The sequence below is a fragment of the uncultured Helicobacter sp. genome (assembly GCF_949282165.1).
Taxonomy (GTDB): domain Bacteria; phylum Campylobacterota; class Campylobacteria; order Campylobacterales; family Helicobacteraceae; genus Helicobacter_F.
Genome location: NZ_CASDOV010000001.1, coordinates 169,626 through 225,228 on the forward strand (window position 1 = coordinate 169,626; position 55,603 = coordinate 225,228).

Consider the following 55,603-nt stretch of genomic DNA (forward strand, 5'->3'; position numbering starts at 1 on the left):
GGGAAAATAAGAAAAAAGTCGCGCACAATATCAGCAATACCCATATCGACACAATCTACGACATAGCTCTACAAAATGGCGCATATAGCGGCAAGGTAAGCGGTGCGGGCGGCGGGGGATTTATGTTTTTTATGGTAGAGCCCCAATACAAAAAATCTCTCACTAACGCGCTTAATGCGCTTAGCGGGCATTGCGTGCCTTTTAGCTTTGTCAAAGAGGGCGCGCTGGGGTGGAAACTCTATGAATAGCGAAGTGATAATCCTCGCTGGAGGGCTGGGCACGAGGCTAAGAAGCCATATCGGCGAAGCGATCCCAAAGCCTATGGCGCCCATAGGCGATATTCCATTTTTGCAGATACTCCTTAGCAAATGCGCGCGCGAGGGATTTTCACGCGTGATTTTGTCCGTGGGGTATAGGCAAGAGGTGATTATGCGATATTTTGGGGAGCGGTTTTTGGGGCTTAGGATTTGCTATGCTAGGGAGAAAAGCCCGCTAGGCACGGGTGGCGCGCTACTCCAAGCCCTAAAGTTTGCCCAAAGCCCCTATGTGCTGCTGCTCAATGGCGATACATTTTTTGAGATAGATTTTAGGGATTTTTTGGCACGCCACCGCGCGCCCTCGCGACTGAGACTCGCCCTAACCTTGATGCAAAACACGCGCTATGGGAGCATAGAGCTAGATTCAGAGGGCTTTATCACGCGCTTTAGCACAGATTCTAGCGCCGCCTTTAGCCCAGATTCTACCTCCGCACACTCCCTCATCAATGCGGGAGTGTATAGCCTATCGCGGGATATTTTTGAGGGCTTTTGCTTGCCAAAAATCTTTAGCTTTGAGGATTTTATCGCGCAGCATTACGGGGAGATACTCGCGAGCGGGGAGGTGTATGAGGCGAGGTTTATCGACATTGGTATCCCGCAGGACTACCTGAGGGCGCAGAGCTATCTTAGTGGGCTAGGTTTGTAGAATCTAGTTTGGTTTATAGTCTGCGCCAACTAGCGGCGTTATAGAATCTAAACCAACCCAAGCACTAGATTCTGTAATTGCCTTGGAATCTATGCAATTAGATTCCAAATCTTTGGAGTAGATTCTGTAAATGTATGCGCGCCATTGTGGGGATTGGGATATTTCTTTTGAAAGATTTTACTATAAATGTTTGCATCAAAATTCTTTCTTTTATTCCCTTCCAAACTCCCCTCACAAAAAATAATCTTTTAGCGATAACTATTTTCCATAATACTATAATATTTTTGTTTATGCCAAATATTGCAAGCCTCCAACAACGATGATTTTCCACTTCCATTTACTCCAACCAAGATGACCAAGCTTAGCATTTTCCGTTCCCCTAACAATTAAGTCATCAAATCTCTTAAAATTTTTGACTCGTATCTCTTTAATTTTCATTTTCTGCTCCCCCTTATAAATCCACACCCTCCCATATTGCTTCGGAGGTAAGATTGATTTGAGATTACTAAATAAATCTTAATTATTTTCCATTTGTCCATGAATATAAAGATGGATTTTTAAATCTTTAATCAAGTTTTGCATTTTTAAAACAAATATCTCTTGGTAAATCATTTACAATGCTCCAAATAAAATCAAGATATATGTTATACTTACATAATACAAAATTTTATTTTAGGAATGCATTGGTGCTTAAAAAGGTAAATTTATTAAATATTGCTAATATTATTAACTTAGAGCTTGTAAATGATAATCCCGAAGTAAAAAAATACACAGGACTTGAAGGAACAAAAGACAACGAACAGAAGGATTTGTGTTTGCTGTATGATATGATTTTGTCTTTAGAAAAAGATTATCATTGTGTTGAAAATTTTTATCTAAATTATAAAATACCACAAATCAATAAAGAATTTGACCTACTTAGGATAGGCAAAACAAGTATTGTAAATATAGAATTAAAGTCTAAAAACATTGATGAAGAAAGAATTTTAAAGCAACTACAAAGAAATTATTACTATCTGTCTTTTTTGGATAGAAAAATCTATTGTTTTACATTTATAGCGGAAGATAAAAGTGTATATCAATATGACAATAATGAATTGCTTAAAGTCGATATTGCAGAAATAGTCAAGGCGCTTAAGGAAGTGCAAGATGACATTGCCTATCCAAATGATTTATTTGTGCCATCAAATTACCTTATATCGCCACTTAATAACACTAAGTCTTTTCTTGAAAATAAATATTTTTTAACAAGTCATCAAGAAAAAATAGAAAAGGAAATCTTAAAGCAACTAGAGTGTAATCCTTATAGCATATGTTCTATTGCCGGTTCAGCTGGAACTGGTAAGACTTTGCTAATTTATCATTTGGCTAAAACTTTAAAAGAAAAAGGAGTTATGATTGTTCATTGTGCTTCTAGCAATGGTGGTATAGAAACACTCAAAGAAAATGGCTGGAAAATATCTACAATTAAGGATTTTAATTATGATATAAAGCCCGAAATAGATATTATTATTTTTGATGAGGTACATAGGGTGAGGTTGAGTGAATTAAAAGAATTTGTAGAAAAAGCTAAAAATCAAAAATGCATCATTTTTTCTCACGATGTAAAGCAAAAACTAAATCCTCATAATAAAGCAGAAGAAGTTGTTGAGTATGTTGAAAGTATTGCAGATTATAAGACGAAGCTAGGTAAGAAAATTAGATATAATCAGGAAATCGTTTCTTTTATTACTAAATTGTTTAATTTACAAAAAATCAAAACAGATAATTCTTATCAAGGAGATTATCACAATATATCATTACGCTATATGGCGGATACAAATCAAGCAAAAGAGTATATTAAACATTTAGTTGAAAAGAAAGGTTATGAACATATATATCTTACAACAAGTATGTATTATAAGGAAAAGTTAGATGATGTGCGTTTTGATTCTAACATAAGCTCTCATAAATCAATCGGACAAGAATTTGATAAAGTGCTAGTAACAATAACAGAGGATTTTTATCATACAGAAGATGGGCGATTGGGTTATAGGAGTCGCTCTTACTACTCAGCAACACAAACACTTTTTCAGGCTATTACAAGAACTAGAAAAGAACTTATGGTAGTCATTATTAACAATCCGGAAGTTTATAAAAATTGTGTGCAGATTCTGTATGAAAACTAAGACGATGGCTTCATTTTAAAATACATATATTATCCTATTTGAATTGCAGCATGTTATGTTCTTGAATTATCCTTTAGCTCTTGTGCAATATCTTTAGAGCTAAAAGAGAAATGGGTAAAATATTGACAAACAATATCCTTACAAAAAACTTCAAGAACATCATTTTGTGTTTTATTTTGCTTTCTTAAGCTTCTCCAAGTTGCTAGAGAACATATTAATTGTGTAGTTTTATTATCCATTTCTCACTCCCACTCAATGGTTCCGGGTGGTTTGCTAGTGATGTCATAGACTACTCTATTTATACCCGCAACCTCGTTTATTATACGGTTGCTTACAGATTCTAAAAACTCGTGGGGCAGGTGTGAAAAAGTAGCCGTCATTCCGTCTAAGGCTTCCACTGCCCTTACGCACACGGTATTATCATAAGTGCGGTTATCGCCCATTACGCCAACGCTTCGCACATTTAAAAGCACACAAAAGGCTTGCCAAACCTTATCGTATAAATTCCACTTATGCAGCTCCTCGATAAAGATAGAATCGGCTTCTCGCAGTAAGTCTAAGTCCTGCTTCGTAACCTCGCCCATTATGCGTATGGCAAGGCCGGGTCCGGGAAAAGGGTGGCGCATTAGCATAGATTCAGGCATACCAAGCTCTCGCCCTAAAGCCCTCACCTCGTCCTTAAAAAGCTCACGCAGCGGCTCGATAAGCTCAAATTTCATCCATTCAGGCAGCCCGCCGACATTGTGATGAGACTTTATCGTCTTGCTAGGTCCCTTCACACTTACCGATTCTATCACATCGGGATAAAGTGTGCCTTGTGCTAGGAATTTTATCTCGCCCTTAGCATTATGCTTTTTTGCCTCTCTTTCAAAGACTTTGATGAAAGTTTCACCGATGATTTTACGCTTAAGCTCTGGCTCTCTTACGCCCTTTAAAAGCCCTAAAAACTCCTCACTCGCATCGACTGTTATCAAAGGCACTTTTAAATTCTCTTTAAACATCTTTTCAACCGCTTCTCTCTCGCCTTTTCGTAATAGCCCGGTATCCACAAAGATAGGGATTACATTCTCGCCAATGGCTCTGTATAAAAGCGTGGCTACAACGCTAGAATCCACACCTCCACTTACAGCACACAATACTTTAGAGGGCGTTGGCTTTTTTTGTGGCGTTGTCTCTTGGGCTAAAATCGGCGATTGTTCGCCCCCAGCTTCGGTCATTACCGTTTGAGGTAACTTCCTCGCCTCACTTTGCTTCTGCTTGCAGTGATGTGTAGCGGAGCGAAACGAAAAAGCCCCGATTTTATCTCCAAGATACTGCCGCTTATAAGTTGTCTGTGCATTTATTTTTTCTCTCTTTACATTACTGCCAAATTCTGCTTTTGTTTTAATACCCTCAATCTTTTGTCTTTGAGAATTCTCTCTTTCTACAACGCTTTTCTTTTTAAAATTTGTATTTTTAAAATCTTTTTTATTCATTTCTTTACATCCTTTCTAAATTTTTTATTTTTCAGTTTTAAGGTTTAAATTATAAAAAATTAAGCCTTAAAATGCTAATTTGTGTTTTCTATGCAATATCAAACCTTTAATTTCAATATTCTGATAACACTTTTAAAATTGTATCTTATCTTCACAACGGATCTCTTTAAAATATTCTTTAAGATAATCTCTTGCTGCTGTGAAGTCAAATTTTCTAAATTCTTTATTATTTTTTTGTAAATCATCAACAATATTTTGTATAGTATTTTTATATTTTATAAGTATTGTATTGAGTTTTTTAAAATTTATTGGTGGAGGATCTTTGAGTGGATTTTCATAAAGCTCTTTTTCGATATTATATATAATATCTGTATTTTTTAGCTTTAATCCTACACATATCAGATTTGCCAACTCAAAAAGCTCAATACCTAAAGCTGTAAAATGCATATGATTATCATTTGCGTCAGAATGATTTGATGGTTTTGCACTGCTGCATTCTTGTCTAAAAGGATTAAAAAGTTTTATGGAATTGATTGGAATATGTAACATTTGCATTAATTGATGAGCACAATCATATCCAAGAAAAAAATATTCTGTTTTTAGTGTTTTTTTACAAGTAGCACTGAAATGGTAATATTTATCTGTTAATTTACCACCACATTGATTCTTTCTTGTATCACCATTTAGTAATACGCGGTAAGCTAACACTTTAATATTTTCATAATTTTGTACAAATGTTGTTTTTGCTTTTTTTCCTCTTAAATTTTGCATTTTTGCTCCTTTATGTAAATTTAAATTTTTCACACACTACGATATATTCATAACTCATCGTATCAGACAAGATTCCAGCTCTATTTGTTGGAGAATTTTTAAGTGGCATTGATTTATTGGATATTTTTCGCTTAATAGTCTCTAAATGTCTAAAGCTATTTTGACAAAAGACTTCCGCAATAAAAGCATCAGTAGGCAATTCAATGCCCTTTACCTTGCGATTACCTACGATAAAAAACACCTTGCCCTGTGTATTTATAGAATCTATTAAACCTTCAACACTCTTTTGCAAGTCAAAATAAAAGCTAGAAGCCTCCAATGCCCTTTTAGAATCTTTTTTATTAATCTCTGTGATATACTCACGCATTACACCCTTTTGATAGAGATTCTTTGCCTTTTTTCCTCCCATAAGTTTAGAATCTAGCCTTCTAGCTTCCCTAAAGCCTAGCCATTCATTGATAAAGGTGCTAAACTGTCCATAAGCCACTGTGGTTTTAGAATCTCCATATGGTGGGCTTGTGAGAATGCTGTCAAATTTTTGTTTTGTCGCTTTAAAGTTTGAGTTGATAAGCAAGGACTTTATCTCTCGTAACTTTGGCTGATAAAAATCTAGATAATTTTTAATAAGAGATTCTAAGTTTTTACTAAAAACTTCGTACACATCGGGCTTATAGCTTTCATAATCTTTCATTCTAAAAAGTTTAAATTCATTATTCCTTGTGTAGCTTACCTCTCGTAGTGTCTCACTAAAAGCAAGGATAAAGAGATTTTGCAAAGCCTCATTTTTGCACTGCATAATGCAAAAAAAAATATAAACTAAATCTTTTTGAGATTCTTTGCTTATCCAAAAATCACAATTTGTAATATTTGCTAGAGGATTAGAATTTAAGGATATTTGCGTTTGTGCGTGGATTTGTCGCAAAAGTTTTTGTTTTTCTTGCAAAAGATAGTTAGATTCTATAAAGGTAATCTTTGCCTTTGAAATGCGTATTGCTAAAGGATTTAAATCAAAGCCCACAAAGTCTTTGATACCATACTCTAGCCCACTCACAAAGCTAGAGCCACTGCCACAATAGGGGTCAAGTAAATTTGTCTTTTTTACCTTAAAATCTTTAAGGAGTTCTAGCCCGATTTGAGGTAGCATTGTAGCGGGGTATTTATGTAAATTTGGATAGAGTGTAGAATAAGATTGCCCTAAAAAGTCGTATTTAGAATTATCAACGCCAGAATCTTGTGTAAAAAGCGTAATAGAATCTTGATTATAATCCTTATGCGGAGTATTTTGTAAAAGTGTCATAAATTCTCGTTTATATAGTCAATAAGATAGCTTAAAGGCTTGATAAAATTTTGAGCTTGTATATTCTTGCCGATAAAAGCACAATCAAAAAACTTAAACATTCCTCTATGTTGAGGATTGTTAATCTCATTATAAAAATTCACAGTCGCAAAGCATACCAAAGGTGTGATAGGCGGATTATAAGCGATATTATATTTTTCTTTAATGCTAGATTCTGTATTGGCTATTTCCATTAAAAGCTTCCATTTGTAAGTTTGTCCAGCCCTTTCACGCAATGAGGTTTTAAGGGATAAAATAAGACATTTTTGTAAATCATTAGTAGAATCTAGGCTATATATGACTAAATCCACATCAGGTTTTTGCGTCTCTTCGCCTACTTGTATCAAAAAAAGCTCTTGCCATTTTGGAAGTTGTGAGATTTTAGAAGTGATATAAATACTTTGCTTGATATGTCCTCGCTCTTTATTTTTTAAAAAAGTCCAAACTATTAGATTGCTAAAGGCTTGTCCTGCTATACTTTTTCTAGCTTGGGAAGCATTATGTATCGCGCCTTTCTGCACTCTTGTTTGGATAAGGCTTTCTACCTCATCTTTTGAAGTAACAAGATAAAAATACAGATTATCAAAAACTTTGTGCCATTGTATTTTCTTATTTGCAATATCTTGAGATATAGAATCTAGCATTGGTTTCATATAATATTTAGATTCTATGTCTTGTAAAGTCTTTAACTCTACTCTATTTAATATTTTATTTTTCATCTTTTATTCCCTAAACATTTTTATCCACTCTTTCGCACTCAAACACAATCTCGGCATTTTTGCATTCAAAGACATAGTGTGGCAACTCCCTGTCTTGATAGATTTTGATATGCTCGCCCAAAAGCTCCCCTTTAAGCTTTTTAGCGACTTTTATAGAGGCTACATTATCCGTTTTTACTAGGCAATACACCTTGCTTAAGCCTAAATTTGTAAAGGCATAGTCCCTTACTGCAAGGGCTATCTCTGTGCCTAGTCCTTTCCCCCAATGCTCCTTTTTCAAAAGGTAAGCAAATTCTGTGATTTTTCCTTGTATTTTAAGCTCCTTTGTGAGTTCCAATTCTCTTTTTAACCCTGCATCGCCGATAATCTCTCCGCTTGTTTTATCCACCACCGCCCAGCGTCCAAAGCCCTGTGTTTGGTAGCTTGCAAGTTGCCTCTCTAGCCACTCTCTACTTTCATCGATGCTAAAGCCGTGCCCCCAAGCATACATCGTCTCTTCATCGCTTAAAATTCTATGCAAAGCCTCCAAGTCCTCATCTCTATAGCGTCGCAAATACACTCGCTCTGTTTCTAAGATATAGGGTTTGCAACCCTCTTTTTTACCCGCATTCTCGGGGTGAAACGCACAACTCACCAAATGATCACACACCATCCCCACAGACTGCATAAACGCATAAATCCCCACGCTGCCTACAAAGCTAAAGCCACGCCTTTTTAAATCCCTAGTGATTGTATCAGAAAGCGGCGTGCGGGTGGGGATCTCCGCTAGATTCTCAAAATGATTGGTAATGGGCTTCCCACCCACATAGCCCCAGATAAAGCTCGCAAAGCTCCCAAACTCAGCTTGCACTTCCAAAAACCGCTTGGCGTTGTTGATGGCCGATCCTATCTTAGCGCGATTGCGGATAATCGCAGTATTTGCCATAAGGGATTGTATTTTTGCCTCATCATACCCCGCCACGATAGCAGGCTCAAAGCCCCCAAAAGCCGCCCGCAAAGCCTCACGATTTTTTAAAATCGTAATCCACGATAGCCCCGCTTGCATACCCTCTAGCACGAGCTGCTCAAAGAGCCGCTTATCCTCATACTGCGGCACTCCCCACTCAAAGTCGTGGTAGTTTTGGTAGAGTTTTTGCGTGGCGTAGTCTTTAGTGTTATAACCCTGATAAATCCAGCCACACCTTTGTAAAGGCGTTGGCTTTTCGGTGCTTTTGGCGGATTTCTGCGTTCGTGTTTGGTCACTACCGTTTAGGTAGCTCCCTGCACACTCACTTGAAAAACCACCAAAATCCCTCGAAAATCCTTCCGCCTGCAAATCGCCTGTTGGCTGCGTGTTTTTAGAATCCAAAACATTGTGCCCTTGAAAATCTCTCCTTTTAGAATCTACCAATCCCCTGTCGTTTGGCTTCGTAGATTCTATAATGTCAGAATCTGTAATGCTTCGCCCTTGATTGCTTTTAGATTCTATAACCTTAGAATCTTCCCAATCCACTTTGTCAGCTTCCAAACACAACGCCACCATATCTTTAGAATCTAATGTATCCTTGCTAACTGCACTCTGTATAAAGCCCAGCTTGCTAAAGGCTTGCAAGCCCTTTGTGTCGTGTGTATCCCACTGCGTTAAGAATCTCCGCACCTTGCTATGCGTGGCTTTGATACTTGCACAGAATGCCTGTATCGCCTTAGTTTGCGATACATTCCTATCGATGAGGTAGCACTCAAAATGGCAGCTATCCCCACACAGAGTGTAGATTCCAAAGGCTGTGAGAGAATCCTTGCTGCCTTTAGAATCTGTGCTATCCCTTTGCGTAAGGATTTGCGCCAAAAAACACTCCGCCTTTTGCACGCGTTGCCACAAATCCCTAGCGATACGCTCTAGCAAAGCCTCCCCCATAAAGCTATGAGCCTTTATAAAGCTCTCCTGCCACAAGGCAAAAATCCGCTTCTTTTCTTTTATATCTTTGATTTTATGAAAGAGGCTTGGGGAGTTTTGCATATCTATTCCTGCTAGTCCTGTGGATTAGATTCTAGCCCCGTGATTTTGCGGATTTTTGCTATCTCATAAGCGATGAAATTTTTCATATTCCAATCTGTGTTTGCCCCACAAATGCCCACTGCAAAGTTTTTTAGAATCTGTGCGCCGCACTCGCTATGCACGACTTCGGGGTGAAACTGCAAGGCATAAATTTGACGATTAAAATCCGCTATGACGCAGTAATGCGTGTTGCCGCTTTTTGCTAACTCCACAAAGCCTTGCGGGATTTTTTCCACCTTGTCAGCGTGGGACATCCATACAATAGAATCATTTTTTACACCATTAAAGAGTGGCGTTGTTTCTTGTGTATTTTTAGATTCTGTATTGTTATTAGAAATTCTAGTATCTTGCGTAAGATTTTCCTGCAATATGCCATTTTTTTGGCATTCTAAGATTTTAGATGAGAAATCGTTGCTATCAAGCGAGGATTGAGGGAGCTTACTAGACGTAAGTGACCGAAAATCCGAGTGCAGATTCAACGATTTATCGCTAAAAGCTGAATGCCCCTCCAATGAGCCATTTCCTATAAGCTCTAGCTTTGCCTTGCCAAATTCTTGTTCCTTTGCCCTCACCACTTCCCCGCCAAAATGATAAGCAATATACTGCATACCATAGCAGATTCCAAGCACAGGAATTCCTAACTCAAACACCTTAGAATCCGGCTTGTAAGCGTCCTTTTCATACACGCTTGCCGGTCCTCCGCTTAGAATTATACCCTTAGGATTTTTGGCTCTTATAGATTCTATCTTTTCAAAGTAGGGCACGATTTCCGTATAAACGCCAAATTCTCTAAGCCGCCTAGCAATTAACTGCGTGTATTGACTCCCAAAGTCTAGGACTAACATTTGCACTTGGTTCATAGATTCTCACTTTTGTATAATCTTGACATTAAGAGCGCAATTATAATCCAACTTTGCTTAAAGCTTAAAGCCACCTTGCTGGGTAATTTCTCAATGCAGGCAAAAACAATCCCCACACCACAAATCCTAATTGGGACTATTTAAAAAACTATTTATACACATCGCCTCTAGAATCCGCTTTATAGGCATAAATGAGGATAATCTCATCGATAATCTCATACAAGCGGTATTTGTGGCTCTCGCCTTTGAGTTTGCTTATGTCTAGATTGTTTTGGTAGGGATTTTGTGCGATGGTTTCAAAGGATTGTAAGACTTTGTTTCGTATATCGCTATGTTTGGCTAAGAATTTATCAAAACTCTTGCTTGTTTTGACTTTATATGCCATAGCCATACTTTCTTTTTAGCTCTTCAAAGTCTATCACATCGCCCCTAGCCAAATCCTCCCTAGCCTTTAACCACGCTTTGTAATCCGCCTTTGTCTCCACCACTTCTGTAAATTCCCGCGGCTTTGTCGCTTTTGTGTTTTGATTTTCCTGCACCGCCTTGACGCCGCGCAGTAGCCTAATGGCACTGATGATTTGCTCTTTATTTTTCTCTTGTATCTCCACTTGCAGGGTCATTTTCGCTCCTTTAATGATTTGCTTTAAGTATAACAAAAACGCGCGGCGTATCAAAACGCTACCACGACTACTTCCCTAAGCAAAAACTCCCAAACATCGCATCAAGCATTTGTGTGTATTCATAGGGCTTGCTGATCGCGCTAATAGCAGCAATCGCCTCATTAATATGATAAGAAAAGAGCTCTAGCTCGCCGCTTTGGAGCTTTGTGGCTGCTTGGAGGAGCGCATCGAGCGTGGAGTTAATCTGCGCGAGCTGATAGCCTGAGCTAAGCAAAAGCGCATCGCCTTGTTGCGTGCCCTCTAGGACTTTGGCGATTGCATCAAGCACCTTATGTGGGCTTAGGTGGGCAAACGCCTCGTCTTTGCCGCATTTGCTTGAGATTTCTAAAAGGCTAGGGCTTGCCTGATGGGGCAAGGCGTGGAGCGTGCGCATAAGCAGTGCGCGCGATTGTGAATCTAGCGCGCTTGGCATATCACTTTTATTTAGCACGATGAGCGTGTGGGCTCCTTGGGCTTTGAGCCTATCTAATATGGCATAATCCTCTGAATCTAGCGCGCGCGAGCTATCAAAAAGCGCGATGATGATATTGCTACTCTCCATAGCCGCGATGGATCGCTCTATGCCCCTTTGCTCGATACTATCCTCGCTGTGGCGGATTCCAGCTGTATCGATGAGGCGCACAAGCGTGCCGTGTATGTAGAGGCTCTCCTCTATCGTGTCGCGCGTTGTCCCCGCTAGCGGCGAGATAATCGCCCTATCAAACGCCACAAGCGCATTGAGTAGGGAGCTTTTGCCCACATTTGGCTTGCCCACAATACAGAGCCTAAAGCCCTCGATAGCCCCCGCCCTGTGTGTAGAATCCCTCTGCACCACCTGCAGTGTGTGGCGCAGGGATTCTAGCTTTGTGCTCATCGCTAGTGTCGTGTCCTCATCCAAATCCTCGCTATAGTCGATATTTGCCTCGCTATAGGCAAGCAGCTCGATAAGCCGCTCCCGCACTTGCTCCACAAACGCACTCACTTCGCCTTGTAATTGACGCACCAAAATCTGTGCGCTAGAGGCACTCTGTGCGTTGATAAGCCCGGCAATCGCTTGGGCTTGGGCGAGATCGATGCGTCCATTTAAAAACGCGCGTTTGGTAAATTCCCCACTGCGCGCACACACCGCGCCAAGCTCTAGCGCGCGCTCCACCACAAGCCTCGCACACACCGCGCCGCCGTGGCAGTGAATCTCGCAAATATCCTCGCCGCTATAACTCCGCGGGGCTTTGAAATACAATAAGATAGCTTGATCTATGGGTTTAGCAGAGCCATCATACACATAGCTAAGTGTGGCGTGGCGTGGCGCAAGAGCGGTGCGATGAGAGAGCGTGAGGGCGATCTCTAACGCGCGCGCACCACTTAGGCGCACGATAGCAATCGCCCCTAGCCCAGAAGCCGTGGAAATGCCCACGATTGTAGAATCTAGCTGCATCACACGGGTTTAAAGTCTTCTATCACGATGTAGCGTTGCCCCTCGTCGTTGTTGCGGAATGAGATGTATTTTTGCGGGAAAATCACGCGCAGTTTGCCAAGCGCGATGTAGGCGAGCACGCCATCAAGGACTTTGGTTTGTGCCGCGCCCTTGGTGCGCACGATTTTGATAATCCCATCGAGATAGGCATCTATCATCTGTTCTTGATTGCGCAAAAACTCCGCGATCTCTAGGCGCACGCCATAGCCGTATTTAGGATTTATCCAATTAAAAAGTAGATAAGAAATCGCCTTGTAGCGATAGCCCTTCTCGCCGATGAGTAGCGCGCAGTCAGGTCCATTGAGCGTAACGGCTACGACATTTTCTTTATACAATTCCACTTTTATAGAATCTATCTCAAAAGGCAGGTAGCTAAAGAGCTCCACAATCTCGCGCTCGATCTCATCAAAGGCTTGTTTGGAGTAGGGCTGCTTGGTGCGCGCCCTTTTGGGCGGTAGTTCGCTATGTGATAGAGAATCTAGCGCACTTGGCGTCGCTTCACGCAAAGCGTGTGTGGCTTGTGGATTTTGTGAATCTCTTACCTCTTTTGAATCCGCCTCTTCTTGCAAATTTGTAGCTTCTTGTGAATCCCTTGAGCTAGCATGCTTGTGAGGCTTTGTATCTTGTGCTTTTGTTTCTCCCCAAATCGCTTCATCAAAGCTTTTCTCCTGCACCTCGTGCAGGCTAGATACTACTTGTGTGGGAATCTCTGCGGCTTTGGGATTTTTATCATTTGTATCATCGTGTTGGGTGGCTTGGGTGGTTTGCGCGTGTGGGGGCTTGCTCGCTTTGTCATCGACGATGATGATAGCCTCCTTGCGCCCTATGCCCAAAATCCCATTGCTAGGGTTTTGCACGATCTCATATTCCAAATCCACCACCGAGCAGCGCAGCTCCTCGGAGGCTTTTAGGAGCGCGTCTTGGAGCGTCTTAGCCACGATTTTTTTCATACTTGCCTCCTTTGTGCTACTTTTTGTGCTCTTTGAAGTGGTTTTGTGCGTGGTGCTGGGCGATCTCTGCTTGTTTTTTGCGCTCTAGCATAGCGTTGATAGAGATTTGCTGGATAATAGAAAAGATATTATTTACCGTCCAATAGAGCACAAGCCCCGCTGGAAATGGGAAAATGATAAAAAAGATCATAAAAAACCACGGCAGCATTTTAAAAATTTTCTCTTGCATCGGATCAGTGAAGTTTGAGGGCGTGAGGCGTTGGGAGACATACATACTCACCCCCATTAGCACCGGCAGCACGAAGTAGGGATCGATTGCTGAGAGATCGTTAATCCACAAAATCCACTCGGAATTTTTGAGCTCGATGGCATTATAGAGCACGCGATAAATCGCAAAAAACACCGGAATCTGCAAAAGCAGCGGCAAACACCCGCCCAGCGGATTTGCCCCGTGCTTTTTATACAGCTCCATCATATGCATTTGGAGCTTTTGTGGATCGCCCTTGTAGCGTTCTTGGATCTCTTTCATCTTGGGTGCTAAATCTTTTAGCTTTTGCATAGACACCATACCCTTGTAGCTTAGCGGATAGAGCACGATGCGCACGATGATGGTCAAAAGCACGATCGCCCAGCCCCAATTCCCGCACACATCATACAGCCACGCTAGCAGCCAAAACACCCAGCGTGCAAAAAATGTGATGATCCCATATTCCACGACATCGCTAAGGCTTGGGTTGATAGATTCTAAAATCTTAAAATCCTTAGGACCGATATAGCCCTGCAGCACGCTCTCTCCATTGGCACGCACATAGGGCATAGGGTTTTTGCTCCTATCAGAATCTAAGCTCACATACAGCCCCTTTGCCACATCGGGCGTGAAAAATAAGCTCGTGTAGTAGCGATCCACGCTCGCGACAAAGCTCGCCTTGGGGAAGTCCCTGCGCTCGCCATCGCCATCCTCGAGCTTTTGGATTGAGCCATCTTCTTTTTTGAGTAGCACGCCTCTAAAGGCGTAAGTATCCTTATCGCCCATAGGACGCATACCATTGCTGATAAAATACTCGATATTTGGATTGCTCACCTCTATGCGCACATCATAGGCTAGATTGCGATAAAAAGTCAAAGTCTTGCTAATGCGCACCTCGCCTAGATTCTGTGTGAGCATGATAGTTTGGGACTCGCCGCTAAAGTCTATGCGCGGGCTTTGGGAGTTTTGGAGCACATAGGGGGTGTTGTAGGCTTTTTGATTGATCACACCATCGCTAAAGCGCATCTCAAGGGGCTTTAGCTCCAAATCCCCAAAAAGTGGTAGCTTCTCGATATGCTCCTTTTTGCTGCTGCCAAATCCTAGCAGGGATCCGATGATGCTAAAGAGGCTCTCTTGCTCATCGTGTGTGAATTTTTTGTCCTTCAGCGAGACTTGGCGGATACGCCCTAGCGCGTCGATCTCTATCTCAAAATCTTGGGATTGGATAATGGCGATAAGTGAATCTTTAAGCGCGAGATCGTGCGTGCGGGCTTCTTGTGCCTTAGTGTCCTCAAGGCTATCGAGGCTATTTGGCGCGGGTGTGCCTTGAGCGGGTGCTTTGGCATTCTCTAGATTCTGAGTGGTTTGTGTCTGTGTGGGTTTGGGCGGCTGCTTGGGTGGGAAAAGAACCATATAGATACCAAAAAACGCGATACTAAGTGCCACCACGAGGATAATACGCCCTAGCGGCGTGTTGTCGTTGTTATGCTGGTTTGGATTGGGGTAGTGCATCATTAACCTTTAAAAAGACTTAATTATAACAAATAGATTGTGTATTTGTTTTGGGTATGCAATTGTAGCCAAAAACATAGGATTTTTATAGGGTATGAGCCAATATTTGATACGCTTTTGTAAAAACGCTCGCGAATCCCCTCTAAGCGTCAGATTAAGGCGCATTTTGGGGTAGTCTATCCCGCCGGGGTGCAGAGGATTACACGAGAGGATGCGCGCACAGGATTTGCTAAAAGCCACAAGCGGCTTATCAAAGTCAAAGAGCCACAGCGCGTAATGCGAGCAACTCGGATAGAATCTACACTGCCTCCCCAAAAATACCGAGAGGCTTTTTTGGTAGATTCTAATCCCTAGGCGCAGTAGCGATGAGAGCCATCTACGCACTATTTGCTCGCTTTTGGTGCTTTTTTTGGGTGTATTTGAGGGCTTTGTGGCACATCGCTGCAAACTCCCCATAGCAAAGTTCTGCAATCTGAATCTTTGGCACAAACACTACGCACAGCCCCCTAAAGCTCTCATCTTGGCACAGCGCGCGCATTCTGCGCTTGTAGAGATTGCGCTTAGGCGCGCAGCCTATCTTGCGTGATACGCTTAGTCCCAAATACACATCAGCCTTGCGCGCTCGTATGCCTTGGTAGATTCTAAACATCTTGGGGGGAATTATGTGGGTTGGGGATTTTAGAGAGAGGATATAGAGGCTAAAGTATGGGGTGTCAAAGCGAGAGCCATTCCTAAAGACGCAGTCAAACTCGCGCTTATTCTTTAGGGAATCTACCTTCAACGCCCCCATACACGCACTTATACGCTAAGTCGCTTTCTGCCCTTAGCGCGTCTTGCGTTAATGACTCGACGCCCGTTTTTGGTTTTCATTCTCGCGCGAAAGCCGTGTGTGCGCTTGCGCGGGGTATTGTGTGGTTGGTAAGTCCTTTTCATCATCATTCCTTTGTGCTAACTTAAAAACTCGCAATTCTTCCACAATAATGCTTAAAAAAAAGTTATTTTGCCCCAAACTCCTTGCTCAAATCCACGATGGCTTGGAGATTTTTATCCGCCTTTGTGATCACGCGAAACTCCACGCGCCGCGATTTGCTCTCATCTTCTAGCGGTTTAGCAAAGCTCAGTCCATTGGCGCGCAGCACCTCAATGAGCCAATTTTTTTGTGAATCTATAGCCTTTTGGTTAAAGCAATATTTAAGCACCTCAAACGCCCTAGCCTGCGAGAGCTCTGCATTCCCCAGATAGCGACTCTCCAAAGTGCTCGCACTCTGCCAACTGCTTGAGGTGTGCCCCTCGATGCGTATCTCCTCGATATTTGCCTTGTATTTGGGGAGTGAGAGTATGCGCACATAGCGCGGGAAAAAATCATCCAAAATATCCTTAAACCTCTGCTTGACATACCTATCGCCGGTATCAAAGAGCACTTCAGGTTCTCTAAATCGTATCGTATTGTCCATATCTATCTGCGCGTCCCAGCGCGCTAAATCCTTGGCAAACTCCTTTTGCAAATCCACATACAACTCGGCTTGGAGGTTGGAGTAATGCTGAGCGATAGAGCGCATTTTTTCATTGATCTCACTTAGGATTTTGTTTTGTTTGCTTAGCTCCTCTTGGTTTTTGTGTGAGAGCAGCATAAAAGAGATCATAATGAGCAAAAAAATCATCATAATCCCTGCCATCATATCAGAGATACTAATCCAATGATTGTGCGAGGATTTTTTGTCCATATTTATCGCCTTGTGCCCATAATGTCTTTGATACGCTCCAAAAACCACTCATAATTTTGCCAAAAGCTATCCACGCTCGCACTCATCGCCTTATCGAGATCGCGCAGTGAATCCCGCATATCGTGCGAGAGCGCGGCATTATCCTGCAGGGCTTGGCGCATATGTTGTCCGAGAGCTTCATACAGATGGCTTATCTGCGCGGCGTTGTGCTCTATGCCGCCTTGGGTTTGGCGCATAGATTCTAAAACCTGCCTTTGAAACTCCCCAAACTCCGCAATCATCTGCGCGCTAGATTCTCTAGGCAGACGCAGAGATTCTTTGCTGAGTTTTTGGAGCACCTTGAGGTATTCTAGGGCTAGGGATTTGATGTGCTTACTTGTGTGCTGGTGCTGCTCTTGGAGGTTTGCGCTCAGGCTTTTGCTTAGCTCGAGGCTTTGAGTCTTAGCCTCTAAAATGCCTTGCGTGAGTGAATCTATACTCGTGCGATAGGTTTGCAAATCCTTGCTAAGTGCGCTATCTAGGGCTTTTTGGTGCTTTTGCTGCAGGGCTAAGAGCTGCGTGGAAAAAAGCTCTAGGATTTTTTGGTGCTGTGAGATGATCGTATCTTTTAGCTGCGCAAAGCCCTCAAGGCTCTGTGTGTGGAGCGCGTGGCTCTCTCTTTGAAGGCTTTCAATCTGTGCGAAAAGCGAATCTAAACTCCCCTTTGCCTGCTCCCCAAAGTCCCTAGCAAGCGAGGCTGTATGCTGCATAAGCTCTCTAAAGCTGCCTTGGAGTGCTTGTAGTGAATCTTTTAGCAGAGATTCCACGCTCTGTGTGCTGTGGGCTAGCATATCTTTGCTAAAAGATTTGAGATTTGAGAGGCTCTCATCGCCTAGCTGTGCGAGAGATTCTCTATGAGTGTGCAGGGTGGTGGCAAGCAGGCTTGTGTGTGAATCCACGCTCTGCCTAAGCTCTGTTGCGCTCTCTTGGAGGTGGTTTTGCAGGCTTTGACTAAGGGATTTGCTGTAGGCTTCTATGCCTTCTATCAGCGTGTGAATCTCTGCCTTAGCCGTCTCGCTGCCCTCTTTGGCGCGCGCGAAAAACACTTGGAGATTTTCAAGGCATTGCTGTGAATCTGGCTGCAGACTAGCAATGGCTGCGAGGTTAGATTCTAGCTGTTGGTTGGTGGATTGGCAGGATTGCAAAAGGCGTAGGTTGTTTGTATAAAACTCCTGTGCCTTGGCGTTTTGCTCGGCTATGTTATGCAGGCTTTTGGCACTATGGGTGAGGGCGTCTTGGGCGTGCTGGAGCGTTTGTTGGGTGCTTTTTAGCAATGCCTTGCTCTCTTGCACAAAGCCCTTATACTCCTCCTGCCACTGCAGGAGCCTCACTACCGCGCTATTTAGCTCCTTAAAATTCTCGCCAAACTGATTTTGCAAGTTGGCATTAAAATCCTTTATCACAGATTCTAAGGCTGCAATAAGCTCTTGGGACGCGCCTTTGGCGAGCTGTGAGACGGCTTGCTCTAGGGTGTGGTTGATGAGGGAAAATTGGGCTTGGACAAAGGTATTGTTGCGCTCATAGAGGCTGTGGAGCTCGCTTGCGGTGGGCAGAGATTCTAAGCGTGTGTGAATGCGTGGCAGCGCGCCTAAATGCGCTAGGTGCTGGGCTTGAGCGGCGAGGTATTCTAGGTTGCTCTCTTCATCGCTTTTTATGGGCGCGCGCTTTTGGATGATTGAGAGCAAAATCGCTAGCCCCATACCCAAAATCGATGTGTAAAAGGCTGTTTTTAGCCCATCAAGCAGCAGGGGCACGGAGCTCTCCAAATGCGCGGTGTCAAACTCCAAAAGCCCCACAAAAATCCCCACAAAAGTCCCTAGCACTCCCGTGCTCATAATGATGGACTTAAAATCCTTGTGAATCCCGCGCGCATAGCTTTTGTAGTCCCATATGAAGAGTCCAATCATAAAGAGTGTGAAGAGGATATTTATGCCAAAAATTGTCATTATTTTGTCCTTGTAATTTGATGTTATTTAACGCAATACAGAATCTAGATTCTAAGGAAACATAGAATCCAAAATAGATTCAGAATCTAGCCTCTTAGACTCACATTCTCACGAATATTCCCTAGATTCACAAAGCCTCTTGTTTGCGCAAAAAGAAAAGGGGTTTATCCCCTCCCCGCTCCCCTTAGCCCCGAAAAGAATAAAGCGCCGCTGTTTTTGCTGCGCTTTGCTTGCAACCCGTTGGGTCTTTTCGGCAATCAAGGGGAGAGCCTCGCTGCTTCCTTGTCTAGTTAAAAATGCTAAAAATGCACTACTGCATTTTCTTAACGCATTTTTAACACCACGACAAGGGCGAGAGGCGGTATGCACTTGCGTGCTACACATTTTATTGGGGCAAAGCCTTGATGAGATTACTAGCAAATTCAGAATCTAAGGCTATTTTAGAATCTTAGTCAAAATTCTAGGATTGTGCGTAAGATTTAAATGTTGTGCAAGGCGAGGCGAAAGGAGCTACCTTAAGCGGTAGTGACTAAGCCGAGCCGCCGCACTCATTTAAAGATTGCGTGCAAGCCGAATTTTAGAATCTCACTCACTCGGAGTAAGCTTATGCGTAATCACATACACATTCTCAAACCCCAGCACCTGCAAAAGCGTGCTTAGCTCCAAAAAATGCTCCAGTCCGCTCTCCCTATCGCCCTTGATGATGATTTGGGTTTGCTTAGGCGTGCGCTCTAGCCACGCCCTTAGCTCGTGAGAATCTAGCCTTTTGTTTTGCACAAAATACTGCCCTTGCTTATCGATGACTATCATCTCTTCCCTAGATTCTGTGTGCGCGCTAGATTCTGCGCCCTGCTCAAGCCTAGGGATCTCCACCTCGATCCTGCTTTGCTGCACGAAGCTCGCACTTGTGAGCACGATGACAAGCAGCACGAGCATAATGTCAATAAAGGGAATGAGGTTTAGCGAATCGATTTTTTTCATACCACCTCCTGCTAGATGTCGTAGTTGCCCCTAGGGTGCATTGTGGGATTGTGCGCGATATCCCATTGCGTGAGGATCACCTCGGCTTTGCGGAGCAAAAAGTTGTAACACACGATTGATGGTATCGCGACAAATAGCCCCGCTGCCGTGGCTTTGAGCGCGAGCGAGAGCCCCGACATAATCGCGTGCGTATCCACAAGCGAGCTATTCCCGATCTCCACAAAGGTTACCATAATCCCAAACACCGTCCCCAAAAGCCCGATGTATGGCGCGTTTGAGCCAATCGTAGCGATGAGTGTGAGGCGTTTGTGCAGCGCGAGCTCTAGTACCCGCTTATCCCCAAACTCACCCACATTGATATTCCTAAAAAACAAATACCGCTCTATCGCCACGCCAAGAGCGATGATACTCAAAAGCAGCAAAACCCCCAACACGCCATAATCCACCACTGCCTGCATTACAATCCTTTCAACACATTTTTCATACTACTTTGCGCCTCTTTTTTGAGCTCCTTTTGCTTGAGCGATTCTCGCTTGTCGTAGAGCTTTTTGCCGCGCACGAGGGCGATTTCAAGTTTGATGATGTTTTTGTGATTAAAGTATATCCTAAGGGGCACGATGGCTAAGCCCTGTGTGGTGAGCTTGCCAAACCATTTATCAATCTGTCGCCTATGGAGCAGGAGCTTGCGCACGCGCCTCTCATCGGGGCGAAAATGCGCGTTTGTGTGGGAGAGCGCGCTAAAATGTGCGTTAAACAAAAACGCCTCGCCTTTGATGAGGCGCACAAAGCTATCTTTGAGATTAACTCTCATTGCCCTCGCTGCCTTGACTTCACTGCCCAAAAGCACAATCCCCGCTTCCAAACTCTCCAAAATCTCATAATCAAAATACGCCTTTTTGTGCTTGTTGATAAGCTTGTAAGCACCGCTATCTTGCCTCTGCACACTTTGCCTTTTGTGAAAATTCCGCGGCGATTGTATCCAAAATTTGCCTTTTTTAAAATATCGCCGCGCGCGCTTTAAGCGTTTTACAAAAAAAAAAAAAATAGAATTGTGTTCCCGACAAATCCATTTTAAGGAAGATTATGACTGCATTTATCAAGCAAATTTATCGCAAAGCCCTGCCGCTGCATTGGCGACAATCCATCTCGGAATATCGCCACAGAGATAGACTAGAGCACGAGCGGTGGTGCAGAGAAAATCTCCCAAATGTGCTTAGCCGCTACGCTGCGCTCACCACCCCCACGCACGACAGAGAGAGTGCTAAGAAGCTGCTCAAGGACAATCTACGCGTCATCGAGCTAGAAATCTCGGCGTTTTGCAACCGCACCTGTTGGTTTTGCCCAAACTCCCTCATCGATAGGAAGCAAAAAATCGAGCTCCCAGAATCTGTGTTTTTGCGCTGTATCGACAATCTCGCCGAGATAGAATACGAGGGCGTGCTAAATTTTCATAGGTTTAATGAGACGCTAGCTGATAAGGAGCTCATCCTAAAGCGTCTAAGACAGGCTAGAAGCAAGCTGCCTAAGGCAAAGCTAGGGATATTTAGCAATGGCGACTACCTCACGCGCGAGTATCTCGATGAGCTAAGGGAGGCGGGTATGAGCTATATGCTAATGAGCTATTATCTCAAAAAAAACGAGAGCTTTGATAAGGCTAGGGTACTAAAACCCGCAATGCAAAAAATGGCTGATAAGCTGGGGCTAGAGTATGAAGTGAGTATTGATACGCCAAAAGAGTATGGTATCACTTTCAAATATCCGGGCGTGGAGTATCTGCTCTATCGTTGTTGGAATCCAGAGATAAGCGGGATCGATCGCGGTGGCGTGATAGATAGCATTAGCAAGCGCGAGAGCAAAGTGCGCGATTATGGCTGCCACTTCCCGCTACGAAGTATTTATGTGGATTATAATTGCCTCGCGATGCCTTGCTGCCACCTGCGTAGCGATGTGGAGGCGCACAAGGACTTCATTATGGGCGATATGCGCGAGATGGATTTATTTACGCTCTTTAGCTCGCCCAAATACATTGCTATGCGCCAGAGCCTCACGCCCCACACGCCAAAATGCGGACCTTGCGCGACTTGCACCGCTGATACGAGCGCGATGAGCTTGGATTTGCTTAGCACGGAGTGTGGATTGTAGCGTGTTAGATTCTGTGTTGTGGGCATTTGGCTTTTGACGCATAGAGATGACTCTTTTTTCTTACCCTGCGCTTAAGTTGGCCAAAGTGGGTAGCCATTGCACAGATTTGACGGGCTTGGAGCAGCCACTACTCCAAAGCATTCAAAACTCACCCCAAAAAATCCAACTAAGATTCAAAAGAAACAAAGCTTAGAATCTAAGGTGTTTATGAAATCTAGTCTCATAAAAATCTAGGGAGAACATAGAATCTAGTTTTATTTTTTAGATTCAAATTCAGAATCTAAAAGATTGAAACTAGATTCTAATCCTACGATAGATTCTATATTTTTTAGATTCTGTGCTTGGCTTGCCCTCTTAGCTCCGGTGTGGATTCTGTAAGATTCTTATCACTCATAACAAAACGAAGTTTCTTTAGAAAACGAAGTTTTTAGATTCTAAATCCATCAATGTTTTTGAATCTATGAGGACAAATTTTAAAATTCTGAATCTAGATTCTAAAAAGAGGTAATGTATGCTCGCGCAGGTGGAGCGAGTGGAGATTTACTTCCCCGCAAGCAATAGCAAGTCTGCCCTAGCAAACTTGCATGAAATAATAGGGATAGACTCCCTATCCCACGCGCATAGAATCTAGCTTGCCCTTTGCCTTTAGCTCCTCATAATACACGCTATGGAGCATTGAGAGCTCTTCCTCGCCCATACGCCCATTGATGATAGCCTCCATCGCGCCTTCGATAGCAAAGGCAGCCATATAAATATGCGTGATGAGTAGGGCTATGACGCCAAAGCCTAGGACATTATGCACGATAGCCACGAGGCGCAGGGTGTTGATATCGGTGCATTGGAAAAACATCAGCGCGCCGGTAAATGCCATCACGCCGCCGCCAAGGGTCGCGAGCCAAAACCACATCTTTTGCCCAGCATTGAATTTGTGCGCGGGGATAATGCGATTTTGCTTATCAAGGTAGCCGCCCATTATCATAAACCACTTGATATCATAGCTGCGTGGCAAGCAGTCCTTAACCCACATCAAAAACATCAAAAACCCAAACACCACAAACACAATCGTGCTAAGCCCGTGCAAATCCCGCGCAAACCTAATGAGCGCACCGCCGCCGAGCTTGTCGCCAAAAATCATCATAAGCCCCGTGATACAAATGAGCACAAAGGGCAGGGCAGCAAACCAATGCACGATGATATTGTATTTGCTAAAGACTTGCAGCTTGTTGTGGTGGTTGTATTTGCGCGCACCGATAATTTTGTAATGCCCAAAAAACGCCAATGGCACAAACAACAGCACACATAAGAAAATAATGGCAAAGTATTTTTCTTGCAGCATCGTAAAAAGCTCGCCCAAGCCACTCCAGCCGCGAATCCCCCCGATGGGCTCTCCCATAGTGAGGGGCTCGATACTGCCGCCCTTGCCCTCTATGACGCTTCCCTCTATCACGCCCGCACTCTGTGTGCCAAGCCCCCAATTCTTGATAGCCTCAATCTGTGGCGTGCCATAGATATGTTTGTTATAAGACATATCCACCTCGCCCTTTTGCTCCATATCGTAGCTATCATTTGGGGCAGCGAGGAGTGCTCCACAGCCTAGGGCTAAGACAAACCCTAATCGTAGTATTGCTTTCATCGCGCCTCCTTATGAGTCGCCATAGGCTTTTTTCCAAGTATAGGGGATCTTTGGTGCGCCCTCGCCTTTGTGTAGTGTCCTCTCCCTGATGATGGCACTCACATCATCGCTGCCACCAGCAAGCAATGCCTTCGTCGAGCACATCGCCGCGCACGCAGGCACTTTGCCTTCAGCAATTCTGTTTTGTCCATAGAGCTTCATCTCCTCTTCACTATGTGTTTCCTCGGGACCGCCAGCGCAAAATGTGCATTTATCCATCGAGCCTCTTGAACCAAACACATCGGATTTGGGGAATTGCGGCGCGCCAAATGGGCAGGCATAGAGGCAGTATCCACAGCCTATGCAGGTTTTTTTGTCGTGTAGCACGATCCCATCAGCACGGATATAAAAGCAATCCACGGGGCAGACTTTCGCGCAAGGTGCGTCAGCGCAATGCATACAGGCGATAGAGATGGATTTTTCCGCGCCTTCTATGCCTTCATTGAGCGTGACCACTCTGCGGCGATTGATCCCCACGGGGAGATGATGAGCCTCTTTGCACGCTACATCACACCCGTGGCAGTCGATACATCTGCTATCGTCGCAATAAAACTTCACACGCGCGTGCCCTGCGTCATTCAAGCCGACACTTAGTATATTTTCGCTCATACGCTCCCCCTTATGCTTTTTCTATGCGGCAAAGCCCGCATTTTGTCTCGGGACAAGCCGAGTTGTAGTCAAACCCATAGCTTGAAATCATATTGGCAGATTCACCGATAGCATAGGGTTGCGTGCCCTCTGGGTATTTGTGTAGGAGGTTTTTGCCCTGATCCATACCCGAGAAGTTTTGCGGCAGCCAAATGCTATTGTAATCCACGCGATAAGATAGCTTAGCTTTCACTAAGATTCGCGTATCCATCGTGCCATAGATCCACACCATATCGCCATCTTTGATATCCATCTCAAGGGCTTTATCAGGGTGGATCTCTACAAACATCTCGCTTTGGACTTCTGCGAGGTATTTAGCACTTCTAGTCTCCGCGCCCGTCCCCATATGCGCCACAAGTCGCCCGCTAAGCATATTAATGGGGAATTCCTTAACCCAATCGCGCTCTTTTTGGCGCGTGCGGTATTTGATATTTGCCCTAAAGAGATTCTGTTTATCGGGGAAACTTGGGTATTTATCCACCAAATCCCCGCGCACAGAATGCAGCGGCTCTCTGTGCAATGGAATCTGATCGTACCAATTCCACACTTTTGCGCGTGCCTTACCATTGCCATAGGGGCAGAGTCCCGCTTCTAGAGCCTTTTCGACAAGGATATTATTGCCTATACCAAGGGCAAAGGTGCTGCCCGCTACCGCTTCCTTCTCCGTGTCTGTGAGCTTGATACCTAGAGATTCTGCGTTTTCTGCACTCACAGGCGCGTGCCCTGCGATTTTAGAATCTGGCAGGCTATGGGGCGAGAGCATACTCACGCCATCGGGCGAGGTTACGCCCCAATTTACCCTAAAGCCCATACCGCCGCGCATAACAGGAATGCTATCGTTATACATTACCGGAGTTCCGGGGTGCTTATCACTCCAGCAGGGCCAAGGCAATCCATAATACTCGCCCTTAAATGGTCCCTTGCCCTCAAGCGTCACCTTATCAAACATATGCCAATTTTCTTGGTGTGCTTTGAGGCGTTTAGGACTCATACCTTGTAAGCCTATGCTGCGGATACTTTGCGTAAGCTCGGTATTAGCATCATCAGGCCAGATAAACTCATCGCGCCCTTCTTTTTTGGCGATAGCATAGAGGCTACGTTGGAACTCCTCCAAAAAGCCCATTCGCTTGGCAAAGTCAAACAAAATATCTTGATCTTCGCGGCATTCATAGAGTGGCTCCATTACCTTGCTGCGCCATTGATAGCTGCGATTTGTCGCTGCCACCGTGCCCGCTGTCTCCATTTGTGAAGCTGCAGGGAGGACATAGAGATTGTCCTTGCGATCGCTATAAATCGCCAAATCATTGACATAAGGATCGATAAACACCACCAAATCTAGCATATCCATCGCCTTGCGCTGCAAATCAAGCAAGGAAACGGTAGTCATACCAGAGCCGATGACTACGAGTGCTCGCAGCTTTGTGCCGCCGTTGTTTGCGGCGTTTTCCTCATCAAGCACGCCAAATTTCCAAGTAGAATGCGCAAAGCCCGTCGCGCCCATCATCTCTTTATTTTTAAAGCGCGAGAGCATCCAGTCGTATTCCACACCCCAATGCTTACAAAAATGCCGCCAAGCAGGCTCGCCCAAGCCATAATATCCGGGCAGAGAATCTGCGAGGTTATTCATATCCGAGGCACCCTGCACATTATCGTGCCCCCTAAGGATATTCACGCCGCCACCATTTTTGCCAATATTGCCCAAAAACATTTGCAATATGGGCACGATTCGCGTGTTGGAAGTCCCGACTGTGTGCTGGGTAAGCCCTTGATTCCATATCGCAGTGGCGGGTTTGGCAGCTGCCATCTCCTCGGCAATGCGTCGGATTGTATCAGCAGGGATACCCGTTACATCGCTCGCTTCTTCGGGCGTGAATTTTTTTGCCTCTTTCATCACTTCCTCATAGCCATACACGCGATCTTTGAGGAATTGCTCATCATAGAGCTTTTTCTCGATGATATGGTGCAACATACCATAGATAAAGGCTATATCCGTCCCGCTGCGGATTCTGAGGTATTCATCAGATTTTGCCGCAGTTTTGCTAAAGTGCGGATCGACTACTACGATTTTAGCCCCTCGCTCCTTGGCGCGCAGGATATGCACCATCGATACGGGGTGATTTACCGCAGGATTTGCCCCGATGATGAGGATAAACTTTGAAAACATCATATCGCCTAAGTGATTTGTCATCCCGCCATATCCAAATGTATTTGCCACACCGGCAACTGTAGGGGAATGTCAAACTCTCGCGCAATGATCTATGTTGTTTGTCCCAAAAAACGCTGCAAACTTCCTAATATAGTAGCTTTGCTCATTGGAGCACTTCGCACTACCCAAAAACATCACCGCATCAGGCCCGCTCTCCTCGCGGATTTGGAGCAATTGCTTAGATATGCTATCCATCGCAGCATCCCAAGTGGTGCGCTGCCACTCTCCATTTACCTTTTGGATAGGATAGCGAAGTCGCGTCTCGCTCCTTGCTCTGTCGATGAGATCTGCGCCTTTGCAGCAGTGCCCACCTTGAGAGATTGGGTGATCTTGTGCCACTTCTTGGCGCACCCACACGCCGTCTTTGACTTCTGCGATGATGCCACAGCCCACAGAGCAGTGTGTGCATATCGTTTTTACGCGTTTTGCATCAGGATATTGCTCCTTTAGCTCCGCCTCACTTGCTGGACGCAATACGCGCTCGCTATCATTGCCAAAAGCACTGCCCACGCCCGCTACTGACGCGAGGGCAGAGAGCTTGAGGAATGAGCGACGGGCGTTGCGTTTTGGATTTGCTTCACTCATTACTTCTCCTTTTTTTAAGTTAATTCAGATTCTCTCATACAGGGCATTCGGCTTTGAGCGATAAATCGTGGAGTTTGTCGCTCACTTCGTCGATAGACGCTCCAGTCTTATCTCCTCGTTCGCGACTGCACAACCCCGATTTCTCATCTCAAATCCTAGAATGCCAAGGGGCAAGCCAAGCGTGGAATCTCAAGCGGATTCGGAATCTCATAAAAGCTCAGATTCTAGATTCCAAACCCACATTTTTAGAATCTAAAGCCATAGATTCAGAATCTGCTACTTTAGAGAATCTTATCAAGGCTTGCCAGAAATTCTAGGATTGTGCGTAAGATTTAAATGTTGTGCAAGGCGAGGCGAAAGGAGCTTACTAGGCGTAAGTGACCGAGCCGAGCCGCCGCACTCATTTAAAGATTGCGTGCAAGCCGAATTTCACTATTTGGCGACGGAAAAATATTCCTGCCAATACTTCGTATCACTCCGATACAACACCTCTTGCTTCTTGCTCTTGCCCTTTATGACTTCCTTTTGTTTGTGCTCTCCAGAGCACCCGCCTAAGGCGACAGAGCCTACTGCCACGACTGCGCCCCCGAGCGCTGCGGTTTTGACAAACGAGCGGCGGGAGCTATGCACATTGCTCTCTTGCGCACTAGACATATTTGCCTCCTTGTGAAAAATTTGGGATACTCCCACGCCAATCTTTAGGGCTAAAGACTTGCGTGGAAATACCGCCATAGATTCTATGAGTTGATATGCCCCTCAAGGGCTAAAAAGCTCCCAAGCAGCAAGCCCACGAGGTGGTAACACACCAAATCCTCTCTCTTAGCCAACGCCTCGGCGATAGCCAGCCCCATAGGTGCGATGGCTTGGGTGAAAAGCTCTCTAATGAGCTGCTCATTCTCTGCTAGCTTGTCTAAATCTTGGAGCAAATGGCGCATAAGCAAAAGTAAAAAGCCAAAATGCTCCTCGCTCTCTTTAAATTCCTGTGCGTTGAGGCGAAAATGCGTCTTTTTGACAAGCGTGCGCACTCTGAGCAAACTCTCGCCATTGAGGCAGCCCTCGAGATAATGCGAGAGGTAGAGAAAGATTTGGGGATTTGGGATTTTAGGCTTTTTGGACTTTTTGCCCCCTTGTTTGCTTCTCTCCTGTGTGGGCAGATTCTGTGCGCTAAAGGGGAGGTTAAAAGTCTGTGTGTATTCTCGCAAAATCTCTTTAGAATCGCTCTTAGCGATATAGGCTCTAAGCATAGCAAAATACTCGCCATCGGACTCATTAATAGGCGAAGTGGCTAAGATGTCAATCTGCTCCAAAAACAAATCTTTGCGCGCACCCACGAGCTCATAGAGGAAAAATCCTGCAAAAAAATCATAATACAAAGCGCGCGCTTGGTAGAGTGCATTTGCTGCTTGCATATTTTTCCTTTATGTATGATCTTTGGGACCAAAGATGAGCTTGATTTTGCAATCCCCGCAGCATTCTAAGCCCCTTTGCTTGATAATATCGCCCGCCATAGTGGGAAGTAAAATATCTTTTATCTTTTTAATCGATTTTGTCGTAGCAAAAACCTTGCCACATTCCACGCATTTAAAGGGCTCATCATAGGCTTTTTGCTCATAGGCAAAGCTCTCAGATTGCGCATCAAGCACATTAGATTCTATGCGTATGACTTGCTCGGCACAAGTATCCGCGCAATACCCACAACCCGTGCAAAGCGATTGCTTAAAGAGCAGGCTAAAGCTAGAGCCCTCATTAATGAGTGCCTTGGTATTGCACGCATCCACACAGCTTAGGCATAATGTGCATTTTTGTGAATCTATGAGCACATTGCCGCTATGCTGCATACTCACGCGCCCAAACGCCCCGCCTCTCACCCACGCATACGCGCGTTGTGAAAATATCTCCTTTGCCCCCTCATCAGCGCGAGGCGTGTAGGTGTAATGCACACAATCCAGCACGCGCGCCTCCTGCAAGCACGCTCGCAATCCCGCCTCATCGTGCGCGAGCAACACGCATTTGGTGCCAAATATCGCCTCACACAGGGCATTGAGCGAATCCACGCCCTCCTGCACAAACTCCGAGGGCTTGGCATACACGATAGCCATCGCTCCGCTTTCTTGGACTATACTAAGTAGCGAGGTGGCATTGAGGATATGGGGCTGCCCTAGCACAAAGGGCAGGGCAAGGGGGTTGGGACTAGAGCGGAGCGCGGCGATCACTTCTGGCGCGTGTGCTTGGGCGTGCAGGATCGGGATAGAGCCCTTATACATTTGGGCTTGGTAGGTGAGGGATTCTAAACTCTCGCTCTCTCGCTGCAGCGCGCCCGTGGGGCATACACTCACGCAGTCACCGCACGCTATACAATCAGGACTGCTGAGCATGATCTCGCCCTTTTTGTCCTCTCTAAAAACCCCAAAACTCTGGCACACATCACTGCACTTGTGGCAATACCCACTATCGCCTACACCCTCACTGCTCTTTTGGCTCTTGGGGCGGCGATGCCAAAACTCACAAAGACTAGGGCTAAAGACAATAGGGCTTGTGTAGCTATATGCGCCTATAAAGCTATGCAGAGATTCTAAAAGTTCTTTTGGGCTATGGTATTCATTCACCCAATGCACGCCTTTAGAGTGCTGCACACTAGCAAAGCGCGTGAAAAATACCACTTGCGCGACTTCTAGGCTAAGGGTTTTAGAATCTTGGGTATAGAGGATATGAAAACGCCCCAAAGAGCCATTGAGCCCCACAAAGCTCTCGGGCAGCACCGCAAAAATCTCGCAATCCTCTAATCCGCGGGTTTGGGTAGATTCAGAGAGTGCGTGTAAAAACTCCTGGGCGATCTCCCCGCTTCCTACCACCGCGATTTTGGGCGCGATAATCATCGTCTTAGTGCTCTGCAGGGGTGCGAAATCTAGGCGCGTTTCATTGACTTCGTTTAGGATTTCTAGCTGCTCTTTAGAAAATATCTGCGCGCTAAGAAAATCCGCGTAAGGATTGGCGGGAGAATGCGCGATGTGGGGTTGTATAGTGTGGGACTGCGTGGCGTGGGATTCTGATACATGGGATTGTGTAGCGTGAGATTCTGAAATATTTGACTGCGTGGTGCGAGATCGTGCGATCTCTGGGGTGTGGGCTGTGGTGTGCTCTGGTGCGTGGCTAGACATCTATAAACCTTATAGTGATTTGTCGTTTGTTTCTTTTTTGCTTTTGAGCCCTGCGCGTGGCCTGCGCATGTGATTGTAGGGCTCATCTGCCTGCATTATAGGGGGCAAAATGTGTGAGTTTGCTTAAAATCCCAAAAGATTTCTAGAATCTATAGCCAAACATAGCCAAAAAGTAACAAATTTTTTTACAAAACCCCTATTTTTGTAGTATTTTTCGTTTCACAAATCCCGCGCATCTTCGTGCGAAGAGATATATCCTCGCAAAGAGTAGGGAGGGCATAGCATAGCCATGTGCTTCATAGCATTCTATGATGTCTTTAGAAAATGGATTATTTGCCTGCTCATAGCGCACGCGACATTTGTTTAAAAACGCGTATTTGCGATAGGCTGCTAGGTCAAAGATCGCTCCAAACTCCTCTAGCTTGCCCATCGCCTCTAGCGCGGCGAGTGTGCGCATACATTTCCAGCAGTGCCCGCAGTTTATCCCGTCTTTTTTGCATGCAAGGTTGAGATGCTTTTTGGCAAACTCCCAATTAGCGATGTTCTCGGTCTTGTGAGTGCGCTTGTATTGGCAGCCATCGACGATGAGTTCAAGCGACTCGGTGCTTAGCAGTGGCACGAGATACGATTCACAGAACATTGCCATATCATAATCTCTATAATATTTGCCAAAGTCCTTTATTTCCTCATAACCAAGGGTGCTAGGTATATAATACCTTTTGAGCGTCCCTTGAAGGCTTAGCATACACGAGCTTGTGGCAAGTATCCCCCATGCACCAGCATTAAACCCATGACCGCCCCATTCCATACTGTGTGGGAAAGCGTGGATGTTGGAGATCACTTGGTATATGGGGAGATTTAGCTCATCTGCCATTGGTTTGTTGGATTGGTATTCATAGAGGTATTTTTGGTGTGTATCGGGAAGTCGATAGTGTCCATACGCCCCGCAGTCAAAGAGAAAGAGTGCGTTTATCTTATAGTCTGGATCATCTTCTTTGGTGTAGTGATCATAAATCGTGCTTAGTGAATCTATCCCACACGAAAAGCTTGTGCCTATAATTCCCCCCCCCCCCCCGTATGAGAATCCACATCGCTAAACCCATCGACGGATACTTTGACTTTGGAGAGTTTGTCTGAAAAATCACAAAGAATGCTTTGGACATAAGTCGTGATATTTTTATACAAGCGTTTGGATACTTTGCCACAAATGTGCAAGTCTTGCTTGTAGCTCATAGCGATATAGAGTGGGATTAACAAAAACGCATCGTAGCTGCGTGAGAGCATAGCTTTATCTTGCGTGGGCGTGGCGAAGTAGATTTGGTTGCCCTCATTGTGGTAGGGGTTTGGCATATTTTCTACATCTATATCAGCCACTACGCGCGACCATCCCGCCAAACGCCCCTGTGTAATGTCCTCAATCCGTAGATTTTTGATTGTGATCATAATGTCTCCTTATGTTTTGTGATAGAGGTGTATTGTAGCTAAGTGTGTCTATGAGAGCGATAAAGATAGAATCTAAAGGCACTAGTGATAGAGGCGAATCTACACAAAGAGATTTTTGGCTTATGCGTGCAAGCGCGGGAGAGCCACCCTATGCGTGCAAGCGCGGGGATTTGGCTTGTGTGTAAGAGAGCTTTGTTTTGCTAAAAGGCGGGTTTATAGAATCTGTGCCATTGCTAAGTCGCGTGCCTGACGCGGCGGCACTAAAGATTCTAGAATCTCGCTAAAAAATGCAGTGTATGTTCGCGCAGCGGAGTGAAGTGGGGATTCACTCCCCACGAGCGGTATCAAGTTTGTGAAACAAACTTGCATTAAATGATAGGCTCTAGCTCGGTTTATAGAAAATGCGCTAGCCCAAGCGGCGTTCCTGACGCACTGACACTAAAGATTCTAGAATCTCGCTAAAAAATGCAGTGTATGCTCGCGTAAGCGGAGCGAAGTGGGGATTCACTCCCCACGAGCGGTATCAAGTTTTTTGCACTGCAAAAAACTTGCATTAAATAAATAGAAAGCCCTCAATTACTTGACTTTTTCTACATACTCGCCAGTCTCGGTATTGACACGGATACTCTCCCCCTCTAGCACATGAAAGGGGATCTGCACCACCGCGCCAGTCTCGAGCGTAGCGGGCTTTTTGCCAGCACTTGAAGTATCGCCCTTGAAGTTAGGAGCAGTCTCGACAATCTTTAGCTCGACGACTTGGGGCGCATCGACGGATATGGCTTTGTCGTTGTGAAAAAGCACCTGCACAATCGTGCCATCGATAATCCACTTGGCAGTATCCCCTACTTGATCTTGAGTGAGCGCGATCTGCTCATAGCTCTCGTTGTCCATAAATTGGAACAAATCCCCATCTTGATACAAAAACTGCATACTCTTCTCTTGGAGGTTTGGCTCATCGCACTTATCCCCCGCGTGGAAAGTCTTTTCAATCACCTTGCCATCGAGAAAGGACTTTATCTTAGCACGCACAAACGCCGCGCCCTTGCCGGGTTTGACATGCTGATACTCGACAATCCGATAGGGGATTTTGTCGATTTCAATCTTCAAGCCTTTTTTTAGCTCGCTCATACCTATTGCCATTGTAGCTCCTTATAGAGATTAGATTTTTTGTGCAGAGCCTAGGATTTGCATACGCTCTACCATCACTTTTTGCATTGCTTCCATACCGGGAGCAAAAAACTTGCGCAAATCAAACTGCGTCGCATCGGCATTTGCCACCCTGCGCACCTCCGCCATAAAGGCTATGCGCAAATCCGTATCGGTATTTACCTTATTGATACCGCCCCTCACGGCTTCTTGCAAAAACTCAAAGGGCACGCCCTTACTACCTTTGAGATCTCCGCCCGTGCTTAGGAAGCTCTCGCGCACATACTCTGGGATAGCACTCGCTCCATGCAGCACTAGCGGGATATTTGTCCTGCGCTTGACTTCTTGCAATCGCGCAAAATCTAGCTTTGGCTCGCCTTTGAACTTAAACGCCCCGTGGCTTGTGCCAATAGCGGGTGCTAGATAATCCACCTGTGTTTGTTTGACAAATTCCTCCGCCTCATCGGGATTGACGAGCACGGCGTCCTGCTCGCTCACTGAGATATTATCCTCTATCCCCATTAGCCTCCCTAGCTCCGCCTCCACACTCACGCCCTTGCTGTGTGCGTAGGCTACCACTTCTTTTGTCATCTTTACATTTTCTTCAAAGCAATGGTGCGAGGCGTCAATCATCACAGAGGTAAATCCCGCATCAATAGCCCTTTTACAAGATTCAAAGCTCGTGCCGTGATCGAGATTGAGCGCGACGGGTATATGAGGATAGCGCGCGCTTAGAATCTTAACAAGCCCCACTGCCATATCAATCCCCATATACTTGATAGCTCCCTCGCTCGCCTGCACGATGATGGGCGAGCTCGCCTCATTGGCGGCGTTAAAAATCGCATTGAGCATTTCAAAATTGACAAAGTTAAACGCTCCCACTCCATAGCCCTCTTTATGGGCTTTGAGCAAAATCTCATTTCCGCTCACTAGCATACGCACTCCTTATTATTTGTTGATTTGGATCTTGGCTTTTTGACGCAATTCCTGAATCTTCTCTCCCATCGCCTGCCGCACCGCCTGCATTTGCATATTTTGGACGATCATCTGCTTAGCCTGCTCATAGCTTATGGTTTTTGGCTCGGTTTTGCTCTCAAGGTAGATGATATGGTAGCCAAACTGCGTTTGCACGGGGGTTTTGGTGTATGTGCCGGGCTTGAGATCAAAGGCAGCTTTAGAAAATTCTGGCATCATCGCCGCACGATGAAAATTCCCCAAATCCCCGCCATTTTGCTGCTGCTTGCTAGCTGGATCGATGGTTTTTTGGTTTGCCAAATCGATAAACTTTGGCTCGACGCGCCCTCTGACTTTATTGAGCTCGGAGATGATTGCCTTAGCCTCCTCTTCAGTCGCTACGAGGATATGGCGGGCTTTGCCACTTTGATCGATGAAGTTGTCTTTGTTTTGCTCATAGATCTGCTTGAGCTGCTCCTCACTTGGGTTTGGCATTTGCACATTTTGCATTTGCTGCTGCTGCCACGCCCTTAGGAGCAATTCTTTTTTAAACGCCTCTAGTGCGCTTGTGTATTCTTTGGTAGTGTCGAGTTTTTGGGCTTTGGCGGCATCTAGGGCGAGTTTTTGATTGATGATTTCATTGAGGATCATCTCGCGCTCTTGCTCGGGCAGCTTGTCAAAGTCCATATTGGGATTTGCCTGTGTGAGTGGCTCGAGATCTTTTTCTGTGATGGGGCTTCCATTGACTGTTGCATAAGTTTTGGCTTCTAGTGCGGCTACACCCAGCACGCCAACCAACGCCAAACTAACGATAACTTTTCTCATAATCTAACTCCAAATGGTAAAATGTCTCGTCTCGCATCAAAGACTAGGGCGGTATTGTAACGCTTAAAGACTGATTAAATACTTAAGATTCTATCCCGCCAAATATGCTACACTTTCGCTTCGTGATTTTCTCTCATAAAGGCTTGTGATGCACACACCCACTATCAGCAAAAAAATCCTCTCCATCGTGGGCAAAACCAACGCCCAATACAACCTAATCCAAGAGGGCGATAAGGTGCTTTTGGGCTTAAGCGGGGGCAAAGATTCTATCCTGCTTGCCACGATTTTGGCACATATGCGCGCGCACGCACCTTTCAAATTTGAGTTCAAAGCACTCACCGTGGATTATGGGCGCGGCGGGGAGTATGAGTATATCTTTGAGTATTGTGAAAAGCTAAATATCCCCTATGAGCTCTATCGCACCGATATTTATAAGATCTTAGAGGAGCACAAGCGCGAGGGGAGCGTGTATTGCAGCTTTTGCTCGCGTATGCGCAGGGGCGCGCTCTACACCAAGGCGTTAGAAGGCGGGTTTAACAAACTCGCCCTAGCCCATCATCTCGATGACGCTGCGGAGAGCTTTTTTATGAATCTCACTTATAATGGCGCGCTTCGCTCGATGCCTCCGCGCTACAAGGCACAAAATGGACTAAGTGTGATACGACCGCTTCTCTTTGTGCGTGAGCGGCAAATCATCGATTCTATCGCGCACAATGCCATCTATATCGCGCCAGATTGCAACTGTCCCATAAATTGGCTACCTGATGACAAACGCCCCTTTGCGCGTGCCAATACCAAGGAATTTCTCGCGCAATTAGAATCCAAAAATCCCGATTTTTTCAAATCCCTCAAAAACGCCTTCACACACCTGCACGCCAATAGTTTCTCTGATGAGCGGTTTTTGGATCCTGTTATTTAATGCAAGTTTGTTGCACAAACTTGTTGCCGCTTGCGGAGATTGAATCTCCGCTCGCTCAGGCTTACGCGAGCCCATCATTTTATGCAATTTTGCTTGTAGCAAAATTGTTGCCGCTCGTGGCAAGTGAATTGCCACTCACTCCGCTGCGCGAACATACATAGAATCTAAGTGCGAGATTCTGTGGTTTTCTAGTGTCGCCGCGTCAGGAACGCGACTTAGCAATGGCGCAGATTCTATAAACCCAACTAGACTCCACATTTTTACCGCAATTTGTCTCTGACAAATTGCTGCCGCTTGCGTGAGCATACATTTATAGATTCAAAAACCTAAGCACAGAATCTAAAGAGATTTTTAAAAACGCACAAACACACAATCCAACTCCCACTCCCTACAAAATCTCCGCTCTCCTGCTCGCTGTGGTATCCACTAGCTCCACCACTTCCCCGCTGCGCACGCTCTCTAGCTCCACCACTGCGCCATCTTTTAGCACTTGTGCCACGCCCTTTTTTGTATGCTGCGGATTGAGCGCATTTAGCGCGTATTGCAGGGATTGTATGAGCTTTTGCTTATTATCCACAAATGCCCCAAATGTGAGCGCATCACGCAGCACAGAGAGCCTTAGCTCCTTGTCTTGGAGGATGAGAGACATTGCATTATGGAGGGAGTGGCGCAAAAGCTCTAGCTGCTCACTGCGCGCCTTGATTCTAGCGCGCACGCTCCTAGCCTGTATGAGCTCATAAAGGTGCTCTAGTATCTCCTGCTTGCGCGCGCGCATAGCGACAAACGCGCCCTCACAAACCGCGCGCATATCATCAAGCCGCATAAGCCACTCCTGTGAATCTGGCAGTATCATCTCCATCGCCGCGCTGGGCGTGGGCGCGCGCAAATCCGCTACCAAATCCGAGATCACCGTATCCACTTCGTGCCCCACAGCACTCACGATAGGCGTGCGTGCGCGGTGTATCGCCTCGGCTACCACTTCTTCATTAAACGCCCACAAATCCTCGATACTCCCTCCACCGCGCCCTATGACGATCACATCAAAGCCCTGCGGCGTGCCAAAAAGCCCATCGGCATACGCGATATTGCGCGCGATAGAATCTTTTGCCTCCTTGCCCTGCACGAGGGTGTTTATGGCTACGATTTTGGTGAGATTCCATCGCTTCCTAGCCACCTTTAGCATATCTTGGAGTGCCGCGCCACTTAGAGAGGTCAAAACCGCTATGCGCTTAGGATAGGCAGGCAAGGGCTTTTTGGAATGAAAGTAGCCCTTATCTTGGAGCTTTTGGCGCAATTGCTGGAAGCGCAGTGTCAGCTCGCCTATGCCCTCTGGGATCATACCCCTGCATTGTATCTGATATTCGCCGCGCGGCGCATACACGCTCACAGCACCGCTCACCACCACGCTCATACCCTCTTTTGGCTCAAATTTTAGCGCGCTCACATTGCCTCGGAACATCACGCAGCGCACTTGAGAATCTGCGTCTTTGAGGCTAAAATACATATGCCCGCTGGTGTGTAGCGTGAGATTGCTGATCTCGCCTTGGACTTGCACCTGCACAAAAGTGCTCTCCACTAGGGCTTTTAGCTGGGCATTTAGCGCGCTCACACTCACTATCATTACCGCTCCTTAATGCTTGATATTAAGCTTTTTCTTATATTCGTGCATTACAGATTCAAACTTGCTTAAAAAAAAGGGGTTTTGCCCATTCATATATTCTACGAGCATAGAGAGCTGCTTGGACGTGAGGTGCGTAACCGCGCGCGAACACACATCATTAAAGCCCTCATCATCATTGTTATCCACGCTCTCTTGGATGGCTTGTGAGTATTTGAGAAACATCTTTTTGTCATACTCCTCCTGCTCGTTGTGGCGGACTATGTCCTGATAGAGGGTTTCAAGCTCTTCAAAGGGCATTTCTTTGAGATAATGCTTAGAATACAGCCCCGTGAGTGCCATCACTTTGGCAATCATCTCAAGCTTTTGGGGTGTGTTGTTGTAATAATCCCGATACACATCATAGAGGTTTGAGGGCAGGAAGTCTCTCACTATCATAAGCTTCACGCGCGCCATCGTGAGAATCTGCTGACGCGTGGCGGGATCTTTTAGCTTATCAATCGTCTCATACAAAAACCGCGTATCATCGCGCCGCCTTTCATAAAACTCCTCGAGCACCTTAAACTCCTCTTTGGGCAAGTCTTTGAGCGCGTTTGCGATCTCAGATAACAAAATCTCTTGAAAACTCCTATAGGCGATATGTGAGATTTTTTGCATTTTGTGCATAGGCATATCTTTAAGCGCGATGGCGAGCAAATCATTGACTTCACTATAATCAAACTTCCTATATCCCTCTTGGAGGCATTCTATCAGATTCACGATATTGCCCGCACTTTCTTTGAGCTTGTGCTTAAACTCCGTGAGCTCGGTGGTGTCTAGCAAGCTGGAGTTGCTCTTAATGCTTTTTTCATCATTAGTGAGCTGAAAATACGCGCCCACAAGCTTTTGGGTTAGCTCCTTATAGGCTTCTTTAAGCTCCTTTAGCTCCATAGATTCTAGCTTAGCACTCTCATAGCCGTGCCGCTTCAAAAAGCCCGTGAGTATATCGCGGCTAAGTTTCATCACAAAAGCCCTTGTTTGAGCGTATTTGTCCTAAGCGCGCCATAGACTTTGAGCATATCGCTATGCTCCTTGCTATCATGCACGCGCAGGATATCCGCGCCATTTTGCACCCCTAGCAAATGCAGTGTGAGCGTCGCGCTTAGGCGATCTTGGGCTTGCCTGCCCGTGATTTGCCCGAGTGTGTTTTTCCTACTTGCCCCAAGTAGCAGCGGATAGCCAAAGTGTTTAAAGTGCGCGAGATGACTGACTAGCGCGAGGTTTTGTGCGTCATTTTTGGCAAACCCAAAGCCTATATCTAGGATTATCTCCCTGCCCCCAGCTTGCAGCACTTCATCGATCTTGCGCGCAAAAAACTCATCGATCTCGCCAAAGAGATTGTCATAATGCGTGAGTGTTTGCATAACCTTTGGCGTGCCCTTAGAGTGCATAATAATCGCACTCGCACCAAAGGCGGCATTGACTTGCGCCATTTGGGGATTGCTAAAGCCACTCACATCATTAATGATACTAAAGCCACTTTTTAGCGCGAACTCCGCGGTTTGTGTATTGTAGGTATCGATACTAAATCGCGCTCTTTTATACAATTGCTTAGAATCTATCTCCGCACACACCTCACGCAAGCGCGCTATCTCCTCGCTAGATTCTATAATCTCACTGCCCGGGCGCGAGCTCGCCGCACCCACATCGATATACGCCACGCCCTCCTCTAGTAGCTCATAAATGCGCTCTATGGCTTCCTTGGCACTTTTGCGTGAGGGCGCATAAAAGCTATCGGGCGTGACATTGACTATCGCCATAATCCTAGCTTGTCCTTGGGCTTTTTGTGGCGCGCGCGCGTGGGATTTAAGGGCGGTAGCGAGGGATCTAAGCCCAAAGCTTTGGGTAGAGAGCTTGGCAATCAGCCGCTTTAGCTGGGATTTGTTGGCAATGAGCAAGCCCACCTTTTCCCCTTGATAGAGAATCTGCTCGCGCGGCGTGGCATACTCTGCCCCCACGCTTAAAGCCTCTTGCTTTAAAATCGCGCTTGACACATACTCAAGATTATGCAGGGCAAAATAATACATCTGCGCCTTTTGCGCCATAATCTTATGCCCCACTTCATCAGCACCCACACGCGCTAAAGCCTCACTAGCCACTGCCTCCCCCACGCGCACTACTTGCATTATCGCCCTCCTTTTTGCTTGTTGTGAATCTTTAGCAGCAAAGGCAAAAAGATATAGCTCTCCCTCACATAGCTATCTGCTAATTTAATCGCCTCATCAAAAGCCTCTAGCTCCGCACGAGTGAGCACAATGGCACTTTTGTGCAGCGCAAAAAGCAGGGCTTGGATATGCTCTTTTATCTCTGTGGTGGTGCGGTTTTGTCTATCGCACTCACGCAAAAACTCATAAATCCCCGCTAGCGTGAGCTTTTTGCAATCAAGCTCAAAGGGCGCGAAAGTCTTTTGAATCTTGTGTATGTGGATATGGAGCCTTGAGAGGATTGTGGGCAAAAGCGCGTTTTTGCTCGGCGCGATGAGCACAAAATGCACATTTTGGGGCGGCTCCTCGAGAATCTTAAGCAATGCGTTTTGGGATTCTATACTATATGATGGCGCGCTTAGGATGATGAAGCGCTCCCTCTCGCTAGCAAGGTAACTCTGTGCTATCACCTCGCGCGCGTCATCTATGCGAAATTCCACCTCCTTGCCTTTGTCATTTGTGGGATTAAAAATCACATAATCCCCCTTTTGGAGCGGTGCGGTGATCTCACGCACAATCTCTTGGGCCTGTGTGCTGATGTGTAGCTCCCCGACAAAAACTCCCACCACTTACACCTTTGTGAAAAATTATGAAAAATCTAGCGAAATCTGCCCAAACACCACGCCACACAGAGCCTTTTCAAACAAGCGATAGAGTTGTAAGAGCTTATAATCTAGCAAATCATCAAGCGAGCTTAGGCGAATGGTTTTAGTCGGCATATCCTGCCCATCGATAAGCCACACAAAGGGCTCTACCGACACAGAAAAGAGTGCAAAATCCCCGCGAATGGTTTTTTTGCCAATATACCAAAGCATATAGTTTTTGGCAAAAGAGTGCTCAAGCATTTTGTTAATCGCGCCAAAATGCCTATCGGGCGCGCTATTGTAGTTGAGATTCATATCAATCATAAAGCCTAGGGATTCTATCTCAAAGATGGGGAAAAACGGGCGCGTCTTGCTAGGGAGGTTGATATTTTGCGTGATATATTTGCTAAACCACTGCCGCTGCGTATCAGCAAGCACCACCAAGCTCCCGCCCTGCAGGATATGCGTAAATACACGAGAAAAAAGCGGCACGAGCCCCAGCCGCTGCTCCTCGAGCCAGCCACTCATAATGCCCTTGTTGTCTTCTTGTCTGATGGCGTTTTTAAGCCATATATCCAGTCGCTCCATAGATTCTAGATTCTGTGAGTTTTATTTATCGAGCGCATACACATCGTGCAGCGTGCGCACCGCTAGCTCGGCGTATTTGATATTTACAATCATAGAGATTTTTATCTCGCTCGTGCCAATCATCATAATGTTGATATTTTCCTTTGCCAACGCCTTAAACGCGATACTTGCCACACCGCTATGGGATTTCATACCCACGCCCACGATAGAGACTTTGGCGATATCGCAGTCATACTCGATGCTTTGGACATCTTTTTTGAAGCACTCTAGGACTTTTTTAGCAAGCTCGACTTCGGTTTGTGGAATCGTAAAATCGATATCTGTCTTGCCGTCTCTGCCGATAGTTTGGACGATCATATCCACATTGATATTTGCCTCTGCAAGCGCGCCAAAAATCTCTGCCGCAATCCCGGGGCGATCGAGCACATCGGCTATACTCACCCTAGCTTGATTTTTGTCTAGTGCCACGCCACTGACGATGGGTTTTTCCATAATATCCTCCTCATCTGTTATCAATGTCCCCTCACTCGCAGAAAACGAGCTGCGCGAGACGAGTTTTACTTTGAGTTTTTTTGCGAGCTCCACGGAGCGATTGAGCAGCACTTTAGCCCCCATAGACGCGAGCTCTAGCATTTCATCATAGCTGATCTTATCGATTTTTTTGGCTTTAGATTCTATGCGCGGATCGGTGGTGTAGATCCCATCGACATCGGTGTAAATCTCGCACAAATCCGCATTGAGCGCGCCCGCTAGAGCCACCGCCGAGAGATCACTCCCACCACGCCCAAGCGTGGTCACCTCGCCCTTTTGGGTAACGCCCTGAAAGCCCGCCACCACTACGACATAGCCCTCTTGTAAAAGGCGATTGATAGTCGTCGTATCGATATGCTTGATACGCGCTTTGGTGTGCGTATCCTCTGTGATAATCCCCGCACCGCGCCCGCTTAGGGAGATTGCCTTGATGCCTTTAGATTCTAACGCGATGGCAAGGAGTGCGCTGCTGACACGCTCCCCGGAGCTAAGGAGCATATCCACCTCGCGCGTGTTTGGGAGAGAGGAGAAAAAATGCGCGTATTCTAGCAGCGTATCTGTCTGCCCACTCATCGCCGAGACGACGACGACTAATCCGCATTTGTGGCGCTCTAGGGTGTGTAGGACGCGCTGCGCGACATTTTCTATCCGCTCGCACCCACCCATACTCGTGCCGCCGTATTTTTGCACAATCAGCATTGCCAATCCTTACCATTAGTCTAAGATTTGTCGGGAGAAAAGAAAGTGCAATCATAAAATGAAAATGCTTAAAGTTTTAGCAAGATTAGCAAGGAGTTGCCTTGGGGCAAAAAACACGCTACAATTCCCAAAATTTGCGCAGGGAGTGAAAATGAGGGATACCAAAAGGGATAGCAAGAGGGGGGCTCAAAGGGATTCTAAAAGGCGATGTGGGTTTTGTGGCAGAATGCCCCTAAATGGCGTCAATATCGCGCTCATCGTGCTTATTTGCGTCGTTGTGTATGTCTCTAACCACTTTGAGATGAAGCAATACCGCGCCAACAAAGCCAAAGAGCAGCAAGAACGGCAAACTAAGCAGCAAGAAAAGCCAACACCAAATCAGCTCCAAGAGGAATGTTTTTTCCAAAACAATCGCAAGTCGTGTGAGATTTTAAAAAGCTATGAGGGGCACTAGATCTCGTCGCTACTTTTAGATTCTATGGCGTTTGGTTTTGTAGATAGCAAAATCTGTGGGATCAGATTGCGCAGGGTTAGCCTCAATCTGCTTTGGTTTTCTCTGTGGTAGGGATTTCTGTAAGCTTTTTGGGCTTAGATTCTGTCTTTGTGCGTTGCTTAGAATCTCTTTTAGAGTAATGGCTTCAGAATCTGTGGGGCTAGATTCTGAATCTGCTTGAGATTCTGTTAGGCTAGATTCTAAGCCTACACTAGATTCTGTATTTTCCCTACATTCCGCGCTTGGCTTGCCTCCGACTCGGTGTGGATTCTATAAGCTCACCACTGCAAACAAAAAATTAGTCATTGCGGTGGTGCTTGTGGAGTTTTTGGCGGGTGCGGGGGTAGGAGTTACCTCATAGGTAATGACTACTCCCCCCAAACCCGCCAAATCTACGCAATGATTACCCAAGGAGCCGTTTTCCCGTGGGAGAGACGAATTTCCTTTATCACTCAAGGCACAATATCACTTCATAACCAACTTCAACGCCCCAAGAATCTCATCATTGCGTGCCATCAATGCCCTTAGTCTCTCTAAATGCTCCTCGCGCACGCTTGCAAGCGTAGATTCTATCTCACGCACGAGGGCTTTGGCGATGTTGTTGTGCAAAAAAAGTCGCTCCTGATAGTATTCAAGCCCTATCGCGTTTTGGAGCATATCGCGGATATTTTCCATACTCGGCTCATAGAGGGGGAATCTCTCGCTATCCTTTTGGTAGGCTTGCACGCCCTTAGCGATCTTAGAATCTAGCTCCAAGCACACGAGCTTGATGGCGTTTTTGAGCGTTTTGTCCAAAAGCTGTGCGAGCTCGTGCGTGCGGGAGTGCAGCGATGAGCTAATCCTATCCATTACGGAGCTAAAATCAAGCGCGATAGTGTGGGTTTGCACAAGCCACTCCTGCAAATGCACCGGCAGGCTTAGCACATAGGGCAAAAATAGCGGCGTGCCCCTAGGGTGCGTGCCTAGAGCCTGCTTCTCCCATTCTTGCAAAAGCTCGCCAAAGCTTGGGATCTCGCGCACAAACTCCGCTCCAAATTGCTTGAGTGCCAAAAAGAGCTTGTGCCATTCTGCTATGAGCGGGCTATCCTGCCGCTGCAGGGCATTGAGCACAGAATCTAGAGGCAGCACATACACTTCCTTTTCATACATTTGCGTGGTTTTTAAGCCTAAGGCGTTTTTGGCGGATTTGCTAAAAGTCATTGTGACACGCGTAATCTCGCTAAAAATCTGCTGTGTGAGCGTGAGTAGGCGGGATTCTAAAAGCGAGAAAAGCTGCTGGGATTGGGCATTTAGAGCCTGTGCCTGCATAGAATCTAGCGCGCCATAGCCCTCCAAAATCCCCTCTAGCCTCCTAAGATAAATCTGTGGGATATGCAAACGCCGATAATACTTCAGCACCAAAGCGCGCAGGGCATAGAGTGTCCTGTGCTCTTTGTTTTGAGCCTTTTGGGGCATAAGGTGCGTGTGGAGAAACTCAAACACCTCCACAATCGCAGAATCCTCATAGAACTGCTGTGCTCTCTGGCTGTTAGATTGAGTCTTCGCGCTTAGAGCATTTTTGGCAGAAATGGCGATAATCTCCTCAAAAATCCCGCTAAAGGCTTCCCTAGCGTAGTTGAGGCTTGTCTCAATCTCGGCGGCGTTTTTTAGCCTGTCTTTTTGGTTGAGCACGCAGAGGCTTTTGGCGCGATAATGTCGGATGTGGTTATACAGAATCTCGCGCTCGCTGTTTTTGCCCACATTATCAATGAGGCTCACCCAAATGATTCCATCGACTTCTTGCAGGATTGCGTTGCTAACCTCAGTATCCTCTTGGTTTTGGGAGTTAAAGCCGGGCGTGTCCAAAAATGTGATTTCTTGCAAAAGTGGCAGGGGCGCGAAAAGCTTGTAGTGGCTGATTTGGGCATTGATGAGCGGATCTGCTCGCTCCAAAAAATCTAGCGGCGCAAAGCTGTGCGTGCCGTCTTTGTAAAAAATCTCTAGGTGGAGATTCTCTCCATAGCCTATCTCGCACACCTTAGAAGTCAGCGGGATAATCCCACTAGGGAGTATCTCCTCGCCAAGCAGGGCGTTTAAAAATGTGCTCTTACCACTAGAAAACTGCCCTATCACCGCGACTTTGAGCGGTGCATTAAGCTCGGATAGGAGCTTGTCAAACTTGCTCATATCCGCAGAATCTAGCGCGAAATGCTGACTAAGTAGCGCGCGCGTGGCTAGGATTTTTTGGGCTAGGGGGTTTTGGTATCTAAGCGCGCTAAATTGGGCGATGAAATCTTGTAAGATGCTCATTCTAACTCCTTATAAGCCCGCACGATGCGCTCTTTTAGCTGCGTGATAGAATCTAGCTTTTGCGCGAGGGCGTTTTTTGTCTCTTGGTTGTTGCTTTGCTCAAACTGCAGGAGGGCTTTTTGGAGTGCCTGCTCCTTGTGTGTGATTTGGGTTTGGAAATCCTGCGTGATTGCTTGGGCAATCCCCCCAAAAAACTCCAAAAATCCCTCTTTGGTATGCTCGGATTTGCTAAAAATAAGCTCGCTAAAGCGCGCAAAAGTCTGACTAAATACAGAATCTAGCTTGCTAGCAAGCGCGCTAGAGCCACTAAGCCCAAACACCTCATCGCTTAGCGTATGCACAAAATGCGCGATCTGCTCGTCTTTGGCATAGAAGCTAAAGCTCGGCGGAGTGTGCGCAAAATCCACACTAGGGCAAGCCTCCTGCACCTCGCTGCGCACCTCTTGGATAAGATGTGTGATTTTGGTATTGAGCTTGTATTTATACTCGCGCGTGATGTCAGTAAAGATGTCCTTAAGCGCGATGCTAAAAAGCTCATACAAATCCTCTTTTGGCATAGTGCGGTTTTGCTTCTTAGCATAGGCGATGTTTTGGACAACGCGCTCTTTTAGCCTGTCTTGGGAGGTTTGGAGCGACATAGTGATGAAGTCATTGAGGAGTTTTAGCGTGCCTTCAAGCTCGGTGTTTTTGTCCATAATGGCTTGGGAGATACGCGCAGAGTGCTCGCGCAAGGACTGCATTTGGGCGCGCTCTAGGCTGATAAACTCCTCTAGCTCCTCTTTGCTGGCATTTAAAATCTTAGATTCTAAAGACAAATCGTGCGCGAGCTCGTGGGCAATGCCCGCAAAGGATTTTAGGCAAAGATAGGCGATATCGCGCGCTTTGAGGCTGTTTTCGCCTAGTAGCATTGTGTCGAGATACTCCTCAATCGCCAAAATCCCCGTTTGCTCTAGGGGCATTGGGGCGGAGTCTGGCTGCGTGCGAGCTAGCAGGGCGTTGTAGCTAGAGACGGGCAAAAAGGTAATGCGCGAGAGGATCGCGTGAGAATCTAGGCTCTGGGAGATTTTTACAATCGCATTTTGCAGGCTTTGCTTGGTGTATTGCAGGCTTTGGTGCAGCTCATCTGGTGTGATGAGATCAGCGCGCGTGAGGACAACGAGCAGCCGCGAGATATTGCGCTCTAAAAGCGTCTCTAGGATAAAATCCACATCCACTTGCGTCGCGGCGCAACTGGCATTCATAAGGTGTATGAGCAAATCACAATCCCTAATATACTCCTTTGTGATCTCCTCGCGCTTAGTGATAGGATCGTCTAGCCCGGGCGTATCGACGATATGCACGCCCCCTTGCAGGAACTTTAAGGGCGTGAAAAGCTCGACTTTTTTAATGAGATTGCACAATTTGCTCGCGTGATTAGCAGAAGTGTGGGTGCTAAGCTCGCTTAGCTCGATATGCTGGCTTATGCCCTCTTTAGTGATATAGCGTGAGAGGCTATCCCCAAAGGTGCTCTGGGTTTGCTGCACAAACCGCCTAAGCCCCTCATCGGTGTGTGAATCCGCAAGGATCTCCTCCCACTCGCAAAGATTCCAAAAATGCACTTTGGCGTATTGAGTATGGGCGTATTGGAGCACCGTGAGGTTGGCAGTCTCTGGGATTGTGGAGCTTCCGAGTATCTCCTCGCCAAGCAGGGCGTTCAAAAAGGTGCTCTTACCCGCACTTAGCACGCCCGTAACGCCGATAGAAAACTTTTGCTCCCTTGCATTGTGCCAGATTCTGTGCAGGGCTTGTGTGTGTGAATCTTGCGTGCAGAATCCTTGAAGGGCGTGATAAAACTCCTCCATATCAGCGTGGGTGCGCGTGAGATCTGTGTGGGTGGATTGGGTTTTAGTCTGTGTGGATAAATCCGCCTTGTGCGCGTGGAGGGATAACAACAGATGATGAAAATACGCCTTGGTGATCACTTGCGCCTCGCACAATGCCCAAAAATGCCCTATGAGCTTGGCATAAAGGGGCTGCGTGAGTGCGGGTGTGAGCAAACCTTTAAGCGCGTGCAAATCCTGCGCGCTAGGCACATCTCCAAAAAACTCCGCAAAAAACTCCTGCATAACCTGCGTTTGGCTAAATTGGGGCAGGAGGGCTTCATCGCACACATACACGAGGGCGAGCATTTCATCATTATCTAGCAAATAGCTTTTTACTCTCTCAATCTGCTCTGTGCTCATTGGCTTTGCTTCCTGCATTGCTTCACTCCTTGCCTTATTTTGTGTATCGCCTTGCTCCCCTATATTGCCCTACTCTCTATTGCTTTTGTCTCTCTCCTCGAGATTTTCTAGTCTCTTAGCGACTACGCTTAGCTGATATTGCAAAAAATTTAACACCATTGTGAGTTTTTGAGAATCTTTATCGGGCATACCCAAACCCTCAAAGAGCACGAGCAAGCGATCTTGCAAAAGCTTTAAAAATGTCCTCTCATCGCTTAGGGCTTGGGTATTGTGGGATTCATTAATCACTGAAAGCATTGATGGCTTTAGACGCGTTTTAGAATCTAGCAAGGGATTTGGGGGATTTTTGGGCGTTTGTAGCGCGTCCTTTGGTGCCCTTTTGTCCAAATCCTTAGAATCCTGCGCGCCTGAGCGCCCACCTAAATGCTCAAACATCGCGCTTAGATTCTCTAGCGATGCCTCATAGGGTGCGCTAGATTGCGCTAAGTGCGCTCCCTCTCGCTCCTGTGCGCTAGATTTGCTTGCCTCATCACTCTTTAGAGAATCTCCTGCGCGTAATTCCTTGCCCTCGCGCACATCGCTCTCAAGCGTGTTGATTGTCTCTAGGATAATGTCTTTTAGTTCCATTGCAGTAGCCATTCTTGGAATTTTTTGTTTTGCTCTAAGTCTGAGAGATGATTAAACACCTCTAGCCATTTGGGATCTGCCAGAGAGCTAGAATCTATAAGAGAGTGCGCGGGATTGCTGCTTAGGCGCGCCACACCTAGCCGCGCCTCCTCATTATCTGGCTGGAGCTCTAAAATATCTTGATAGATTTTTAGCGCGTCTTCTTTTAGCCCTTGGTTTTCATAAATAGTCGCTAGCGTGATGGTTTTGATACTGCTCATACTTGCCCTTTGTGCGTAATTTACAAGCCCTACTTTAAGAGGCTTTAAGTCTTAAGATATGCTTTTAGATTCTATCAGATTGTCGCGCATTCTTTCAATATAAATACGCAATCTCATTTTGCCACGATCACATCTATGCCTTGAGGCGGTGTAAAGACAAAAACCCCATCATCAATCTTTGGATTGAGTATATGCCCGCTAAAGACAATGCGCGTAGTCTGCTGGAGTGAATCTTGATAGCTAATCTCTTGTAGTAGCCCTTTATCATCAAAAATGAGAGTATAAAGCGTCTCATTGAGCGTCGTGGTGTATCGCCCCGTAGGCTTACCCTCAGAATCTAACTCCGGCTTAGCACTCTCTAATATCTCAAACACATCGCTTTGTGTGCTAAGCGTGCTGATATACACTTGCTTTAGCGGTGGCTCATACACGCTGATTTTGCCCTCATTGACATACACTTCCTTTTGCATAGGTGGCTCATAGATCCATTTTGCCTTATTGGGAGCCTTTGCCTCTAGCGTGCCAAAGTAGCTCGCCTGCGCGCCATCTTCAGTGATGATGATTTGCTCAAAATCTGCTTTGAGGCTTTTGAGATTTTTGTGAATCTGTTCTCCAAAAAGCGGCGCATTTGCTAAAAAAATCCCTATTATCAAGCACAACTTCCACGATATTTTCATAACCCTAACCTTTAGCGATAATCCCGCCATTATACAAAAGAATTAATGCAAAACACAACCAAACTAAGATACAATGTGCCACTAAGCACCCCAAAACACAAGGATATAAGGAATGTTAGGCAAGATTCTCATCGCAAATCGTGGCGAAATCGCCGTGCGCATTATCCGCGCGTGCAGGGATTTGCATATACAAAGCGTGGCTATTTATTCTCGTGCCGATAGGGATTCTATGCATGTCAAGATGGCTGATGAATCCTATGAAATCAGCGACGATCCGCTGCGTGGGTATCTCGATGCCGATCTCATCGTAGAAGCCGCGCTCAAAATGGGCGCAGACGCGATCCACCCCGGCTATGGATTTTTGAGCGAAAACGCCGCCTTTGCACACAAAGTCTATGAAGCCAACCTCGTGTGGATAGGACCAAATGCCCAAGTCATCACCAAAATGGGGGACAAAAACCAAGCGCGCTCGATTATGCAGCAAAATGGTATCCCCATCGTCCCGGGCACTGAACCGCTCAACCATCTCAATATGGACAAAATCGCACAAATTGCCAAAAAAATCGGCTATCCCATAATCCTCAAAGCAAGTGCTGGTGGTGGCGGGCGCGGAATCCGCGTAGTGGCGCAAGAGCGGGATTTGGAAGAGAGCTTTAATGCCTGCAAGCGCGAGGCGATGGCGTTTTTTAAAAACGATGATGTGTTTATGGAAAAATACATTAGCAATCCGCGCCATATCGAGTTTCAGATCTTAGCAGATAATTATGGCAATGTGATCCACCTAATGGAGCGTGATTGCTCCATTCAGCGGCGACACCAAAAGCTCATAGAAATCGCGCCTAGCCCGCTTATCAGCGAGGATTTGCGCCGCAGAATGGGCGCGACTGCCGTAGCAGCAGCCAAGGCGGTGGGCTACACAAATGCCGGGACTGTGGAGTTTTTGCTCGATGATTATAATAGATTCTATTTTATGGAGATGAATACGCGTATCCAAGTCGAACACGGCATCACTGAGGAAATCACAGGGCTAGATCTCATCGGGCGACAGATACGCATCGCTAGCGGGGAGATCCTCGATCTCACACAGAGCGATATCCGCACGCAAGGCTATGCGATAGAAGCACGCATTAACGCCGAAGATGTTAAAAACGACTTTGTGCCAAATCCGGGCAAAATCACGACTTATTATCCAGCACTTGGACCTTTTGTGCGTGTGGATAGCTGTATTTATAAAGACTATGTGATACCGCCCTTTTATGATTCTATGGTGGCTAAACTCATCGTGCGCGCCTCAAGCTACGATCTAGCCGTCAATAAGCTCGATCGCGCCCTGCAAGAATTCACCATAAAAGGCGTGAAAACCACAATCCCATTTTTGCGCAATATCTGCAAGGACAAGGACTTTAGGCGGGGGGATTTTGATACTTCATTTTTAGAAACCAAGATAGATTCACTAATCCCCGAGCATAGCGAGCACACAGATGATATCGTCGCAGCTATCGCTGCAGCTATCGCGTGCCGCTGCGGAGAGTGAGATGCAAAATGTCTATGAAGATGTGAGCGCGCTTGATAAACGCGTGTGTGAGCGATTTGCCCTCACGCCACAGATTCTAGTAGAAAACGCCGCAAACGCGCTCCTAGAGCTTATCAAGCAAAAAGCGCACAAAAAAAGCGTGGTAACCATCATCTGCGGGAGTGGCGATAATGGCGCGGATGGTTACGCGCTTGCTCGCAAGCTTAGCGGAAGCTATCGCGTGAGAATCTACCAAGCCAAAGAGCCCAAAAGCCCGCTGTGTGTGGAGATGTGCGACAAGGCACGATTGCTTGAGGAGATACGATTTATCACTAAGCTTTTGCCTTGCGATGTGGTGGTGGATTGCCTCTTTGGCAGCGGATTTAGGGGCAGTATGAGCGAGGAACTTTTGCAAGTGCTAAAGACTGCTAATGCCCTCGCACCGCTCAAAATCGCGTGCGATATACCAAGCGGACTTGGTGGGGATTATGAAATATCCACGCCCGTGTTTAGCGCGCATCACACGATGTGTATGGGCGCGCTCAAAACCACGCTATTTAGCGATGTCGCCAAGGACTATGTGGGGGAGATACACCTCGCCGAGCTTGGGGTGGCGCGCCAAAACTATGAGATCGCCTCGCCTCTGAAACTTTTAGAATCTAGCGATCTTTTGCTGCCCACACGCACGCGACAAAACGCGCACAAGGGGGACTTTGGGCATTTGTGCGTGTATGCTGGGAGCAAAAGTGGCGCGGCTATCCTCGCCGCACAGAGCGCCCTGCACTTTGGGGCTGGGCTTGTGAGCGTGGTGGGCGAAAAGCTCACGCCGCCCTATGAGATTATGACAAGCAAGATCGCGCCGCACAACACCACGGCTTTTGCGCTGGGTATGGGGCTAGGAGAGCTTACGCCAAAGATTTTGGGCGATGTGCTCAAGCGCAGCGAGCCCTGCGTAGTGGATGCGGACGCGCTGCATTATGCAGAGATTAGAGAGCTTTTAGAATATCGGAGCTTGCTTGATAGCGCACAGAGGCAAATCGTGCTCACTCCGCACCCTAAGGAATTTGTGGCTCTGCTTAGAATCTGTGGCTTTGGCGATGTCGCCCTCACTCCTACTAATCGCCTAGAATACGCAATGCGCTTTAGCCAACGCTATCCCGAAGTTACGCTCCTGCTTAAAGGTGCGAACACACTCATTGCGCACAGAGAAAAAATCTATATCAATCCCCTCGGGAGCGTCGCGCTGGCTAAGGGCGGGAGTGGCGATGTGCTCGCTGGTATGATAGGCGCGCTGTTAGCACAAGGGCGCAGCGGGGTAGAATCTGCTATCCACGCTTCCCTCGCTCACGCCCTAGCAAGCCATAGAGAATCTAGCACCTACGCCCTCACGCCCCAAAAACTTATAGAAAATCTCTCATTATTAGAAAGGAAACATTGATGAATAACACACAAAACACAGATAGTTTAAAAATCGGCTCTAGGGAGTTTCACTCACGCCTCATCGTAGGAAGTGGCAAATACAAGGACTTTCAGACGACACGCGAGGCGACTTTAGCCTCTGGCGCGCAGGTTATTACCGTGGCGGTGCGACGCGTGAATATCCTCAACAAAGATGAGGAAAATCTGCTTGATTACTTCAAGGATACCGATGTGAGTTTCTTGCCAAATTCCGCAGGCTGTGTCAATGCCAAAGAGGCAATCACGCTTTTTAGGCTCGTGCGGGAGGCGTGTGGGATTGACTTTATCAAGTTAGAAATCATCGGCGATACGCAAAAAACGCTCTATCCTGATGTGATAGAGACGCTAAAGGCGTGTGAGATTCTCGCTCGCGAGGGCTTTGTCGTGCTGGCTTATACCAATGACGATCCCATAGTCGCTAAGCAGCTAGAATCTGCTGGAGCAAGCGCGGTGATGCCACTTGCTGCGCCCATTGGGAGCGGGCTTGGGATACAAAATCGCTACAATATCGCCTTTATCAAAGACGCGCTCAAAGTCCCTGTGATCGTCGATGCGGGGATAGGCTGCGCCTCGGATGCGAGTATCGCTATGGAGCTAGGAGCCGATGGCGTGCTCACCAACACCGCCATAGCCACCGCGAAAAATCCCATTCTAATGGCAGAGGCGATGAAGGACGCTGTGATAGCGGGCAGGAAGAGCTTCCTAGCGGGGCGTATGGACAAAAAGCCCTATGCAAGTGCCTCCTCGCCTGTGGGCGGTATGCCAAAACTCATTTAGGCAATGAATACAGAATCTAGCTTGGTTTATAAAAAAGGTGTTAGCCCAAGGGGCGTTCCTGACGCGGTTACACCAAAACGCCACAGAATCTCGCATTTAGATTCTGTGTATGCTCGCGCAGCGGAGCGAGTGGGGATTTACTCCCCGCAAGCGGCAACAATTTGCCAAAGCAAATTGCACTAAAATGCCAGAATCCACTCGGGCGTTGGCGCGAATTTTTGGATTAATCCTTAGTGCGCAAATCGCCTATGGGCTAGAAGTTGTAGAGTTTAGAATCTACCAAGGGGATCTTTTAGAATCTGTGCGCTATCTCGTGAGCGAAAAATACGATGGCGTGCGCGGCGTGTGGGATTCTAAAGGGCTTAAAACCAAAAGGGGCAATCCCATCAACGCACCGCGCTGCTTTATCGAGCAGCTCCCGCCATTTGCGCTTGATGGGGAGCTGTGGCTTGGGTATGGGCGATTTGAAGAGATGGCAAGCCTTGTGAAAAGGCAAGATTCTACCTGTGAGCAGTGGCGCGATGTGGTGTATCTCGTCTTTGACTCGCCTAGCTGTGGGCTCAAAGACGCGCAACACACGCAATGCACCCTAAGCGAGCGACTAGAGGCAGTGGGGGCGTTTCTCTCCGCGCACCATAGCCCAAATGTCCGCCTCATCGCACAACATATCCTAGAGCCACAAAACCCACACGCCACAGATAGGCAGCTACACGCAATGCTTGAGACAATCACACAATCTAGCGGCGAGGGGCTCATCATACGCCCCGATGAGCGGGGCTACCGCCCGGGCAGGGCAAAAAATGCCTTCAAACTCAAACCCCACACCGATAGCGAGTGCCAAATCATAGGCTACACGCAGGGCAATGGACGCGCAGTGGGCAAAGTCGGGGCATTCATATGCGAGCAAGTGCTCCAAAGCAATGGGGACAATCCGCTTCCCCCACATTGGCAGGGCAAACGCATAACCTTTAAAATCGGCAGCGGGCTTAGCGACGCGCTGCGCACCAATCCCCCGAGAGTGGGCACCACCATCACATACCAATACAATGGCTTTAGCAAAAATGGCATTCCCAAGCACACGCGCTTTGTGAGAATCTCCAACCCCTAGAATCTAGCCCTACACCTCTAGCAGCACCCAATGGGGCGGATAAAACACCTTTTCCCTCGCCTCATTCTCGTCTTTCGTGATCCTCTTAGGAGCGATGACAATCTTATGGGGATTAGCGATACGATACGCCGCCCACCAACTAAAGGTAGAATTTGCGATGATGGCGTGCTTACACGCGCTCATTAGCTCCATCTCTTCTATGGCGTTGCCCTCGTCATTGCCCTCTATGAAGCTAAACTCTAACCCCTCTCGCACCTCTGGGCTTAGCAAATCCAAAAAATGCGCCCTGCACCAAGGCATATCATTACTAAAGACAAAAACACGCGCAGTGGGCAAAGTCTGCTTGATATGGCGCAACGCCCGCTCATAATACGCGCCATCAAGCACTATAAAATGCGCATTTTTGGCGAGCAAATAATCCCCTCGCCGCACGTGTAAAAACACTGAATCTGGCGTCTTATCAATCTGTGTGTAAAGTCTAGCATTTGCGTGGCTTAGCGGATGAGCGAGCCTAAAATCGCGCAAAATCTCTGCTTGCACCTCACGCACATAGTGGTAGGCAAAAAATACCCCACGCAAACAAACACCTTATCCTTGTGCGCAAACACCTCGCGCATACGCGACACATCAAAATCCGTGATAGTCTCAAAAAGCCGCTCCTCCCATTTTGTGTATAGGAATTTTCTTAGAGGTTTTGGCGTGAGGCGATGGAGCTTTTTATACGCCACATAGCGCGTTGGGAATCCACAAGCCAAAAGCGTGGCGATAGTGGATTTAGATTCTCTAATCACAGGCAGTGTGAGTGAAAAACCTTGAAGTTCAAAATTTCTAATGCCCCCCCCCCGAGAGCTATTTTGCGCTTTTGCCCTCACTATGCTTTTTGCCCTCACTCGGGAACCACGAGATATCGACAACTACCTTGTATCCGTGCTTTTGCAAAAACTTCGCAAACGCGTAGTTAAACATCTGATTGCCAAGCCCACCAGCTAGCTTTATCACTATCATTTGTATCCTTCAGATTAGTCTAAGCAAGGGGCAAATCCAAGGTTTCTAAGAGATTTTGCAAATGCGGGGTGGGCTCGGTGCGCCAAAGATTTGCAAAGATTTCCTTGCACATAGGGCAAAGGTGCAGGGGCGTATCGGCATACCAGCCCACCATACTATGCCCCCGATACACGCTAAACTCAAAGGCATTGCGCCTAGGGGCAAAAAGCAGTAGGTGGGGATTGTGCTCAGCATAGAGTCGCCCAAACTCCTCACACGCGCAAAAATGCAGCAATGGCGCGCCCTTGGTGCTAAATTCATCGTGTGAGATGCGATTGACATAAGCCAGAGATTCTAAAAGTGCGCCATCGGGGAAACTCACATAATTCACCCCACCCCTACTCTCCACGGTATTTGCTGCCGCGCTAAGCCCTTGAGTGCGAAACATCTCCTTTAGCTGCTTGGATAAATCCCCAAATCTCGCCAAACTCTTTAGCGTGCGCTCAAACATTGCACCACTCATAAAGGCTTATAGAATCTACTCCCCACACTCACGCTCGATGATATCACACAGCGCGTGTATCACGAGGATATGCACCTCCTGAATCCTCGCGGTATCATCGCTTGGCACGATCATATTGCTCTCACACAATGCCTTCATCGCCCCGCCGTCGCGACCGCTTAGCGCGATTGTCCTGCAGCCTAGCGATTTTGCGACATTGAGGGCATTGAGGACATTTTTAGAATTCCCGCTCGTAGAGATTCCAAAGAGCACATCGCCCTTTTGCGCTAGAGCCTCAACCTGCCTTGAGAATGTGTATTCATACCCATAGTCGTTGCCTATTGCGGTGAGTGCGGAGGTATCCACGCTTAGAGCGATCGCCCCTAGTGCCTTACGCTCCCGCTTGTATCGCCCCGTGAGCTCGGCGGCAAAATGTTGAGAATCTGCCGCGCTCCCGCCATTGCCACAGATGAGCACCTTATTGCCGTTTTTGAGACATTCTAGCAGGATATGCGCGCTCTGCTCGATAGAATCTAACATACACTTAAGCGCATGCGAGCTTATCTCGATATGGTTTAAAAACTCCGCTTGTATAAAATCTTTCATTCTCCACTCCTTATTTTTTCTATGATATTGGTGCTAGACTTGCCCTCGACAAACTCTATGAGCCGCACCTCTTTGACAAACTCACTCCCCGCGATCTCCTTGCCCTCATAATCCGCGCCTTTGACGAGCACATCGGGCGAAAGAGCGGCGATGAGATCGCGTGGGGTATCCTCACTAAAGACCACGATATAATCCACGCATTCCAAACTACCGAGCAAAAACGCCCTATCCTCTTGCGTGTTTATGGGACGAGACGCGCCCTTAAGC

General features: G+C 46.5%; 63 protein-coding genes and 3 pseudogenes (2 of these 66 only partly in view). 15 read left to right on the top strand and 51 right to left on the bottom strand.

Annotated elements, in window-relative coordinates; translation table 11 throughout:
- Together ACH2BK_RS00860 and ACH2BK_RS00865 are read left to right on the top strand one after the other, a co-directional pair.
- A pseudogene (locus tag ACH2BK_RS00860) lies at positions 1–248 on the top strand (dehydrogenase) (it extends 794 nt beyond the left edge of the window).
- Positions 241–963: a nucleotidyltransferase family protein gene (locus tag ACH2BK_RS00865; RefSeq protein ID WP_395001728.1), complete on the top strand. Its 723-nt coding sequence runs from the start codon at positions 241–243 to the stop codon at positions 961–963. Before ACH2BK_RS00860 ends, ACH2BK_RS00865 begins: the two are co-directional and overlap by 8 nt.
- A 288-nt stretch (positions 964–1,251) precedes the next feature.
- On the opposite strand, the gene ACH2BK_RS00870 is transcribed toward ACH2BK_RS00865, so the two are convergent.
- Positions 1,252–1,401, bottom strand: coding sequence for a hypothetical protein (locus ACH2BK_RS00870; protein ID WP_395001729.1), 150 nt, complete (start codon positions 1,399–1,401; stop codon positions 1,252–1,254).
- A 248-nt stretch (positions 1,402–1,649) separates the two neighbouring features.
- On the opposite strand from ACH2BK_RS00870, the gene ACH2BK_RS00875 reads away from it, so the two are divergent.
- Positions 1,650–3,131, top strand: a complete 1,482-nt coding sequence (locus ACH2BK_RS00875) for a DNA/RNA helicase domain-containing protein (RefSeq protein ID WP_395001871.1) — start codon at positions 1,650–1,652, stop codon at positions 3,129–3,131.
- Between the two features lie 53 nt (positions 3,132–3,184).
- On the opposite strand, the gene ACH2BK_RS00880 is transcribed toward ACH2BK_RS00875, so the two are convergent.
- From ACH2BK_RS00880 to smpB, 20 genes and pseudogenes are all read right to left on the bottom strand, one after another.
- Positions 3,185–3,370, bottom strand: coding sequence for a hypothetical protein (locus tag ACH2BK_RS00880; protein WP_395001730.1), 186 nt, complete (start codon positions 3,368–3,370; stop codon positions 3,185–3,187).
- Positions 3,371–3,373: 3 nt separating this feature from the next.
- Positions 3,374–4,273, bottom strand: a pseudogene (guaA, locus tag ACH2BK_RS00885) (glutamine-hydrolyzing GMP synthase); the annotation flags it as partial.
- A gap of 465 nt (positions 4,274–4,738) precedes the next feature.
- On the bottom strand, positions 4,739–5,377 hold the full coding sequence (locus ACH2BK_RS00890; protein ID WP_395001731.1) for a hypothetical protein: 639 nt from the start codon (positions 5,375–5,377) through the stop codon (positions 4,739–4,741).
- Positions 5,378–5,387: 10 nt separating this feature from the next.
- Positions 5,388–6,674 carry a modification methylase gene (locus ACH2BK_RS00895; RefSeq protein ID WP_395001732.1) on the bottom strand — a complete coding sequence of 429 codons (1,287 nt, stop codon included), beginning with the start codon at positions 6,672–6,674 and terminating at the stop codon, positions 5,388–5,390.
- Positions 6,671–7,432: a BsaWI family type II restriction enzyme gene (locus tag ACH2BK_RS00900; protein ID WP_395001733.1), complete on the bottom strand. Its 762-nt coding sequence runs from the start codon at positions 7,430–7,432 to the stop codon at positions 6,671–6,673. Before ACH2BK_RS00900 ends, ACH2BK_RS00895 begins: the two co-directional genes overlap by 4 nt.
- A gap of 10 nt (positions 7,433–7,442) precedes the next feature.
- Positions 7,443–9,428, bottom strand: a complete 1,986-nt coding sequence (locus ACH2BK_RS00905) for a GNAT family N-acetyltransferase (RefSeq protein ID WP_395001734.1) — start codon at positions 9,426–9,428, stop codon at positions 7,443–7,445.
- Positions 9,429–9,508: 80 nt separating this feature from the next.
- Positions 9,509–10,312, bottom strand: a pseudogene (locus ACH2BK_RS00910) (gamma-glutamyl-gamma-aminobutyrate hydrolase family protein); the annotation flags it as partial.
- Between the two features lie 163 nt (positions 10,313–10,475).
- Positions 10,476–10,712 (bottom strand): type II toxin-antitoxin system RelE/ParE family toxin, encoded by a 237-nt coding sequence (locus tag ACH2BK_RS00915; RefSeq protein ID WP_395001735.1) that lies wholly within the window; start codon positions 10,710–10,712, stop codon positions 10,476–10,478.
- A complete protein-coding gene (locus tag ACH2BK_RS00920) occupies positions 10,702–10,947 on the bottom strand; it encodes a hypothetical protein (protein WP_395001736.1) in 246 nt (81 codons plus the stop codon). The genes ACH2BK_RS00915 and ACH2BK_RS00920 overlap by 11 nt, the downstream gene beginning before the upstream one ends.
- A 67-nt stretch (positions 10,948–11,014) precedes the next feature.
- Complete coding sequence (gene mnmE, locus ACH2BK_RS00925; RefSeq protein ID WP_395001737.1) at positions 11,015–12,421, bottom strand: tRNA uridine-5-carboxymethylaminomethyl(34) synthesis GTPase MnmE; 1,407 nt, start codon at positions 12,419–12,421, stop codon at positions 11,015–11,017.
- Positions 12,421–13,410: a Jag N-terminal domain-containing protein gene (locus ACH2BK_RS00930; protein ID WP_395001738.1), complete on the bottom strand. Its 990-nt coding sequence runs from the start codon at positions 13,408–13,410 to the stop codon at positions 12,421–12,423. Before ACH2BK_RS00930 ends, mnmE begins: the two co-directional genes overlap by 1 nt.
- Positions 13,411–13,426: 16 nt before the next feature.
- Complete coding sequence (yidC, locus tag ACH2BK_RS00935) at positions 13,427–15,169, bottom strand: membrane protein insertase YidC (RefSeq protein ID WP_395001739.1); 1,743 nt, start codon at positions 15,167–15,169, stop codon at positions 13,427–13,429.
- A 9-nt stretch (positions 15,170–15,178) separates the two neighbouring features.
- Entirely contained in the window at positions 15,179–15,553 is a 375-nt protein-coding gene (yidD, locus tag ACH2BK_RS00940; RefSeq protein ID WP_395001740.1) for a membrane protein insertion efficiency factor YidD, read from the bottom strand.
- On the bottom strand, positions 15,546–15,959 hold the full coding sequence (gene rnpA, locus ACH2BK_RS00945) for a ribonuclease P protein component (protein ID WP_394994596.1): 414 nt from the start codon (positions 15,957–15,959) through the stop codon (positions 15,546–15,548). The genes yidD and rnpA overlap by 8 nt, the downstream gene beginning before the upstream one ends.
- A gap of 8 nt (positions 15,960–15,967) precedes the next feature.
- The gene (gene rpmH / locus ACH2BK_RS00950) at positions 15,968–16,102 is read right to left on the bottom strand and encodes a 50S ribosomal protein L34 (protein WP_011114959.1); all 135 of its coding nucleotides are present in this window, start codon (positions 16,100–16,102) and stop codon (positions 15,968–15,970) included.
- A gap of 62 nt (positions 16,103–16,164) precedes the next feature.
- Complete coding sequence (locus tag ACH2BK_RS00955; RefSeq protein ID WP_395001741.1) at positions 16,165–16,893, bottom strand: OmpA family protein; 729 nt, start codon at positions 16,891–16,893, stop codon at positions 16,165–16,167.
- 2 nt (positions 16,894–16,895) lie between these two features.
- Positions 16,896–18,878: a hypothetical protein gene (locus ACH2BK_RS00960; protein WP_395001742.1), complete on the bottom strand. Its 1,983-nt coding sequence runs from the start codon at positions 18,876–18,878 to the stop codon at positions 16,896–16,898.
- 585 nt (positions 18,879–19,463) lie between these two features.
- Entirely contained in the window at positions 19,464–19,859 is a 396-nt protein-coding gene (locus ACH2BK_RS00965; protein ID WP_394994587.1) for an ExbD/TolR family protein, read from the bottom strand.
- Between the two features lie 11 nt (positions 19,860–19,870).
- Positions 19,871–20,317 carry a TonB-system energizer ExbB gene (gene exbB / locus ACH2BK_RS00970; RefSeq protein WP_395001743.1) on the bottom strand — a complete coding sequence of 149 codons (447 nt, stop codon included), beginning with the start codon at positions 20,315–20,317 and terminating at the stop codon, positions 19,871–19,873.
- Complete coding sequence (gene smpB, locus ACH2BK_RS00975; RefSeq protein ID WP_395001744.1) at positions 20,317–20,802, bottom strand: SsrA-binding protein SmpB; 486 nt, start codon at positions 20,800–20,802, stop codon at positions 20,317–20,319. The genes exbB and smpB overlap by 1 nt, the downstream gene beginning before the upstream one ends.
- Positions 20,803–20,942: 140 nt before the next feature.
- Here smpB and ACH2BK_RS00980 point away from each other — a divergent pair, with 140 nt between their 5' ends.
- Complete coding sequence (locus ACH2BK_RS00980) at positions 20,943–22,001, top strand: radical SAM protein (protein ID WP_395001745.1); 1,059 nt, start codon at positions 20,943–20,945, stop codon at positions 21,999–22,001.
- A 96-nt stretch (positions 22,002–22,097) separates the two neighbouring features.
- Complete coding sequence (locus ACH2BK_RS00985; protein ID WP_395001746.1) at positions 22,098–22,235, top strand: hypothetical protein; 138 nt, start codon at positions 22,098–22,100, stop codon at positions 22,233–22,235.
- Positions 22,236–22,608: 373 nt separating this feature from the next.
- On the opposite strand, the gene ACH2BK_RS00990 is transcribed toward ACH2BK_RS00985, so the two are convergent.
- From ACH2BK_RS00990 to ACH2BK_RS01000, 3 genes are all read right to left on the bottom strand, one after another.
- A complete protein-coding gene (locus ACH2BK_RS00990; RefSeq protein WP_395001872.1) occupies positions 22,609–23,553 on the bottom strand; it encodes a formate dehydrogenase subunit gamma in 945 nt (314 codons plus the stop codon).
- 90 nt (positions 23,554–23,643) lie between these two features.
- Complete coding sequence (fdh3B, locus tag ACH2BK_RS00995) at positions 23,644–24,282, bottom strand: formate dehydrogenase FDH3 subunit beta (RefSeq protein ID WP_394994575.1); 639 nt, start codon at positions 24,280–24,282, stop codon at positions 23,644–23,646.
- A 10-nt stretch (positions 24,283–24,292) separates the two neighbouring features.
- On the bottom strand, positions 24,293–27,112 hold the full coding sequence (locus ACH2BK_RS01000; protein ID WP_395001747.1) for a molybdopterin-dependent oxidoreductase: 2,820 nt from the start codon (positions 27,110–27,112) through the stop codon (positions 24,293–24,295).
- A gap of 53 nt (positions 27,113–27,165) precedes the next feature.
- Between ACH2BK_RS01000 and ACH2BK_RS01005 the strand changes: the two genes are divergently transcribed.
- Entirely contained in the window at positions 27,166–27,429 is a 264-nt protein-coding gene (locus ACH2BK_RS01005; RefSeq protein ID WP_394959073.1) for a hypothetical protein, read from the top strand.
- Between the two features lie 115 nt (positions 27,430–27,544).
- Here the strand turns inward: ACH2BK_RS01005 and ACH2BK_RS01010 are convergent, their stop codons facing one another.
- The 5 genes from ACH2BK_RS01010 to ACH2BK_RS01030 form a co-directional block, all read right to left on the bottom strand.
- Entirely contained in the window at positions 27,545–27,766 is a 222-nt protein-coding gene (locus ACH2BK_RS01010; protein WP_394994571.1) for a twin-arginine translocation signal domain-containing protein, read from the bottom strand.
- An 83-nt stretch (positions 27,767–27,849) separates the two neighbouring features.
- Complete coding sequence (locus tag ACH2BK_RS01015) at positions 27,850–28,521, bottom strand: molecular chaperone TorD family protein (protein ID WP_395001748.1); 672 nt, start codon at positions 28,519–28,521, stop codon at positions 27,850–27,852.
- Between the two features lie 9 nt (positions 28,522–28,530).
- Positions 28,531–30,270 carry a 4Fe-4S dicluster domain-containing protein gene (locus tag ACH2BK_RS01020; protein ID WP_395001749.1) on the bottom strand — a complete coding sequence of 580 codons (1,740 nt, stop codon included), beginning with the start codon at positions 30,268–30,270 and terminating at the stop codon, positions 28,531–28,533.
- A gap of 196 nt (positions 30,271–30,466) precedes the next feature.
- Positions 30,467–31,144, bottom strand: a complete 678-nt coding sequence (locus tag ACH2BK_RS01025; RefSeq protein ID WP_395001750.1) for a hypothetical protein — start codon at positions 31,142–31,144, stop codon at positions 30,467–30,469.
- A gap of 179 nt (positions 31,145–31,323) precedes the next feature.
- Positions 31,324–31,713: a hypothetical protein gene (locus ACH2BK_RS01030; RefSeq protein ID WP_395001751.1), complete on the bottom strand. Its 390-nt coding sequence runs from the start codon at positions 31,711–31,713 to the stop codon at positions 31,324–31,326.
- Positions 31,714–31,763: 50 nt separating this feature from the next.
- Here ACH2BK_RS01030 and ACH2BK_RS01035 point away from each other — a divergent pair, with 50 nt between their 5' ends.
- On the top strand, positions 31,764–31,898 hold the full coding sequence (locus ACH2BK_RS01035) for a hypothetical protein (protein ID WP_395001752.1): 135 nt from the start codon (positions 31,764–31,766) through the stop codon (positions 31,896–31,898).
- Between the two features lie 28 nt (positions 31,899–31,926).
- Here ACH2BK_RS01035 and ACH2BK_RS01040 read toward each other — a convergent pair whose 3' ends face one another.
- The 4 genes from ACH2BK_RS01040 to ACH2BK_RS01055 form a co-directional block, all read right to left on the bottom strand.
- A complete protein-coding gene (locus ACH2BK_RS01040; RefSeq protein WP_395001753.1) occupies positions 31,927–32,082 on the bottom strand; it encodes a hypothetical protein in 156 nt (51 codons plus the stop codon).
- Positions 32,083–32,289: 207 nt separating this feature from the next.
- Positions 32,290–32,853: an elongation factor P gene (gene efp, locus ACH2BK_RS01045; RefSeq protein ID WP_394994555.1), complete on the bottom strand. Its 564-nt coding sequence runs from the start codon at positions 32,851–32,853 to the stop codon at positions 32,290–32,292.
- 18 nt (positions 32,854–32,871) lie between these two features.
- On the bottom strand, positions 32,872–33,795 hold the full coding sequence (locus ACH2BK_RS01050) for a class II fructose-bisphosphate aldolase (protein ID WP_394994552.1): 924 nt from the start codon (positions 33,793–33,795) through the stop codon (positions 32,872–32,874).
- Between the two features lie 12 nt (positions 33,796–33,807).
- Complete coding sequence (locus tag ACH2BK_RS01055; protein ID WP_395001754.1) at positions 33,808–34,638, bottom strand: peptidyl-prolyl cis-trans isomerase; 831 nt, start codon at positions 34,636–34,638, stop codon at positions 33,808–33,810.
- A gap of 148 nt (positions 34,639–34,786) precedes the next feature.
- On the opposite strand from ACH2BK_RS01055, the gene ACH2BK_RS01060 reads away from it, so the two are divergent.
- On the top strand, positions 34,787–35,557 hold the full coding sequence (locus ACH2BK_RS01060; RefSeq protein ID WP_395001755.1) for a tRNA 2-thiocytidine biosynthesis TtcA family protein: 771 nt from the start codon (positions 34,787–34,789) through the stop codon (positions 35,555–35,557).
- Between the two features lie 135 nt (positions 35,558–35,692).
- Here the strand turns inward: ACH2BK_RS01060 and ACH2BK_RS01065 are convergent, their stop codons facing one another.
- From ACH2BK_RS01065 to ACH2BK_RS01095, 7 genes are all read right to left on the bottom strand, one after another.
- Positions 35,693–35,815, bottom strand: a complete 123-nt coding sequence (locus tag ACH2BK_RS01065) for a hypothetical protein (RefSeq protein WP_395001756.1) — start codon at positions 35,813–35,815, stop codon at positions 35,693–35,695.
- Positions 35,816–35,945: 130 nt separating this feature from the next.
- Complete coding sequence (xseA, locus tag ACH2BK_RS01070; protein WP_395001757.1) at positions 35,946–37,178, bottom strand: exodeoxyribonuclease VII large subunit; 1,233 nt, start codon at positions 37,176–37,178, stop codon at positions 35,946–35,948.
- Between the two features lie 9 nt (positions 37,179–37,187).
- Complete coding sequence (locus ACH2BK_RS01075; RefSeq protein WP_394994538.1) at positions 37,188–38,180, bottom strand: hypothetical protein; 993 nt, start codon at positions 38,178–38,180, stop codon at positions 37,188–37,190.
- Positions 38,177–39,340 carry a dihydropteroate synthase gene (gene folP, locus ACH2BK_RS01080; protein WP_395001758.1) on the bottom strand — a complete coding sequence of 388 codons (1,164 nt, stop codon included), beginning with the start codon at positions 39,338–39,340 and terminating at the stop codon, positions 38,177–38,179. Before folP ends, ACH2BK_RS01075 begins: the two co-directional genes overlap by 4 nt.
- Positions 39,340–39,984, bottom strand: coding sequence for a DNA polymerase III subunit delta' (locus tag ACH2BK_RS01085; protein WP_395001759.1), 645 nt, complete (start codon positions 39,982–39,984; stop codon positions 39,340–39,342). Before ACH2BK_RS01085 ends, folP begins: the two co-directional genes overlap by 1 nt.
- 21 nt (positions 39,985–40,005) lie before the next feature.
- Positions 40,006–40,590 (bottom strand): HobA family DNA replication regulator, encoded by a 585-nt coding sequence (locus tag ACH2BK_RS01090; protein WP_394994532.1) that lies wholly within the window; start codon positions 40,588–40,590, stop codon positions 40,006–40,008.
- A gap of 21 nt (positions 40,591–40,611) precedes the next feature.
- Entirely contained in the window at positions 40,612–41,820 is a 1,209-nt protein-coding gene (locus tag ACH2BK_RS01095) for an aspartate kinase (RefSeq protein ID WP_394994529.1), read from the bottom strand.
- A gap of 151 nt (positions 41,821–41,971) precedes the next feature.
- Between ACH2BK_RS01095 and ACH2BK_RS01100 the strand changes: the two genes are divergently transcribed.
- A complete protein-coding gene (locus ACH2BK_RS01100) occupies positions 41,972–42,274 on the top strand; it encodes a hypothetical protein (protein ID WP_395001760.1) in 303 nt (100 codons plus the stop codon).
- A gap of 55 nt (positions 42,275–42,329) precedes the next feature.
- Positions 42,330–42,494 (top strand): hypothetical protein, encoded by a 165-nt coding sequence (locus tag ACH2BK_RS01105; RefSeq protein WP_395001761.1) that lies wholly within the window; start codon positions 42,330–42,332, stop codon positions 42,492–42,494.
- Positions 42,495–42,778: 284 nt separating this feature from the next.
- Here ACH2BK_RS01105 and ACH2BK_RS01110 read toward each other — a convergent pair whose 3' ends face one another.
- The 5 genes from ACH2BK_RS01110 to lolA form a co-directional block, all read right to left on the bottom strand.
- The gene (locus tag ACH2BK_RS01110; RefSeq protein WP_395001762.1) at positions 42,779–44,602 is read right to left on the bottom strand and encodes a dynamin family protein; all 1,824 of its coding nucleotides are present in this window, start codon (positions 44,600–44,602) and stop codon (positions 42,779–42,781) included.
- On the bottom strand, positions 44,599–46,842 hold the full coding sequence (locus ACH2BK_RS01115; protein ID WP_395001763.1) for a dynamin family protein: 2,244 nt from the start codon (positions 46,840–46,842) through the stop codon (positions 44,599–44,601). Before ACH2BK_RS01115 ends, ACH2BK_RS01110 begins: the two co-directional genes overlap by 4 nt.
- A gap of 51 nt (positions 46,843–46,893) precedes the next feature.
- Positions 46,894–47,451, bottom strand: a complete 558-nt coding sequence (locus ACH2BK_RS01120) for a hypothetical protein (RefSeq protein WP_394994515.1) — start codon at positions 47,449–47,451, stop codon at positions 46,894–46,896.
- Positions 47,442–47,711, bottom strand: coding sequence for a tetratricopeptide repeat protein (locus ACH2BK_RS01125; RefSeq protein WP_394994513.1), 270 nt, complete (start codon positions 47,709–47,711; stop codon positions 47,442–47,444). Before ACH2BK_RS01125 ends, ACH2BK_RS01120 begins: the two co-directional genes overlap by 10 nt.
- A 113-nt stretch (positions 47,712–47,824) precedes the next feature.
- Complete coding sequence (gene lolA, locus ACH2BK_RS01130; RefSeq protein WP_395001764.1) at positions 47,825–48,388, bottom strand: LolA-like outer membrane lipoprotein chaperone; 564 nt, start codon at positions 48,386–48,388, stop codon at positions 47,825–47,827.
- 112 nt (positions 48,389–48,500) lie between these two features.
- Between lolA and ACH2BK_RS01135 the strand changes: the two genes are divergently transcribed.
- The 5 genes from ACH2BK_RS01135 to ACH2BK_RS01155 are packed head-to-tail and all read left to right on the top strand — an operon-like array spanning position 48,501 to position 53,244.
- Complete coding sequence (locus ACH2BK_RS01135; RefSeq protein WP_394994507.1) at positions 48,501–49,922, top strand: acetyl-CoA carboxylase subunit A; 1,422 nt, start codon at positions 48,501–48,503, stop codon at positions 49,920–49,922.
- Entirely contained in the window at positions 49,870–51,339 is a 1,470-nt protein-coding gene (locus ACH2BK_RS01140; protein WP_394994505.1) for an NAD(P)H-hydrate dehydratase, read from the top strand. Before ACH2BK_RS01135 ends, ACH2BK_RS01140 begins: the two co-directional genes overlap by 53 nt.
- A complete protein-coding gene (locus ACH2BK_RS01145; RefSeq protein ID WP_395001765.1) occupies positions 51,339–52,136 on the top strand; it encodes a thiazole synthase in 798 nt (265 codons plus the stop codon). Before ACH2BK_RS01140 ends, ACH2BK_RS01145 begins: the two co-directional genes overlap by 1 nt.
- Before the next feature lie 3 nt (positions 52,137–52,139).
- On the top strand, positions 52,140–52,319 hold the full coding sequence (locus ACH2BK_RS01150) for a hypothetical protein (RefSeq protein WP_395001766.1): 180 nt from the start codon (positions 52,140–52,142) through the stop codon (positions 52,317–52,319).
- A 1-nt stretch (position 52,320) separates the two neighbouring features.
- Complete coding sequence (locus ACH2BK_RS01155; RefSeq protein ID WP_395001767.1) at positions 52,321–53,244, top strand: DNA ligase; 924 nt, start codon at positions 52,321–52,323, stop codon at positions 53,242–53,244.
- A gap of 9 nt (positions 53,245–53,253) precedes the next feature.
- On the opposite strand, the gene ACH2BK_RS01160 is transcribed toward ACH2BK_RS01155, so the two are convergent.
- The 6 genes in view from ACH2BK_RS01160 to rfaE1 are tightly spaced (at most 19 nt apart) and all read right to left on the bottom strand, a layout consistent with a single transcriptional unit that may run on beyond the window.
- Positions 53,254–53,823 carry an alpha-1,2-fucosyltransferase gene (locus ACH2BK_RS01160; RefSeq protein ID WP_395001768.1) on the bottom strand — a complete coding sequence of 190 codons (570 nt, stop codon included), beginning with the start codon at positions 53,821–53,823 and terminating at the stop codon, positions 53,254–53,256.
- Positions 53,739–54,116 (bottom strand): hypothetical protein, encoded by a 378-nt coding sequence (locus tag ACH2BK_RS01165; RefSeq protein WP_395001769.1) that lies wholly within the window; start codon positions 54,114–54,116, stop codon positions 53,739–53,741. Before ACH2BK_RS01165 ends, ACH2BK_RS01160 begins: the two co-directional genes overlap by 85 nt.
- Positions 54,094–54,249 (bottom strand): hypothetical protein, encoded by a 156-nt coding sequence (locus ACH2BK_RS01170; protein ID WP_394994491.1) that lies wholly within the window; start codon positions 54,247–54,249, stop codon positions 54,094–54,096. The genes ACH2BK_RS01165 and ACH2BK_RS01170 overlap by 23 nt, the downstream gene beginning before the upstream one ends.
- 19 nt (positions 54,250–54,268) lie before the next feature.
- Positions 54,269–54,751 (bottom strand): hypothetical protein, encoded by a 483-nt coding sequence (locus ACH2BK_RS01175; RefSeq protein ID WP_395001770.1) that lies wholly within the window; start codon positions 54,749–54,751, stop codon positions 54,269–54,271.
- A 15-nt stretch (positions 54,752–54,766) separates the two neighbouring features.
- The gene (gmhA, locus tag ACH2BK_RS01180; RefSeq protein WP_394994486.1) at positions 54,767–55,336 is read right to left on the bottom strand and encodes a D-sedoheptulose 7-phosphate isomerase; all 570 of its coding nucleotides are present in this window, start codon (positions 55,334–55,336) and stop codon (positions 54,767–54,769) included.
- Positions 55,333–55,603, bottom strand: the end of a protein-coding gene (gene rfaE1 / locus ACH2BK_RS01185) for a D-glycero-beta-D-manno-heptose-7-phosphate kinase (protein WP_394994483.1). 1,166 nt of this gene lie beyond the right edge of the window; only the last 271 of its 1,437 coding nucleotides appear in the window; its start codon lies beyond the right edge, outside the window; it ends in the stop codon at positions 55,333–55,335. Before rfaE1 ends, gmhA begins: the two co-directional genes overlap by 4 nt.

Bases quoted from the DNA above. Each gene is read 5' to 3' on its own strand.
- ACH2BK_RS00865 (WP_395001728.1), top strand. From the start codon at position 241: ATGAATAGCGAAGTGATAATCCTCGCTGGAGGGCTGGGCACGAGGCTA.
- ACH2BK_RS00870 (WP_395001729.1), bottom strand. From the start codon at position 1,401: ATGAAAATTAAAGAGATACGAGTCAAAAATTTTAAGAGATTTGATGAC.
- ACH2BK_RS00880 (WP_395001730.1), bottom strand. From the start codon at position 3,370: ATGGATAATAAAACTACACAATTAATATGTTCTCTAGCAACTTGGAGA.
- ACH2BK_RS00890 (WP_395001731.1), bottom strand. From the start codon at position 5,377: ATGCAAAATTTAAGAGGAAAAAAAGCAAAAACAACATTTGTACAAAAT.
- ACH2BK_RS00895 (WP_395001732.1), bottom strand. From the start codon at position 6,674: ATGACACTTTTACAAAATACTCCGCATAAGGATTATAATCAAGATTCT.
- ACH2BK_RS00900 (WP_395001733.1), bottom strand. From the start codon at position 7,432: ATGAAAAATAAAATATTAAATAGAGTAGAGTTAAAGACTTTACAAGAC.
- ACH2BK_RS00905 (WP_395001734.1), bottom strand. From the start codon at position 9,428: ATGCAAAACTCCCCAAGCCTCTTTCATAAAATCAAAGATATAAAAGAA.
- ACH2BK_RS00915 (WP_395001735.1), bottom strand. From the start codon at position 10,712: ATGGCATATAAAGTCAAAACAAGCAAGAGTTTTGATAAATTCTTAGCC.
- ACH2BK_RS00920 (WP_395001736.1), bottom strand. From the start codon at position 10,947: ATGACCCTGCAAGTGGAGATACAAGAGAAAAATAAAGAGCAAATCATC.
- mnmE (WP_395001737.1), bottom strand. From the start codon at position 12,421: ATGCAGCTAGATTCTACAATCGTGGGCATTTCCACGGCTTCTGGGCTA.
- ACH2BK_RS00930 (WP_395001738.1), bottom strand. From the start codon at position 13,410: ATGAAAAAAATCGTGGCTAAGACGCTCCAAGACGCGCTCCTAAAAGCC.
- yidC (WP_395001739.1), bottom strand. From the start codon at position 15,169: ATGCACTACCCCAATCCAAACCAGCATAACAACGACAACACGCCGCTA.
- rnpA (WP_394994596.1), bottom strand. From the start codon at position 15,959: ATGGGGGCGTTGAAGGTAGATTCCCTAAAGAATAAGCGCGAGTTTGAC.
- rpmH (WP_011114959.1), bottom strand. From the start codon at position 16,102: ATGAAAAGGACTTACCAACCACACAATACCCCGCGCAAGCGCACACAC.
- ACH2BK_RS00955 (WP_395001741.1), bottom strand. From the start codon at position 16,893: ATGGACAAAAAATCCTCGCACAATCATTGGATTAGTATCTCTGATATG.
- ACH2BK_RS00960 (WP_395001742.1), bottom strand. From the start codon at position 18,878: ATGACAATTTTTGGCATAAATATCCTCTTCACACTCTTTATGATTGGA.
- ACH2BK_RS00965 (WP_394994587.1), bottom strand. From the start codon at position 19,859: ATGAAAAAAATCGATTCGCTAAACCTCATTCCCTTTATTGACATTATG.
- exbB (WP_395001743.1), bottom strand. From the start codon at position 20,317: ATGCAGGCAGTGGTGGATTATGGCGTGTTGGGGGTTTTGCTGCTTTTG.
- ACH2BK_RS00980 (WP_395001745.1), top strand. From the start codon at position 20,943: ATGACTGCATTTATCAAGCAAATTTATCGCAAAGCCCTGCCGCTGCAT.
- ACH2BK_RS00990 (WP_395001872.1), bottom strand. From the start codon at position 23,553: ATGGAGCAAAAGGGCGAGGTGGATATGTCTTATAACAAACATATCTAT.
- fdh3B (WP_394994575.1), bottom strand. From the start codon at position 24,282: ATGAGCGAAAATATACTAAGTGTCGGCTTGAATGACGCAGGGCACGCG.
- ACH2BK_RS01010 (WP_394994571.1), bottom strand. From the start codon at position 27,766: ATGTCTAGTGCGCAAGAGAGCAATGTGCATAGCTCCCGCCGCTCGTTT.
- ACH2BK_RS01015 (WP_395001748.1), bottom strand. From the start codon at position 28,521: ATGCAAGCAGCAAATGCACTCTACCAAGCGCGCGCTTTGTATTATGAT.
- ACH2BK_RS01020 (WP_395001749.1), bottom strand. From the start codon at position 30,270: ATGTCTAGCCACGCACCAGAGCACACCACAGCCCACACCCCAGAGATC.
- ACH2BK_RS01025 (WP_395001750.1), bottom strand. From the start codon at position 31,144: ATGGCAGATGAGCTAAATCTCCCCATATACCAAGTGATCTCCAACATC.
- ACH2BK_RS01030 (WP_395001751.1), bottom strand. From the start codon at position 31,713: ATGATCACAATCAAAAATCTACGGATTGAGGACATTACACAGGGGCGT.
- ACH2BK_RS01035 (WP_395001752.1), top strand. From the start codon at position 31,764: ATGAGAGCGATAAAGATAGAATCTAAAGGCACTAGTGATAGAGGCGAA.
- ACH2BK_RS01040 (WP_395001753.1), bottom strand. From the start codon at position 32,082: ATGCAAGTTTGTTTCACAAACTTGATACCGCTCGTGGGGAGTGAATCC.
- efp (WP_394994555.1), bottom strand. From the start codon at position 32,853: ATGGCAATAGGTATGAGCGAGCTAAAAAAAGGCTTGAAGATTGAAATC.
- ACH2BK_RS01050 (WP_394994552.1), bottom strand. From the start codon at position 33,795: ATGCTAGTGAGCGGAAATGAGATTTTGCTCAAAGCCCATAAAGAGGGC.
- ACH2BK_RS01055 (WP_395001754.1), bottom strand. From the start codon at position 34,638: ATGAGAAAAGTTATCGTTAGTTTGGCGTTGGTTGGCGTGCTGGGTGTA.
- ACH2BK_RS01060 (WP_395001755.1), top strand. From the start codon at position 34,787: ATGCACACACCCACTATCAGCAAAAAAATCCTCTCCATCGTGGGCAAA.
- ACH2BK_RS01065 (WP_395001756.1), bottom strand. From the start codon at position 35,815: ATGTGGAGTCTAGTTGGGTTTATAGAATCTGCGCCATTGCTAAGTCGC.
- xseA (WP_395001757.1), bottom strand. From the start codon at position 37,178: ATGATAGTGAGTGTGAGCGCGCTAAATGCCCAGCTAAAAGCCCTAGTG.
- folP (WP_395001758.1), bottom strand. From the start codon at position 39,340: ATGCAAGTAGTGCGCGTGGGGGAGGCAGTGGCTAGTGAGGCTTTAGCG.
- ACH2BK_RS01090 (WP_394994532.1), bottom strand. From the start codon at position 40,590: ATGGAGCGACTGGATATATGGCTTAAAAACGCCATCAGACAAGAAGAC.
- ACH2BK_RS01095 (WP_394994529.1), bottom strand. From the start codon at position 41,820: ATGCTGATTGTGCAAAAATACGGCGGCACGAGTATGGGTGGGTGCGAG.
- ACH2BK_RS01100 (WP_395001760.1), top strand. From the start codon at position 41,972: ATGAGGGATACCAAAAGGGATAGCAAGAGGGGGGCTCAAAGGGATTCT.
- ACH2BK_RS01110 (WP_395001762.1), bottom strand. From the start codon at position 44,602: ATGAGCATCTTACAAGATTTCATCGCCCAATTTAGCGCGCTTAGATAC.
- ACH2BK_RS01115 (WP_395001763.1), bottom strand. From the start codon at position 46,842: ATGCAGGAAGCAAAGCCAATGAGCACAGAGCAGATTGAGAGAGTAAAA.
- ACH2BK_RS01120 (WP_394994515.1), bottom strand. From the start codon at position 47,451: ATGGAACTAAAAGACATTATCCTAGAGACAATCAACACGCTTGAGAGC.
- ACH2BK_RS01125 (WP_394994513.1), bottom strand. From the start codon at position 47,711: ATGAGCAGTATCAAAACCATCACGCTAGCGACTATTTATGAAAACCAA.
- lolA (WP_395001764.1), bottom strand. From the start codon at position 48,388: ATGAAAATATCGTGGAAGTTGTGCTTGATAATAGGGATTTTTTTAGCA.
- ACH2BK_RS01135 (WP_394994507.1), top strand. From the start codon at position 48,501: ATGTTAGGCAAGATTCTCATCGCAAATCGTGGCGAAATCGCCGTGCGC.
- ACH2BK_RS01140 (WP_394994505.1), top strand. From the start codon at position 49,870: ATGATATCGTCGCAGCTATCGCTGCAGCTATCGCGTGCCGCTGCGGAG.
- ACH2BK_RS01145 (WP_395001765.1), top strand. From the start codon at position 51,339: ATGAATAACACACAAAACACAGATAGTTTAAAAATCGGCTCTAGGGAG.
- ACH2BK_RS01150 (WP_395001766.1), top strand. From the start codon at position 52,140: ATGAATACAGAATCTAGCTTGGTTTATAAAAAAGGTGTTAGCCCAAGG.
- ACH2BK_RS01155 (WP_395001767.1), top strand. From the start codon at position 52,321: ATGCCAGAATCCACTCGGGCGTTGGCGCGAATTTTTGGATTAATCCTT.
- ACH2BK_RS01170 (WP_394994491.1), bottom strand. From the start codon at position 54,249: ATGATAGTGATAAAGCTAGCTGGTGGGCTTGGCAATCAGATGTTTAAC.
- ACH2BK_RS01175 (WP_395001770.1), bottom strand. From the start codon at position 54,751: ATGAGTGGTGCAATGTTTGAGCGCACGCTAAAGAGTTTGGCGAGATTT.
- gmhA (WP_394994486.1), bottom strand. From the start codon at position 55,336: ATGAAAGATTTTATACAAGCGGAGTTTTTAAACCATATCGAGATAAGC.